Source organism: Actinoallomurus soli (genome assembly GCF_024055715.1).
Classification (GTDB): domain Bacteria; phylum Actinomycetota; class Actinomycetes; order Streptosporangiales; family Streptosporangiaceae; genus Actinoallomurus; species Actinoallomurus soli.
On the sequence record NZ_JAMXMV010000004.1, the window covers coordinates 457705 to 510208 of the forward strand.

Sequence of the window (52504 nt, forward strand, 5' to 3'; positions counted from 1 at the left end):
GCGACCGTGGTGCGCTCGGCGGCGTCCTCGTCCGCGGCCGACGAAGCGGACGCCGCGCTCCCCTGCTCGGGCGCGGACGGGTCGGAGCCCGCACTCCCGCCCTGCTCCCCGAAGGAGGCAGAGCCCGCGGGAGAGCCGAAGGGCTGACCATAGGGCTGGGAGTACCCGGACTCCCCGAACGGCCCCTGCTCGCCCTGAGACGGCTGCTGCCGGTCCGCCTGCTCGCCGGCCTGGTCGTAGGAGGGTGACCCCCCGGGCTGCCCGTAGGACGCCGCAGACGGCTGCCCCGGCTGCGCGTACGAGGAGCCGCCGGACTGTTCTTCCGACCGGCCGTACGGCGAACCCGCCTGCTCGGGCTGCCGGCCGTACGGCGAAGCCGCCTGCTCGGGCTGCCGGCCGTACGGGGAACCCGGCTGAGCGTACGGCGAACCGGGCTGCGCCCCCGGCTGACCGTACGGCGACCCCGGCTGGTCGGCCGGCTGGCCGTACGGAGAGCCCTGCTGCCCGCCCGGCTGTGCGTACGGCGACGCGGGCTGGCCGGGCTGGCCGTAGGGCGACGGCGGCTGCTCTCCGGGCTGGCCGTACGGCGACGGAGCTCCCGGCTGGCCGTACGGAGCCTGGCCGTAGGGCTGCTGCTGACCGTAGGGCGGCGGCGTGCCGTACTGGCCTTGGCCGTACGACGGCTGCTCGTCCGGCTGCCCGCCGTACGGCGGCTGACCGGTGGGAGGCTGCTGCCCGTAGGGAGGCTGGCCGTACGGCGCGGGCTGCTCGCCCGGCGTGCCGTACGGGGACGGAGCCCCCGGCTGGCCGTACGGAGCCTGGCCGTAGGGCTGCTGCTGACCGTAGGGCGGCGTGCCCGGTTGCCCGTACCCCTGCTGGCCGTAGGGCTGCTGGCCGTACGGCGGCGGAGGCGGCGTTCCCGGAGTGCCGTACGTGGAGGGCGCGCCGGGCGTTCCCGGCTGCGCGGGGGCGCCGTACGGCGACGGCGGCTGCTCGTCGGGGGCGGAACCCGGCCCCGCCTCACCGGAGGCGGGCGCGTCGGGCCTCTCCTCGGACGCGGGCGGAGTCACGGGGCGGCGCGGAGCGCCGAACATGACGGTGCGACCCGACTCGAGGACGTCATCCGACACGCCCTGGGGGGCCGGGGGGTCCTGGGGCTGCTCCTGCCCGCCCGTGGCGGCGCCCTGGTCGGCGCCGGGCGGCTCGGACGATCCTTGCTGCTCAGGCGGGGGCCAGTGGGATCCCTGGCCGCCGTTCTGCTCGGTCATCGTCGGACTCCTTCAGCGCCGTCTCCGCGGGCGACTCGCCTCCGGGGGACCGGCCTTGTGACAGCGCTCGGGATCGGGTGTCGCATCACGCCCTCCCGGCCTGTCCGGCGGCCACCACCTGGGGCGTCCTCCGCTGGTTCACCGCACCAGAGTGCCTGGTCACGGGCATGACCGCAAATCACCACCGTCCCACATGATCGTGACGAAACGGCGAAGGGCCGCCTCTGGAAGATCCAGAGACGGCCCCTGCCTGGTGGTGGACCACCCGGTGTGACTACCGGTTGTACTGACCGAAGTCGTACTCCTCCAGCGGCACGGCCTCGCCGGAACCCTGGCCGAAGGCGTACTCGGCGCCCTCGTCGTAGGAACCGACGGAGTACACCGCGGCCTTGGCCTCCTCGGTCGGCTCGACCCGGATGTTGCGGTACTGCGGCATGCCGGTACCGGCCGGGATGAGCTTGCCGATGATGACGTTCTCCTTCAGGCCGACCAGCGGGTCGGACTTGGCGTGGATCGCCGCGTCCGTGAGGACCCGCGTCGTCTCCTGGAAGGAGGCCGCCGACAGCCAGGACTCGGTGGCCAGCGACGCCTTCGTGATGCCCATGAGCTGCGGCCGGCCGACCGCGGGCTGACCGCCCTCGGCCACGACGGCGCGGTTGAGCTCCTCGAACCGCGGCCGCTCGACCAGCTCGACGCCCGGCAGCATGTCGGTGTCGCCGGACTCCAGCACCTGGACCCGCTTCAGCATCTGCCGAACGATGATCTCGATGTGCTTGTCGTGGATCGACACACCCTGCGACCGGTAGACCTCCTGCACCTGGTCGACCAGGTGCAGCTGGACCGCGCGCGGGCCGAGGATGCGCAGCACCTCGTGCGGGTTGATGGCACCCGCGATGAGCTGCTCACCGACCTCGACGTGGTCGCCGTCCTTGACGCGCAGCCGCGACCGCATCGGCACTGGGTAGGCGATCTCCTCGGCGCCGTCGTCCGGGATGATCACGATCTTGCGGGTCTTCTCGGTCTCGTCGACGCGGACCCGGCCGGCGACCTCGCTGATCGGGGCGACGCCCTTGGGAACGCGCGCCTCGAACAGCTCCTGCACACGCGGCAGACCGTGCGTGATGTCCTGACCGGCCACACCACCGGTGTGGAAGGTCCGCATGGTCAGCTGGGTGCCGGGCTCGCCGATCGACTGGGCGGCGATGATGCCGACCGCCTCGCCGACGTCCACGAGCTTGCCGGTGGCCAGCGAGCGGCCGTAGCACATCGCGCAGACACCGATCTTGGACTCGCAGACCAGCGCGCAGCGGACGCGCACCTCGTCGACGCCCGCCTCGATGAGGCGGTTGAGCACCGTGTCGTTGATGTCCGTGCCCGCCGGGTACAGGACGGTGCCGTCCACCTCGATGTCGTGCGCGAGGTTGCGCCCGACGAGGCTGTTCTCGGAGTTCGCGACCTTGGTGAGGCTGCCGTCGGCGTTCCGCGTCGCGATCGCGAACTTGATCGTACGGTCGGTGCCGCAGTCGTCCTCGCGCACGATCACGTCCTGCGCGACGTCCACCAGACGACGGGTCAGGTAACCCGAGTCGGCGGTACGCAGGGCGGTGTCGGCCAGACCCTTACGGGCGCCGTGCGTGGCGATGAAGTACTCGACCACGGACAGGCCCTCGCGGAAGGACGACTTGATCGGACGCGGGATGGTCTCACCCTTCGGGTTGGAGACCAGACCACGCATACCGGCGATCTGCCGGAGCTGCAGCGGGTTACCGCGCGCACCGGAGTTGATCATCATCCAGATCGGGTTGGTGGCGGGGAAGGCCGCCTCCATGTCCTTGGCGACGTCGGCCGTGGCGTGGGTCCAGATCTCGATGAGCTCCTGACGGCGCTCGTCGTCGGTGATCAGACCGCGGTCGTACTCGCGCTGGACCTTGTCGGCCCGGCGCTCGTAGTTCGCCATGATGTCCGCCTTGTTCGGCGGGGCGATGACGTCGTCGATCGCGATGGTCACGCCGGAGCGGGTCGCCCACCGGAAGCCGGTGTCCTTCAGCGCGTCCAGCGCGTTCGCGACATCGACCTTCGGGTAGGTCTCGGCCAGCTCGTTGACGATCGCCGACAGCTGCTTCTTGCCGACCTCGTAGTTGACGAACGGGAAGTCCGCCGGGAGCGCCTCGTTGAACAGCATCCGGCCGAGCGTCGTCTCGAGGCGGTACGGCTGACCGGCCTCCCAGCCCTCCGGGGCCGTCCAGCCGCGCGGCGGCGGGACGTCCTTGAGCCGGACGTTGATCTTGGCCTGGATGTGCAGGTCGCCCCGGTCGTAGGCCATGATCGCCTCGGACATGCCGGCGAACGAGCGGCCCTCGCCGTCGGCGCCCTCCTTGTCCGTCGTCAGCCAGAACAGACCGATGACCATGTCCTGGGTCGGCATGGTGACCGGCTTGCCGTCGGACGGCTTGAGGATGTTGTTGGTCGAGAGCATCAGGATGCGCGCCTCGGCCTGGGCCTCGGCCGACAGCGGCAGGTGCACGGCCATCTGGTCACCGTCGAAGTCCGCGTTGAACGCGGTGCAGACGAGCGGGTGGATCTGGATGGCCTTGCCCTCGACCAGCTGCGGCTCGAAGGCCTGGATGCCCAGGCGGTGCAGGGTCGGCGCGCGGTTCAGCAGCACCGGGTGCTCGGTGATGACCTCTTCGAGCACGTCCCACACGGCCGGGCGGGCCCGCTCGACCATGCGCTTGGCGCTCTTGATGTTCTGGGCGTGGTTGAGGTCGACCAGCCGCTTCATGACGAACGGCTTGAACAGCTCCAGCGCCATCTGCTTGGGCAGACCGCACTGGTGCAGCCGCAGCTGCGGGCCGACGACGATGACCGAACGGCCGGAGTAGTCGACGCGCTTGCCCAGGAGGTTCTGCCGGAAGCGGCCCTGCTTGCCCTTGAGCATGTCGGACAGCGACTTGAGCGGACGGTTGCCCGGCCCGGTGACGGGCCGGCCGCGGCGGCCGTTGTCGAACAGCGCGTCGACGGCCTCCTGCAGCATCCGCTTCTCGTTGTTGACGATGATCTCGGGCGCGCCGAGGTCGAGCAGCCTCTTCAGCCGGTTGTTCCGGTTGATGACCCGGCGGTACAGGTCGTTGAGGTCGCTCGTGGCGAACCGGCCACCGTCGAGCTGCACCATCGGGCGCAGGTCCGGCGGGATCACCGGGATGCAGTCGAGCACCATGCCCCGCGGGCTGTTGCGGGTGTTGAGGAACGCGGAGACGACCTTGAGGCGCTTGAGGGCGCGGGCCTTCTTCTGGCCCTTGCCGCTGCGGATGGTCTCCCGCAGCCGCTCGGCCTCGGCGTCGAGGTCGAAGTTCTCCAGGCGCTTCTGGATGGCCGCGGCGCCCATGCCGCCCTCGAAGTAGCGGCCGAAGCGGTCCCGCATCTCGCGGTAGAGCAGCTCGTCGCCCTCGAGGTCCTGGACCTTGAGGTTGCGGAAGCGGTTCCAGACCTCGTCGAGCCGGTCGAGCTCGCGCTGCGCCCGGTCGCGGATCTGCTTCATCTCCCGCTCGGCGCCCTCACGGACCTTGCGGCGCTGGTCGCCCTTCGCCCCGGCGGCCTCGAGCTCGGCCAGGTCGGTCTCGAGCTTCTTCTGCCGGGACTCGATGTCGGCGTCGCGGCGCTGCTCGAGCTGCTGCCGCTCGACGGAGACCTTCGCCTCCAGCGACGGCAGGTCGCGCTCGCGCATCTCGGCGTCGACATGTGTGATCATGTACGCCGCGAAGTAGATGATTTTCTCGAGGTCCTTCGGCGCCAGGTCGAGCAGGTAGCCGAGCCGGCTCGGGACGCCCTTGAAGTACCAGATGTGCGTGACGGGCGCGGCCAGCTCGATGTGGCCCATCCGCTCACGCCGCACCTTGGCGCGAGTGACCTCGACACCGCAGCGCTCACAGATGATGCCCTTGAACCGGACGCGCTTGTACTTGCCGCAGTAGCACTCCCAGTCCCGGGTCGGACCGAAGATCTTCTCGCAGAAGAGCCCGTCCTTCTCCGGCTTGAGAGTCCGGTAGTTGATCGTCTCCGGCTTCTTGACCTCGCCGTGCGACCACTGCCGGATGTCGTCAGCCGTCGCCAGGCCGATCCGCAGCTCGTCGAAGAAGTTGACGTCGAGCACTTTGTTAACCAGTCCCCTGTTGTCGTATGCCGATTCCGAGGTCCGAAACGCCTTCTCGCTCACTCCGCGGGCCGGCGGACGGGCGCTGCCTCGCGCCCGTGCCGCCGCCTGCGTCGTTCACTCGTCGGCTCCCCGTTCCTCAGACCTCTTCGACACTGCTCGGCTCACGCCGGGACAGGTCGATGCCGAGCTCTTCCGCAGCGCGGAAGACGTCCTCGTCGGTGTCACGCATCTCAATGGACATGCCGTCGCTGGAGAGCACCTCGACGTTCAGGCACAGCGACTGCATCTCCTTGATCAGCACCTTGAAGGACTCAGGGATGCCCGGCTCAGGGATGTTCTCGCCCTTGACGATGGCCTCGTACACCTTCACGCGGCCGAGGACGTCGTCGGACTTGATGGTGAGCAGCTCCTGGAGGGCGTAGGCGGCGCCGTACGCCTCCAGCGCCCAGACCTCCATCTCACCGAAGCGCTGGCCACCGAACTGGGCCTTACCGCCGAGCGGCTGCTGGGTGATCATGGAGTACGGGCCGGTCGAACGCGCGTGGATCTTGTCGTCGACCAGGTGGAGCAGCTTCAGGATGTAGATGTAACCGACCGCGATCGGGTCCTTGAAGGGCTCACCGGTCCGCCCGTCGAACATCCGCGCCTTACCCGTCTTCTGGACCATGCGCTGGCCGTCGCGGTTCGGCAGGGTGCTGTCGAGCAGCTCGGTGATCTCCTCCTCGCGGGCGCCGTCGAAGACCGGGGTGGCGACGTTGGTGCCCGCCGGAGCGGAGTCGGCCCCGATGGCCTTCAGCTGGCGCTTCCACTCGGCGTCGTCCCCGTCGACCTTCCAGCCCCGGCTGGCGACCCACCCGAGGTGGGTCTCCAGGACCTGGCCGACGTTCATCCGGCCCGGCACGCCGAGCGGGTTGAGGACGATGTCGACCGGGGTGCCGTCCTCGAGGAACGGCATGTCCTCGACCGGCAGCACCTTGGAGATGACGCCCTTGTTGCCGTGACGACCCGCGAGCTTGTCACCGTCGGTGATCTTGCGCTTCTGGGCGACGTACACCCGGACCAGCTCGTTCACGCCCGGCGGGAGCTCGTCGCCCTCTTCCCGGCTGAACACGCGGACCCCGATGACCTTGCCCTCTTCGCCGTGCGGCACCTTCAGGGAGGTGTCGCGGACCTCGCGGGCCTTCTCGCCGAAGATCGCGCGCAGCAGGCGCTCCTCCGGGGTCAGCTCGGTCTCGCCCTTGGGCGTGACCTTGCCGACCAGGATGTCGCCCGTGGTGACCTCGGCGCCGATGCGGATGATGCCGCGCTCGTCCAGGTCGGACAGGACCTCTTCGGAGACGTTCGGGATGTCCCGGGTGATCTCCTCCGGGCCCAGCTTGGTGTCGCGGGCGTCGACCTCGTGCTCCTCGATGTGGATCGAGGACAGGACGTCGTCCTGCACCAGACGCTGGGAGAGGATGATCGCGTCTTCGTAGTTGTGGCCCTCCCACGGCATGAACGCCACGAGGAGGTTCTTGCCGAGCGCCATCTCGCCGTTGTCCGTGCACGGACCGTCGGCGACGACGGTGCCGACCTCGACCCGCTGGCCCTCGTCGACGATGGGCTTCTGGTTGAAGCAGGTGCCCTGGTTGGACCGCTTGAACTTGGCGACACGGTAGGTGGTGCGCGTGCCGTCGTCGTTCATCACGGTGATGTAGTCGGCGGAGACCTCCTCGACGACGCCGGCCTTCTCGGCCGTGATGACGTCACCGGCGTCGGTCGCCGCGCGGTACTCCATGCCGGTGCCGACCAGCGGCGCCTCGCTGCGCAGCAGCGGGACGGACTGGCGCTGCATGTTGGAGCCCATGAGCGCGCGGTTCGCGTCGTCGTGCTCGAGGAAGGGGATCATGGCCGTCGCGACCGACACCATCTGGCGCGGCGAGACGTCCATGTAGTCGACCTCGGACGGCGGGATGAACTCGACCTCGCCGCCCTTCCGGCGGACGAGGACGCGGTTCTCCACGAAGGTGCCGTCGTCCTGGAGCGGCGTGTTCGCCTGGGCGACGACGTGCCGGTCCTCCTCGTCCGCGGTCAGGTAGTCGATCTGCTCGGTGACCCGGCCGTCGACGACCTTGCGGTACGGCGTCTCGATGAAGCCGAACGGGTTGAGCCGCCCGTAGGAGCTCAGCGAACCGATCAGGCCGATGTTCGGGCCTTCCGGCGTCTCGATCGGGCACATGCGGCCGTAGTGCGACGGGTGGACGTCACGGACCTCCATGCCGGCGCGCTCACGGGACAGACCACCGGGGCCGAGCGCGTTCAGACGCCGCTTGTGCGTCAGACCCGCCAGCGGGTTGGTCTGGTCCATGAACTGCGACAGCTGCGAGGTGCCGAAGAACTCCTTGATCGACGCCACGACCGGACGGATGTTGATCAGCGTCTGCGGCGTGATCGCCTCGACGTCCTGCGTGGTCATCCGCTCGCGGACGACGCGCTCCATGCGGGCCAGGCCCAGGCGGACCTGGTTCTGGATCAGCTCGCCGACCGAGCGGATACGACGGTTGCCGAAGTGGTCGATGTCGTCGGTCTCGACGGGCACGTCACGGCCGGCCGGGGCCGTCATCTCCTCCTCGCCGGCGTGCAGCCGCACGAGGTAGTCGATGGTCGTGACGATGTCGTCCTCGGTCAGCGTGCCCTGCGTCAGCTCGATGTCGAGGCCGAGCTTCTTGTTGACCTTGTAGCGGCCGACCTTCGCCAGGTCGTAGCGCTTCGGGTTGAAATAGAGGTTCTCGAGCAGCGTCTGCGCGGACTCCTTCGTCGGAGGCTCGCCCGGACGCAGCTTGCGGTAGATGTCGAGCAGGGCGTCGTCCTGCCCGGTGGTGTGGTCCTTCTCGAGCGTGACGCGCATGGACTCGTAGTCGCCCCAGCGCTCCAGGATGCGGGCGTCGTCCCAGCCCAGCGCCTTGAGCAGGACGGTGACGCTCTGCTTGCGCTTACGGTCGATGCGCACGCCGACGTTGTCGCGCTTGTCGACCTCGAACTCCAGCCACGCGCCGCGCGACGGAATGACCTTGCAGCCGAAGATGTCCTTGTCGGACGTCTTGTCCAGGGCCCGGTCGAAGTAGACGCCCGGCGAGCGGACCAGCTGTGAGACGACGACACGCTCGGTGCCGTTGATGATGAAAGTGCCCTTCGGCGTCATGAGCGGGAAGTCACCCATGAACACCGTCTGGCTTTTGATCTCCCCCGTGGAGTTGTTGATGAACTCCGCCGTCACGAACATCGGGGCGGAGAAGGTCATGTCCTTGTCCTTGCACTCCTCGACGGAGTACTTCGGCGGCTCGAACCGATGATCACGGAACGAGAGGGACATGGTGCCGGAGAAGTCTTCGATCGGACTGATCTCTTCGAAGATCTCCTCAAGTCCCGACTGGGTCGGGACGTCCTTACGACCGGCCTGCTGGGCCGCAGTGACCCGGGCCTTCCACCTCTCGTTACCGAGCAACCAGTCAAAGGACTCGGTCTGCAGCGCGAGGAGGTCCGGAACTTCCAGAGGCTCCTTGATACGCGCGAAGGAAACGCGGTTCGGACCGGTTGCGGTAGTCGAGGCGTTGCGCGAGGCTGCCAAGAGTGGTCCTTCCGAGGGCTCGCGGCGGACTGACGACGCGCACGCCAGACGATCCACGCCGTTAGACCCCGCCGAAACGGGGGTGTCGATGTGTGGATAGTCAGAGGGCAGCGCAAAGGGGCAGTGTAGCCGAACGCCACACCGCTGTCGAGCGCAGAGCCACGGTATGCATCACAGTTGCTCCGCAGCATCGCTCGTCAGCGGCCCCACGTCAAGACTAGACATGGACATTCCGCCCGATCGGCCAGCGTGAGGAAGCCCATAGTTTACGGGGAAGCGGGCGCCCGGCCGTCCTTGCGCAGGCCCGCGCGCCGCCCCGGCACGGGACGGCGCGCGGATCTTCGAAAATCAGGTATCGCAGCTCGCGGAACGATCAGCGTTTCTTCGACGCGGAGGGGGCCGGCGTCGGCATCGCGGTCGGGACGGAGGCCGCCGGCGGCGGGGTGGTCATCCGCGGACCGTCGATGAGCCACTTCTTGCCGCTCTTCTTCATCTGCAGCCGCGGCCACGACGTGTCGACCTGGGGCTCCTTGTGCGCGGCGTTGACCGAGATCATCTTCACGAAGAGGAGCACGTCGACCCGGTCGGCGGTCGCCTCCGTGACCGACGCCACCTGGACCTGCGTCAGCGCCTGGGTCTGGCTCTTCTCCACGGACGGCCGGAAGATCTTCCAGTACTCGGCGTAGGACTTCGCCATCGCCGGCGTCATCTCGGACTCGGCCTTCTTCAGGTCGTAGTCCAGGGTCCGGTAGTTGTACGACAGCAGGTCCTTGGCGTCCGACTGCGCGGCGGCGAGGCCGTCCTCGCGGGCGTGCTGCACCGCGATGTCGACGTTGTGGCGGTGCCACAGGTCGAGGCAGCCGATCGCAACGACGAGCACGGCGCACGCGAGGATGACCAGCGGGGCCGTGGCGGGCGAGCGCCGCGCGGGAATCTCCGCCGCCGTCTCCTCGGCGGAGTCCTCGGCCGGCGCGCCCTTGCGCCTGGTGAGGGCGGTCACTGCAGTCCTCCCATCCCGGAGACCTTCCAGTGACCGCCGGTCTTGGTCAGCTGCACCTGGGCGCTCTGCCACGACGAGGCCGGCGTCTTGACCTGCGCGGACTGCGCGGTCCTGCGCACGGTCACCATGACCTCGGCCGACTTCGACTGGATGTCGATCACGCCCAGGGCGGCCACCGCGGCGTTGGAGACCAGCTTGTTGTTCACGACGGTCTGCTTCCAGGTCGTACCGAGCTGCTGGACGGCCTGCGCCTTGAACTTGTCCGACATGTCGGCGTAGACCCGCTGGGCGTCCTCGTCGAAGCTCTGGTAGCTGATCGAGTAGAAGTTGGTGACGACCCGGCGGGCGACGGTCTGCACGGCCTCGATGTCGGCTCTGCGGGTGTCCGCGGCGTACGTCTTGTCCGCGAGGTAGCCCACCGGCACCAGGAGGGCGAGGAGGACGACCCCGAGCAGCGCCAGCGTCACCCCCAGGCGGCGGCCGCTCAGCCGACGATCGGGCTCAGCAGAAGCGTCTGCCATGAAGCGTCTCCCGTCAGTTGACTGACCTTGCCCAGGCGGTACTGCTTACCGTCGGGCCCCACGTAAACGCGGGTCCGGGGATCGTAACCGCTGACGAACAGCGTCTGCAGCCCGGAGGAGGCCGTCTGTCCGGAGCCGGAGTCCCCCGTCGACGAGCCGCCGCTCGCCGGCGACCGCCCGCTCACCGACGCCTGCTTCGCGGCGTCGCCGCCGTCGCCGGAGCCGCTGCCGGCCGAGGTCTCATACGGGAACCCGGCGCCCGAGGTCGCGCCGGCGGGCAGCTTCGGGTACGGCCCGGGCGGCGGCGCGTTGCGCGACCCGCGTACGGCGGTGCCGGCGTTCTTGGGGGCCTTGCAGGAGGCCTTGGCGTTGATCGTCGCCGGACGGGTGTCCTGCGGATAGCGGATCTTCGTGCCCTCGTAGCCCTTGGTGCAGACGGGCGGTTGGTTGAAGTTGAGCTCCAGGCCGAAGTGCACCGTGCCGTCGCCGGGGGCGACGCTGAACGCGCCGCCGACGATGAGCGGGTAGGTGATCAGCATGGTCCGCAGCTGGTCGGTGCGCGAGGTCAGCACCGACCCGATGACCGAGCCGTTGGCCAGCAGCGTCGGCAGGGTCGGCTCGAGGCGGTTCAGCAGGTCCTGGCCCTGGTCGAGCGCGCCCGGCGTGACGTTGAGGAACGTGCGCACGTCGGGGTCGTCGCGCTTGAGCTCGGCGGTCAGCGACGCGAGGTTGTGAGAGAACTCACGGAAGACCGACCCCTCGTCGACCTGCGTGTCGAGCACCGTGCGCCCGTTGTTGAGCAGCGCGATCGTCTCGGGGTAGGTGTCGTTCAGCGCGGCCAGGATCTTCTTGTTCGAGTCGAGCAGCGACTGCAGGTCCGCGCCCTCGCCCGACAGGCCCTTGTCGAGCTCGTTGATGACCGTGCCGAGGTCCTTGGGGTCCACGGTGCGCACGAGCGCGTCGATGTTGTGCAGCAGCTCGTACGTCTGCACCGGCAGGTGGGTGTGGTCGCGCGGGATGACGTCGCCGTTCTTCAGCGACGGGCCGTTCCCGGCCGGGCGCAGGTCGACGTACTGCTCGCCGACGCCGGAGCGGTTCAGCACGTAGGCCTGCACGCCGTTGGCGGGGACCTTACGGTCGTGGTTGATGCGCAGCTCGACGCGGACGCCGTCCTTGGTCAGGTGCAGCGGCCCGACGCGGCCGACCGTGACGCCCCGGTAGGTGACCTCGGCGTTCGTGAAGATGCCGCCGGAGTCGGCCATGTCGAGGTAGACGCGGTACCGCAGGTCGAGGACGGTCTGGCCGATCCCGATGATGTTGACCAGCGTGTAGGCCATGGTCAGGGCCGTGATGATCGCGAAAATCGTCAGCTGGATCTTGACGCCGCGCTTGATGATCATGCGGTGCCTCCGCTCAGCAGGGCGCCCAGGTCATCGCCGGGCGCGCCGCCCATCCCGAGGGGCGGCAGGATGCCGCCGCCGTCGCCCTGCTGTGAGCCGCCCTGGCTCGTGCCGGCCCCGGAGCCGCTCTCTGGGAGGACGCCGAGCGGATTGTCCGGAACGCTCGTGTGCGGGGCGGGCAGGGACGCCTGGAGCTTCTCAGCGGCCTTCCCGACCCCATCGAGGGCGGTTCCGGTCAGGAAGTTGTGCGCGATGTTCCCGACGTTGAGGTCCAGGGTCGCGAACAGGTTGCCGTAGTCGCCCTTGAGCGCCTGAGAGACGGTCTGCGGGAACGGGAACGTGAACAGGCCGCCCAGGATCTTCGGGATGACGTTGCTGGCCTTGTCGGTGTTCTGCAGCACCTGCTGCAGGTCCTTGAGGTTCGCGACCGTGTCGTCGTGCGACCGGTTGATCACCCGGGTCGCCACGGTGCCGAGCCGGTCCATGTTGACCAGGAGCTTGGTGAGGTCCTGCCGCTGCTCGGCGAGGATCTTCACCGCGGGGCCGGTGCTGTCGATCGTGTCGGCGATCGTCTGGTTGTGCCGGGCGAGCGTGGCGGCGAGCCGGTCGACCTTGTCGATGGTGGTGACGATCTGCGCCTTCTGCCGGTCCAGGGTGCCGACGAAGACGTTGACGCGGTCGAGGAGGTCGCGGATCTGCGTGGTGCGGCCCTGCATCGCGGCGTTCAGCTCGTGGTTGATCGTGGAGATCTGCTCGAGGCCGCCGCCGGTGACCAGCATGGACATCGCCGACAGCACCTCCTCGACCTCGGTGTCGCGGGTGGTGCGCTCCAGGGGGATCTCCGAGCCCTGCGTGAGCCTGCCCTGCGGCGTCTGGCCCTGCGGCGCGGACAACGCCACGAACTTCTCGCCGAGGAGGCTGGTCTGGGAGATCGTGGCGACCGCGTTGGCCGGCAGGTCGACCGAGCGCCGGAGCCGGCAGGTCACCTCGGCGTTCCAGTTCACCAGGCGGATCTTGGTGATCCGGCCGACGGGGACGTCGTTGACCCGGCACTGCGACTGCGGCACCAGGTCCAGGACGTTCGAAAAGACGATCTTCACGTCGTACGGGTCGGAGCCGGTGTCGATGCCGCCGGGCAGCGGCATGTTCGACACGCCCCGGAACGTACAGCCCGAGACGGCCGTGGTGAGCGTGAGCGCCGTCGCAACGATCCGCGCCGCTCGGCGGCGCGCCGGCCGCCCTGATCGAGACACCTCGTTCGTCCCTCTCATCTCACTTGCGACCCGTTCCGGAGGACGTGGGCGTACCACTGGGCGTGCGCGTGCCGGACGCCCGCGTACCGCTCGGCGTGCGCGTGCTGGACCCGCTCGTGGCGCCGGTGTCCGGCTGGGCCGGGCCGATCGCGACCGGGAGCGGGATGAGGTTCTGCAGGTAGCCGTCGAACCACCGGCCCTGGGCGGTCGCGTCGGCCGAGACGCTGACGAACGGGCCCAGGGTCTTGACCGCCTTGTCGAGGTTGGTCTGGTTGCGCAGCAGGATGTCCACGACGCTGTGCAGGTTGCGCATCGCGGGGTTCAGCGTGGCGCGGTTCTCCTCGATCGTCCCGGTGATCTGGTTCGAGAGGCTGACCGTGCCGGCCAGCAGCGAGGTGATCACCTGCCGCCGGTCGTTGAGCTCCTGCAGCAGCAGGCCGCCGTTCGAGACGAGCTGCGCGAGGTCGCCGCTACGGTCGGCCAGCAGGCCGGTGAGGCTGCGCGTGTGGCCCAGAAGGCCGGTCAGCTCATCGTCGCGGGAGGAGATCGCCTGGGAGATCTTCCGCAGCCCGCTCAGCGTCCGGCGTACGTTGTCCGGGGAGTACTTCAGGGTCTGGTTCAGGGTGTTCAGCGCCGTGGCCAGCTGCGGGACGTCGATCTTCTGCAGCTGTCCCGACAGATCCTGCAGGGCGGGCACGACCTCGTACGACGGCGCGGTGCGCGAGGCCGGGATCTCGGCGTGCGGCGACTGGCGGCGGTCGCCCTTCGGCTCGACCTCCAGGTAGTGCGCGCCCAGCAGCGTGGAGATCTTGATGCGGAGCTGTGACTGCGTACCGAAGCGGACGTGCGATCCGGCGGTGAAGGCGACGCGTACGTGGTCGTCCTCCAGCCTGACGCTCTTGACCTTGCCGACCTTGACGCCGGCGATCCGCACCTCTTCGTTCGGCTTGAGGCCGCTGGCCTCGGTGAACGCCGCGTGATACGTCGTTCCGCCCTCGAAGACCGTCAGGTTGAACGCCGCGACCACGAGGAGGGCCACCGACGACATGCCGATGATCCCCATCATCAGGGGGTCCCGGTCGCGGAAGGAGACTCTCACCGCTCCACCCCCCACGTCGCTGCCTCGTTCACCCTGATCACCCCTTGCACCGGGCGTTCTCGTTCAGGATCTGCGGAGTGTTGAAGGAGACCTGGCCGGGCAGTCCGATCCGCGCGTCCAGGCTGCACAGGTAGAAGTTGAACCAGGAGCCGTACGACGCCGCCCGGTCGAGCAGCATGAAGTTGGTCGGCATGGCGGCGAACGCCTTGTCCAGCTCGCCGCCGTTGGCCGCGAGCACCTTGGACAGGTGGCCGAGCGTGGCGATGTCCGTCTTGACCGACGGGCGCACGTCGGTGAGCAGGCCGTTGGTCGTGGAGATCAGCTGGTTGACGCTGACCAGCGACGCGCCGATCGCGTGGCGGTCGTCGGACAGCCCGGAGACCAGGCTCTTGAGGTTGGTGATGAGCCCGGAGACCTCCTCGTCGCGCGAGTCGATGGTGGCGATCACCTTGTCGAGGTTGTCGATCACCCGGCCGATGACCTCGTCGCGGTTGCCGAGGGTCTCGGTCAGAGAGGCGACGTGGGCGAGCAGCCCGTTGACCGTTCCGCCCTCGCCCTGCAGCACCTGAATGATCTGGTACGCGAGCTGGTTGACGTCCTGCGGCTTGATCGCCCGCAGCAGCGGCCGGAAGCCGTTGAACAGCGCGGTCAGGTCCAGCGCGGGCTGGGTCTGCTCCTTCGGGATCGTCCCGCCGGCCGGCAGCTCGCCGCCCTGCCCGGAGCCCTCGGTGAGGGAGATGTACCGCTGGCCCATCAGGTTGCGGTACCGCAGCTGGGCCTGGGTGCTGCGGGGCAGGGGCTGGTCCTTGACCACCGACACCGTGACCTTGGCCAGGTGCCCCTGGTAGAGCTTGATCCCCTTGACCTCGCCGACGCGCACGCCGGCGATCCGGACCTCGTCGCCGTCGTTGAGCCCGGCCGCGTCCGTGAAGATCAGGTTGTACTTCCGGCTCGGCACGAACTCGGTGTTGGAGATCGTGACGGCGAGCACCGCCGTGGCCAGCGTGGCGATGACCGCGAAGATGAGCAGCTTCACCGCCGCCGACGTGGTCTTCACCTGAATCTCCGGAGGATGCCCCGGCTTTCAGGCCGGGGAGGAATCCGGACTCCATCAGGAGCGGCCCGGCGGAGCCGGGACCGCCGGTGGACGGAGCCCATCGGCACCCAGCCAACAATCTCACACATGCGTGACTCCTGTGTAAGGCGCCTGGTCATGCGGACGGCGTACAGGTGCCGGGCCTACCCGGACTCCGAACAAGCGGTGGTGTTCAACCGCACGTTCGGCTGTGTGCGCCTCGTTTGGAACAAGACCCTCGCCGAACGCCACGCGGCCTACCACCAGCGAGGTGAAAAGACCTCCTACCGGCAGACCGACGCCGCGTTGACCGCGTGGAAGAAGACCGAGGACCTGGCGTTCCTGTCGGAAGTCTCCTCGGTTCCGTTGCAGCAGACGCTGCGCCATCAGCACGCGGCGTTCGCGAACTTCTTCGCCGGCCGCGCCGAATACCCGCGATTCAAGAACCGCAACTCCCGTCAGACCGCGCACTACACCCGCTCGGCGTTCCGCATGAAGAACAGCGAGCTGTACATGGCCAAGACCCGGACGCCGCTGCGGTTCGTGTGGTCCTTCGAAGGTGTGGACCTGGCCGCGCTGAACCCGACCATGGTCGTGATCTCCCGCGACCCGGACGGCCGCTGGTACGTCACGTTCGCCGTCGAGTCCGACACGCCCGAGCCTATGGACAGTGTCGAGCATGCCATCGGCGTCGATCTGGGAGTAAAGACCTTCGCGGTCACCTCCGACGGGGAACGCATCGCCAACCCCCGCCACCTGGAGCGCAAGGCCCGCAGCCTCGCCCGCTACCAGCGGCGCATGGCCCGCCGCCAGCCGGGCAGCATGAACCGCCGCAAGGCCAAGGCCAAGGTCGCCCGAGCCCACCGCAAGGTCCGCAACGCCCGCACTGACTTCCTGCACCGCACCAGCACCAACCTGATCCGCAGGGCCGACACCATCGTCATCGAAGACCTCGCCGTCACCAACATGGTCAAAAACCACGCGTTGGCACGGGCGATCAGCGATGCGGGGTGGGGTGAGTTCCGCCGGCAGCTGGAGTACAAGGCCGAACGCGCCGGACGCGCCCTCGTAGTCATCGACCGCTGGTACCCCTCCTCCAAGACCTGCTCGGTCTGCGGGCACCTGCTCGCCGAGTTGAGCCTTTCGACCCGGCACTGGACGTGTCCAGGCTGCCGCACCCGGCGCGACCGGGACATCAACGCGGCCAAGAACATCCTTGCGGCTGGTCAAGCCGTAACCAGGGAAGCCCCTGGTGATGCCTGTGGAGCTGGTGTCAGACGGCAAGGGTCCTCCCTTCCGCAGCCGGCACTGAAGCAGGAAACCCGCGCCGCGAGGCCCCCGGCCTAGGCCGGATCGGCCCCACAAGGCCGATGGGAATCTCCCTTCTCCAGGAGGGGGAGCAGTCAATTGACGGTCACCACCATTCCGTTGGCGGCGGGCTTGTACAGCAGCGTGGCGAGATCGGACACCTGGTCGGCGCGGGTCCCCATGGCCGGCCCCATCAGGCTCTTGAGCAGCGAGTCGTCGTCCGTCGAGCTGCCCGGCTTGACCAGGACGCTGGACAGGGACCGGCCCGCCCCGCCGGCCCACCACTGGTCGTCCTCGGTCCCGTCGAGCTCCTGGTACTGCGGGAACGGCACCTTGGGGTTCGGCAGGCCGTAGCAGCGGGGGTTGCGGTAGTCCTTGAACTCCGGGCGGTCCAGGCCCGGCTTGTACCCGGGACGCGGCTTCACCAGTTCCAGCGTGACGTGCACGCCCGGCTGGCGGCCGCCCATCGCGTCGATCAGGCGGGGCGTCAGCCTGGCCATGCCCTGGAACACGCACGGGACGCTCGGGGAGTACTTGGCCAGCAGCGCGAGCGCCTTGCGGTTGGCGATCATCGCGCCCTCCAGGCGCGGCTCGTTGGCGGCGGTGAAGTCCGTGGCGTCGCCGGTCAGGCCGATGCCCTTGTCGAGGGCCTCGACGAGCTGGGGCTCCTTGTCGACGATCGTGCGGTTCGTCGTCTGGAGGTTCTGCATGATCGAGATCAGGTCGGGCGCGGCGCCGTTGAGGTTGTCGCTGACGATGGCGAGCTGCCGCAGGTCGTGGATGACGGTGGGCAGGTGCGGGTTGAGGCGCTTGAGGTAGTCGTCGGCGTCGACGAGCATCTGCCCGATCTGGTCTCCGCGGCCCTGCAGCGCGGTGGCCAGGGCGTTCAGGGTGGCATTGAGCTTCGCCGGCTCGACCTCGTCGAGGATCGGCATCACGTCGTTGAGGACCTGGTTGACCTCCACGGCGGTCGTGGAGCGGTCCTGCGGGATGACGTCGCCGTTCTTCAGGTGACGGCCGCCGAGCTCGCCCGCCGGAGGCACGATGTCGACGAACTTCTCGCCGAACACCGTCTTGGGCAGCATCCGGGCCGAGGAGTTCGCCGGGATGAGCCGGGCCTTACCCGGGTCGATCGCCAGATCGATCGCCGCGCCGTTCGGCGTCTGGCGGATCTTCCTGACCTCGCCGACGATCAGGCCGCGGACCTTCACGTCGGAGTGCGGGACGAGCTGCAGCCCGGCCCGGTCGCTGTCGACGGTGACGTGGTAGACGGGCGTGAACGCCTTGTTGTACTGCATCACCATCAGGACGACGAGCAGGATGACCACCAGTACGAACGCCAGCCCGTACAGGCGGTAGCGCAGCCGCTCGGACCACGAGCCGAAGAACGGGGCGGAACTCATGAGTCCTCCCGCCGCTCAGCAGTCGACATCGCGCACTCACACCTCTCGTCTCAACCGGCGATCCGTACGCTGGTGGTCGCGCCCCAGATCGCCATCCCCATGAGCAGGTCCACGATGTTGACGACCACCAGGCTCGTACGGACGGCGCGGCCGACCGCCAGGCCCACGCCGGCCGGTCCGCCGCTGGCGTTGAAGCCGTAGTAGCAGTGGATCAGCATGACGAGGATCGCGAAGACCAGGACCTTCCCGAACGACCACAGGACGTCGTGGGGTGGGAGGAACAGGTAGAAGTAGTGGTCGTACGTGCCGCTGGACTGCCCGAACGACACGGTCACCATCAGCCGGGTGGCGACGAACGACGCCAGCAGGCCGATGACGTACAGCGGGATGACGGCGAGCATGCCGGCCACCAGGCGCGTCGTCACCAGGAACGGCAGCGACGGCACGCCCATGACCTCCAGCGCGTCGATCTCGTCGCTGATCCGCATGGCGCCGAGCTGGGCGGTGAAGCCGCAGCCGACCGTGGCCGACAGCGCCAGCGCCGACACGGTGGGCGCGAGCTCGCGCGTGTTGAAGTACGCGGAGACGAAGCCGCTGAAGGCGGCGCTGCCGATCTGGTTCAGGGCGTTGTAGCCCTGCAGGCCGACCTCGGTGCCGGTGAAGAAGGTCATGAAGCCGACGATCGCCACGCTGCCGCCCATGACGGCCAGGCCGCCGGTGCCGAGGCTGACCTCGGCGAGCAGCCGGACGACCTCCTTCTTATAGCGGAGGACGACCCGCCAGACCCACGCGAACGCCCGTACGTAGAACGCCATCTGGTGGCCGAAGCCCTCCAGGCGCTCCAGCGGAGCGTCGATGACGCGCTTGGCGGTACGGAACCCGCCCCAGGTGCCGGCCGCCATCACATGCCCTTCTGCGGGACGAGCTGGAAGTACAGCGCGCTGAGCACGAAGTTCTCCACGAACAGGGCCATCGCCGCGATGACCACGGTCTGGTTCACCGCGTCGCCGACGCCCTTGGGGCCGCCGGAGGCGGTCAGGCCCTTGTACGAGGCGACGAGCGCGGCCGTGATGCCGAACACCACCGCCTTCACCTCGGCCTGGTACAGGTCGGACAGCTGTGCCAGGCCGCTGAACGAGGCGATGTAGGCGCCGGGCGTGCCGCCCTGCAGCATGACGTTGAAGACGTAGCCGCCGGCGATGCCGACGACCGAGACGATGCCGTTGAGGAAGAGCCCGACGAACGCGCAGGCCAGCACCCGCGGCACCACGAGGCGGTGCAGCGGGTTGATGCCGAGCACCTCCATCGCGTCGATCTCCTCGCGGATCTTGCGGGCGCCCAGGTCGGCGCAGATCGCCGAACCGGCGGCCGCGGCGATCAGGAGGGCCGTCACGATCGGGCTGGCCTCCCGCACGATCGCCAGCACCGCCGTCGAGCCGGTCTGGGACTGCGCGCCGAGCTGCCGGATCAGGTTGCCGACCTGCAGCGACAGGATCGCGCCGAACGGGATGGCGACCATGATGGTGGGCGCGACCGTGACGGAGACGATGAACCACGCCTGCTGCAGGAACTCCCGCCACTGGAACGGCCACGTGAACAGCGCCCGGAAGGTGTCCAGGGACAGGGCGAAGAAGCGGCCCGGCTCGCGCAGCGTGACGTTGGCGACGCCGTCGGCCATCTTGCCGGCGCGCGCCATCAGTGGGCCCCTTCGGCGGGCCGCCCCGCGTCGGCCGACATCGCGCTGACGTACCGCGGCCACTCCTCCAGCCAGTCACGGCCCATCTCGTCGATGAACGAACCCTCCGGCGGAGTGACCCCGTGCGCGCGCAGCCATTCGCCGGGAGCGTGCTGGGTGCGGCGGATGCGCCCGTCGCTGGTCATCAGCTGCGGCGGGATGGGCGGCAGCGCTCCGGGGTCGCGGCCGAGGCGGGCCTCGGCCTCCAGCTCGGACAGGTCCTTCTCCTCGGACATGCCGATCGGGCCGACCTTGCGCGCGTTGAGGAACTGCCGGACCACCGGCTCCTCGCTCGACAGCAGCATCTCGCGCGGCCCGAACATCACCAGCTGGCGGAGGAACAGCATGCCGATGTTGTCCGGCACCGTGCGGGCGGTGTTGATGTCGTGGGTGACGATGAGGATCGTCGCCTCGATCTCGGCGTTGAGGTCGACGATCAGCTGGTTCAGCAGGACGGTGCGGACCGGGTCCAGGCCGGAGTCGGGCTCGTCGCAGAGAATGATCTGCGGATCGAGCACGAGCGCGCGGGCGAGCCCGGCCCTTTTCCGCATGCCGCCGGAGATCTCGCCGGGGAACTTGTTCTGGGCTCCCGCGAGGCCGACCATCTCCATCTTCTCCAGGACGATGCGCCGGACCTCGGACTCCGACTTGCGCGTGTGCTCGCGCAGCGGGAAGGCGATGTTGTCGAAGAGGTTCATCGACCCGAACAGCGCGCCGTCCTGGAACAGGACGCCGAAGAGCTTGCGCACCTCGTACATGTCGCGCTCGCGGAGGTTCGGCATGTCCCTGCCGTCGATCCAGCAGTGCCCGCGGTCCGGCTTGAGCAGGCCGACCATCGTCTTGAGGAAGACCGACTTGCCGGTGCCGGAGGGTCCGAGAAGGACGGAGATCTCACCGGCGGGCAGTGTCAGGGTGACGTCCTCCCAGATGACCTGACGCCCGAAGGACTTGGTCAGCCCTTCGACTCTGATTTCGACGCCCACTCGTCACCTTTCGTCAAGCCAGCCCAAGGTGTCCGGTACAACGAGCGAGTTACCGATGGGTTACGTTGCCGGATCACACAGAGCCACTGATCAGTGGCCGGGGGCCATCGTGCGTGCCGCGTCCACCTACCGTAGTCATCCCTCGCTCGAATGGAAGAGGTAAAACCATCGTCACCGGGGCGGAGGCTGCCTCGTAAGCAGATCGTTACTCAAGTCGGACTTATGAGACTAGCGGTCCAACAGTTCACTTGGGAAGAGGGCTCCCGACAGGTCAGGGCCGGCGAATGTCCACAGAGGGTGGGTAAATGATCACGCCGCATGAGCCGGAATCCTATCAACCAAGCGCTTGATAGGTAAGGCTCTGGATTGTTGTGGGACGCGCGGCACGGCCGGGACAATCCTCGGCCGTGAACGGAATCCCCCTGATCGACGAGGACCAGGACGACGAGATCTGCTCGTACCTCGCCACCTGCCCCGTCACGTCCGACCTCGCGCGGCGGATCGCCGGCCTGCTGAATCTCCCCTGGGAGGACCCCGAGGTCATCGAACGCGCCATGTGCGGCCTCGGCTGGGACGACGACGCCGACGTCCCAGTGGACGAGGTCCGCCTCGTGACCGACCTCGGCCACCTGGTCCACGGCGACTTCTGCCTCTACATGCCGTTCGCCCACCTCTACACCGTGGGCGGCGACCTCTGGCCGGAGGACGGGTGGGGGACGCGGTCGTCTTCATCCGCCCCCTGCCCGAGGAGACGCCGCTCCCCGACGGCGCCGCGCTGTCCGGCTTCCTCACCTGGTAGGCCGGACGACAACGGCGAAGGGCGGCCACCCGGAAGGGTGACCGCCCTCGAAGAGCGCTGAGAAAGCGCCGTAAAGAGAACCGGGTAAGGCAGTGCCTTACTTGACGGTGACCGTCGCGCCGGCCTTCTCCAGGGCCTCCTTGGCCTTGTCGGCCGTCTCCTTGTTGACCTTCTCCAGCAGCGGCTTCGGCGCGCCGTCGACCAGGTCCTTGGCCTCCTTGAGGCCCAGGCTCGTGAGGCCACGGACCTCCTTGATGACCTGGATCTTCTTGTCGCCGGCGGCCTCGAGGATGACGTCGAACTCGTCCTTCTCCTCGGCGGCCTCGGCCGGAGCGCCCGGGGCGCCCGGAGCGGCGGCGACCGCGACGGGGGCGGCGGCCTTGACGTCGAAGGTGTCCTCGAACTGCTTCACGAACTCGGAGAGCTCGAGAAGGGTCATCTCCTTGAAAGCGTCGAGCAGCTCGTCGGTGCTGAGCTTCGCCATGGTGTTGCTTCCTCCTGTTGAAAACCCGCGTCGCTCGTGCGGGTGGGGTAATTCAGGTCTGTTACGACCGCGGGATCAACCCTCGTCCGACGTCTCGGCCGGCGCCTCGGCGGCGGCCTCCGTGGCCCCGCCCTCCTCTTCACGCTTGACCCGCAGAGCCTCGGCCAGCTGGGCGGCCTTGGTCGGCAGGGCGTTGAAGAGAGCGGCGGCGTTGCCCATCGACGCCTTCATCGCACCCGCGAGCTTCGCGAGGAGGACCTCGCGGGACTCGAGGGAGGCGAGCGTGGTGATGTCCTCGGACGTCATCGGCTTGCCGTCGACGACGCCGCCCTTGATCACCAAGTTCGGGTTGGCCTTGGCGAAGTCACGCAGGCCCTTGGCGGCCTCGACCACATCGCCCTTGACGAACGCGATCGCCGACGGGCCCTGGAGCAGCTGCTCGAGCTCCTCGGTGACCCCGGCCTCGCGCGCGGCGATCTTGGTCAGCGTGTTCTTCACCACGGCGAAACGTGCATTCTCACCGAGCGATCGGCGCAGCTCGCTGAGCTGCGCCACGGTGAGCCCGCGGTACTCGGTCAGCACGGCACCGCTCGAGCTCTCGAACTCGCTCTTGAGCTCGGCGACCGCCGCCGCCTTGTCCGCCCTCGCCATGGGCCTCCTTCCAGATGTGCGCCGGTGGAGAAGGCCCAGAGACGACGAACGCCCCGGCGCAGGCGCACGGGGCGGACGACATGACCAGCACCAGGTCACGTCTCAGCTCTCGATGTCACCTACGCGGGCCGCCCGCTGTGCGGGACCTTCAGTCACCCTGTGGGTGACGACCGGCGGTCTTCGGCGTTGAACAGCGTACGCGATCCCGCCGAGACGACCAAATCGAGGCTTCGTCCGCGTCTCCGGCGGCCGCGATGAGGGCCCCGAACGCGTGTCCGCCGGGAGGACCGTCAACGGTCGTCCCGGCAGAGGCGGTGCCCGGAGGTGTCAGCCGGCGGAGGTCACCTGGCCGGCGGGCGGGGCGGAGATGGAGACCGGCTGGTTGAACCCGGTGTAGGTCGTCGTGATGGTCGACTGCACCTGGGAGCCCGCAGGGGTCCGGACCGTCATCTTGCGGGGAAGCTGCTGGTCGTCCAGCCACAGGTCGAAATTCATCTTGTCCAACCCGCTCTTGGCGACCATCTGCTGCATCGCCGCGCGCTGGTCGCCGCTGAGCTTGGCCAGAGCCGCCTGCACGGAGTAGGTGCCCTTGTAGTGCGTCGTCTGGGTGCCGCCGACGGTCTCGGTCCCGACCTTGGTGACGTCCTTGGAGGCGGTGAGCATCCGGGTATTGGCCGAGGGGTCGGCCTGCTTGGACTGGTTCATGAGCGACTTGATGTCGATGCCGCTCTTCGCGCCGATCTTGCTGAGCGACATCTTGATCCACGGCTTGCCGCCGGCCTGCTGCGAGAGCGCGGGCATCTTCATGTAGACGTAGTCGCCGAGGAGGATCTCCTCGAAGCCGCCGGTCTCCTTGCCGTTGACCGACATGCCGGGAACGGTCATCCTCATGGCCAGCTTCGGGCTGAGCCGGTAGGAGATCCGGCCGGTCATCTTCACGTTCTGCCCCGACGTGGTGGTGTCCGTGGAGACGGTGGCCTTGAACGACTTGATGGTGCCGGCCTTCTGCGAGGCCGTGCTGATCTGCTCTGCCGCGAGCTGCGTTCTGCCGGACGTGGACGAACCTCCCTGCGCCTTCTTCCCACCGTCTCCTCCGCCGCATGCGGCGAGGGAGAGGGCCAGAGCGGCCCCAGCGGTGATACAGACGGCGTTTCGGCGAATCATCAACGTCTCCTCTGGTAGCGATGCGCGCACGCCGATGACGGCCGCGCGCAGCGGACAGCAGTTGGACGTCGGCCCGGCCCGATCGGTTCAACTTCACCGACCGTCACGACAGAGAACAGCGCGCCTGCCGCCGAGGGCCGCCGGGCGCGCCGCCGTTTCCGGGCCTTCCGGCGCGGGGCCGGCCGGGAGGTGCCGGCCGGCCCCGTCAGCGCCGGTGGGGGTGGGGGTCAGTGGCCGGCGCCCAGTTTCGGCATGAGCTGGTTGCCGTCGGCGACCTGGCTCGCCGGGGGCGCGGACACACTGAAGGACTTGTTGTAGTCGCTGTAGACCATGGTGGCGGTGGCCGTGCCGTCCGACGCGGCGCCCTTGGCCGTCAGCTTGCGCGGCAGGTTGTCCGAGCCGACCCACAGGTCGAAGACGACATTCTTGGCGCCACTCTTCTGGTACAGATCCTGGAACGACTGCTTGGCCTTGCCGGTGAGTTGCGCGGCGGCGTCCTTCGCCGTGATCGTTCCGGTGTAGTGGGTGGTCTTCTCGCCGTCGATGGTCTGCGTGCCGGCCTTGCGCACGTCCTTCGAGCTGGTGAAGATCTTCGTCTGCTGCGCAGGGTCGGCCTGCTTGAGGATGTCGTTCAGGTTCACGCCGGCCTGCTGCGCGGCCTTGGAGACCGAGAACTTCACCCACGGCTTACCGCCGGTGAACTGCGAGAGCTGCGAGGGGACCTTCCCGTACAGCGTGTCGCCGAGAAGGATCGCCCGCAGACCCGAGTCCACGGAACGACCGTTGAACCCGGCCGAGTCGAGGGTGCCGACCGCGGCGAGCTCGGGGCTCAGCCGGACCTGCACGACCCCGTGCGCCTTGGAAGCGGCCTTTCCACTACCGCTCTCGGTGATGTCGACCTTGTACGACTTGACGGTGCTGGTCTTCTGCGCCGCCAGATTGATCGCCTGGGCGGCGGAGACGTTCACCGCGTCGGCGTTGTTCTTCGCGGCACCACCGCACCCGGCGAGGGAGACCATAAGGGCGGCACCCGCGGCCGTACCCACCGCATATCGACGAACCATTGAACCCTCCTGCGTATCGCGTACGGCCCTCGGCTCGTGGAGAGCACGAACGCCTGATTCCAGCACTATCGAGTCTTGCCTCCCTAGATCTTGTAAACATCCCCCATGGGGACCAGATCCCTTATCTCCGAGTGCGACGTGAGTCGTACGACAGGATGAGACAACGCGAAAGGGCGCCCCCGACCGGGGACGCCCTTCCGTGATCGCTGTCGCGTCAGCTCGTCGTCACGCCGTGGCGTCCTCGAGCTCCGCGGTGAGGTTGCGCGTGGCGTTCGGGTCGACCGGGATGCCCGGACCCATCGTCGTGCTCAGGGTCGCCTTCTTGATGTAGCGCCCCTTCGCCGCCGACGGCTTGAGCCGCATGATCTCCTCCAGCGCGGCGGCGTAGTTCTCCACGAGCTGCTTCTCGGTGAAGGACGTCTTGCCGGCGATGAAGTGCAGGTTCCCGTGGCGGTCCACGCGGAACTCGATCTTGCCGCCCTTGATGTCGGACACGGCCTTGGCCACGTCGGTGGTGACGGTGCCCGTCTTCGGGTTCGGCATGAGGCCACGGGGGCCGAGCACGCGGCCGAGCCGGCCGACCTTGCCCATCATGTCCGGGGTCGCCACGACGGCGTCGAAGTCGAGCCAGCCGCCCTGGATCCGCTCGATCATGTCGTCGGAGCCGACGTGGTCGGCGCCGGCCTCGCGGGCCTCGTCGGCCTTGGCGCCACCGGTGATGACCAGCACGCGGGCGGTCTTACCGGTGCCGTGAGGCAGGTTGACGGTGCCACGGACCATCTGGTCGGCCTTGCGCGGGTCCACCCCGAGCCGGAGCGCGACCTCGACGGTGGCGTCGAACTTGGTCGGCGAGGTGTCCTTGGCCAGCTTCACGGCCTCGGCCGGGCTGTAGAGCGCCGACTTGTCGATCTTGGTGTCGGCGTTGCGGTACGCCTTGCTGCGCTTCATCGTGTTCTCCTGATCTGGAGCTCGTGGTGCGGGCCTGCGCGCGGCCCTCCCACACTCGGTTCTCGGCCGACGCGGCGGTCGCCGCGCCGGCCTCGGTGTGTCGCCGCCGTGTTATCTGCCGCGGTGCTCACTACCGCGCTCGCCTCCTCACTCGCTTCGCGGCCGGCTCGTATCTCACCGGCCGCTCCGCTCGCTCGTCGGCTCGCCGCGGGGGCGTCAGTCGGTGACCGTGATGCCCATCGAACGGGCGGTGCCCGCGACGATCTTCTCGGCCTGCTCGGCCGAGTTGGCGTTGAGGTCCGGCATCTTGGTCGCGGCGATCTCCCGGAGCTGGTCGCGGGTGATCGTGCCGACCTTGGTCTTGTGCGGCTCGCTGCTGCCCTTGTCGATCCCGGCGGCCTTCTTGATCAGCTGCGCGGCCGGCGGGGTCTTGGTGACGAAGGTGAACGAGCGGTCCTCGTAGATGGTGATCTCTACGGGGATGACGTTGCCGCGCTGGGACTCGGTCGCAGCGTTGTACTGCTTGCAGAAGTCCATGATGTTCACGCCGTGCGGACCGAGAGCGGTACCGACGGGCGGCGCGGGCGTCGCCTGGCCGGCCTGCAGCTGGACCTTGACGATCGCGGCGACCTTCTTCTTGGGAGGCATGCCTCACCCTTTCGTTCCGATTGTTCGTCGGCCCCCACTCCCGTACACACGGGCGACGCGGCGGATGGAACGTCGACCGCCGCGTTGGGACCGTCTCCCCCGCAGGCGCGCGGGGACGCGTTATGGAGGCCATCGAGGCCATGCGCCGGAGCGTCGTGCTCCGGCGCCGAACCTCGAAGACCCGGTCTCCGACCTCGGAGACCTGCTTGTCAGATCTTGGAGACCTGGTTGAAGGACAGCTCGACCGGAGTCTCCCGACCGAAGATCGACACCAGCACCTTCAGCTTCTGCGCCTCGGCGTTGATCTCGTTGACGGTCGCGGGCAGCGTGGCGAACGGGCCGTCCATGACGGTGACCGACTCGCCGACCTCGAAGTCGACGGTGGCCGCGGCCTTCGCCGTCTCCTTGGTCTTGGCCTGCTCCTCGGGCTCCGGGGCGAGCAGCGTCGCCACCTCGCGAAGGTGCAGCGGCGACGGGGTGTTCGAGAGGCCGACGAAGCCCGTCACGCCCGGCGTGTTGCGGACCGCGGCCCAGGACTCGTCCGTGAGCTCCATGCGGACCAGGATGTAGCCCGGCAGGACCTTCTCGTTGACCTTCTGGCGCTTGCCGCCCTTGACCTCGGTGACCTCGTGCTGCGGCACCTCGACCTGGAAGATGAAGTCCTCCATGTTGAGCGACTGGGTGCGCTGCTCGATGTTGGTCTTCACGCGGTTCTCATAGCCGGCGTACGAGTGAACGACGTACCACTCGCCCGGAAGGAGCCGCAGCTGCGTGGTGAACTCTTCGACCGGGTCCGACGCCTCGTCGGACGCCTCTTCTGACGCTGGGGCGGACGTAGCGTCGGACTCCGTGGCGACTTCCTCAGCCTCGGCCGAAGCCGGCGCTTCCACCGACTCGGCCTCTTCGATGGCCTCGTCGTGAAGCTCTGGGGACTCGGACACGGTCACTCTTTCTCTCGTCTGTGGGTTGCTGATGGAATCCGGCACGCGATCAGCCGAAGAGCTTCAGCACAACCCAGGAGAAGGCGTTGTCGAGACCGAACACGATCGCCACGACGATGATCACGAAGACCAGCGACACGGTCGTGTAGGTGATGAGCTCATTGCGCGTCGGCCAGATGACCTTGCGAAGCTCGGCGACCACCTGGCGGTAGAAGAGGAGCGGGGAGGTCCGCTTCCTGGCGGACTTCTCCTTGTCCTGGGTCGCGGCCTCGCCGCGTGTCTCGGTCGCCATTGGTGTCGACGCATCCCCTCAGTCGGTTGTGTCGCGAACTTCCGGTGTGGGCGTGCGTTCAGTACGCCCGCGCACGTGTGCCGTGCACGAACCGTATTCCGCAGGGCAGGAGGGACTCGAACCCCCAACCACCGGTTTTGGAGACCGGGACTCTGGCCAATTGAGCTACTGCCCTTCGTCAGTGTCGCCATCATGGCACGCGAGAACCATGCAGGACGCCACTAGGTCACGCAGTCTACGTCCCAAACCGCCCCCGCGTCGAACCAAACGCCGATCAGACCCTCCGCGCCTCTCCGGAGCCCCTTCGCCGTAAGGGGATATCGGGCTGAGACCTGGCGCGCCGTCTGCGACGATAGGCGGTATGAGCTCTCGAATCTCCGCTCGGATCGCCGCGATCTCCGAGTCCGCGACCCTCGCCGTCGACGCCAAGGCCAAGGCGCTGAAGGCCGCGGGGCGTCCGGTGATCGGATTCGGCGCCGGCGAGCCCGACTTCCCGACTCCGGACTACATCGTCGAGGCCGCGGTCGAGGCGTGCCACAACCCCCGGTTCCACAAGTACACGCCGGCCGGGGGGCTGCCCGAGCTCAAGGCCGCCGTCGCGGAGAAGACCAGGCGCGACTCCGGCTACGAGGTCGAGGCGTCGCAGGTCCTCATCACCAACGGCGGCAAGCAGGCGGTGTACGAGGCGTTCGCCGCGCTGCTCGACCCGGGCGACGAGGTCCTGGTGCCGACGCCGTACTGGACCACCTACCCGGAGTCGATCAAGCTGGCGGGCGGCGTGCCGGTCGACGTGGTCGCCGACGAGACCACCGGCTACCTGGTGAGCGTCGACCAGCTGGAGCAGGCCCGCACCGACCGGACCAAGGTCCTGCTGTTCGTCTCCCCGTCCAACCCGACCGGCGCGGTCTACTCGCGTGAGCAGGTCGCCGAGATCGGCCGCTGGGCCGCCGAGCACGGCCTGTGGGTCGTCACCGACGAGATCTACGAGCACCTGGTCTACGGCGACGCGGAGTTCTCCTCGATGCCGGTGGTCGTGCCGGAGCTGGCCGACCGCACCCTCGTCCTCAACGGGGTGGCCAAGACGTACGCGATGACCGGCTGGCGCGTGGGCTGGCTGATCGGCCCGCAGGACGTCGTGAAGGCCGCGACCAACCTGCAGTCGCACGCGACCTCGAATGTGGCGAACGTCTCACAGGCCGCCGCGCTCGCCGCGGTGAGCGGCGACCTGTCCGCCGTCGCCGAGATGCGGACGGCGTTCGACCGGCGCCGCAAGACGATGGTGCGGATGCTGAACGACATCCCCGGCGTCGTGTGCCCCGAGCCGAAGGGCGCCTTCTACGCCTACCCGTCGGTCAAGGAGCTGCTGGGCAAGGAGCTTCGCGGCAGGCGCCCGCAGACCTCCGTGGAGCTGGCGGCCCTGATCCTCGAAGAGGCCGAGGTCGCCCTGGTCCCCGGCGAGGCGTTCGGCACGCCGGGCTACTTCCGCCTGTCCTACGCCCTGGGCGACGAGGACCTGGCCGAAGGCGTCGGCCGGGTGGCCAAGCTGCTGTCCGAGGCCCACTGAGTCCGGGCCCACTGAGTCCGGGCCCACGCCGGGTCCGGGCCCGCCGGCCGGAGCGGATGCCACGACGCCCCACGAGTGCCACGGTGCTCGTGGGGCGCCTCCGATATGGCTGTGAAACCGGTCGGCCGCCGTGCGCCCGCGCCGTACGGTCCCGCCGTACGTCCGCGCCGCGCCGTGCGCCCCGCCGACCGGGTGTCGACTCGGGGCGGGCCGAGTCGACACCCGACCGACTCGATCGACCCCGGATCGATCGACCCCCGCTTTCCTCCCCGCGACCCGCCGCCGGCGCGGCCGGTCCCCTCCGCGGGCGCGGGATCCGTGACGTTCAGTCGACCTGGACGCCCTCGGCGACCCGCATGAGCCGGGTGCCGAGCGTGGGGCTCACCCCGACCCAGACACCGAGCCCCGATCGCTCGATCCACATGACCTGGCCGAACGTCGCGCCCGCGGCGGCGCGCAGAGCGGCGTGGCCGTGCACCTCGGCGTGCTGCGCCGAGGCGGGCGTGAAGCCCATGTCGCCGGGCCCCTTGAGCGAGTCGTCGCGTACGAGCCGCACCTCGATCCAGCCGGCCGGGCCGGTCCAGCGGCAGGTCGTCGTCCGGCGGGCCCCGGTCTCGCCGGTGTGACAGGTGTCGTGCGGGTCGATGCCGTCCGGGAGGTAGGCCAGCAGCGCCTTGACGACGTCCGGCGCGGTCCCGCGCGGCGATCCGGTGCCGGGGTGCCGCGACGGCCGCGTCCCCGCGTGGGTCTTGGCCGACGGGCTCTCGGACGGCGCCGTGGATCCGTTGCTCCGGGCCGCGGACGGCGACGGCGCTGCGGATCCGGCCGTCGTGGTCCCGCCGATCCCCGGGTGCCGCCCCTCGGGCCCCGGAGCGCTGACCGGCTGCGGGCGGATCGCCTGATAGGTCGGGATGACCGCGATGGCGACCACGACCCCGGCGGCCGCGACCGCGATGGTCGCCCGCCGTCGTACCGTCCGCTGGTGGCGGCGCCGTGCCTCATGCGCCAGCGTGCCGGGCGCGGACACCCCCGTGACATGATCCGCCATGGCCTGCCGGAGTTCGTCCTCCAGATCCATGGTTCACCCCCTTGACGCCGCCGCCTGTGCGGACTTTCCCATTCGTTCGCGGAGGCGGGCGAGGCCTCGCGCGGCCTGACTCTTCACGGTGCCGACGGAGCAGCCGAGCATGGCGGCCGTCTCCGCCTCCGACATGTCCTCCCAGTACCGCAGGACCAGCACCGCCCGTTGGCGCGGGCCGAGCCGTTTCAGCTCCTCGATGAGGACGCCGCGCAGCTCGACGGTGCCCGCCTCGGACGCCGTCGGCGTCTCCGGCGGGGCGGCCATCTGGACCTCCCGCAGCACCCGCCATCGCCTGGCACGGCTGACGGACAGGTTGACCAGGATCTTCCGGACGTACGGCTCCGGATCGGCGTCGGGTCTCATCCTGCCCCAGTGCCGATATGCCTTTTCCAGGGCCGTCTGCAGCAGATCCTCCGCATCCGTCCGCGCCCCGCACAGCAGCTGGGCGGTCCGAAGCAGCGCTGTCCCACGCTGCGCCACGAACTCGACGAATGACTCGTCGTCCCGACGCGCCACGGCACTCCGTCCGTCGTAGGCCCTCTGTTCATGTCGATCGGTCGCGGGTGGCCCACCGCGCCGGGCCACCCGCGCCGAGCCTCAGTGCAGCTGCCGCAGCTGCGTGGCGATCGCCGGGAGCTGAGCCGCGTACGCGGGGCTGCCGGTCAGGTAGATCGCGTAGCCCTTGTCCGAGATCCACAGCATGCCGGTGCTCAGCGGGCTCTGCCACGTCTGGGTGCCCTCGGCCGAAACGAGGTTGCCCTCGGGCAGCTTCAGGTCCGCGGCCAGTTCCTTGACGGTGACCTGCGGCGGAACGTTCAGGCGCTCGACCGTCAGGTACTTGCCGCCGGCGGCCGCGAACTTCTGGACGACGGTGCAGATCTTGCCGCTCTGGATGGTGATCGAGTGGCTGTGGGAGGCGGCGAGGTGCAGGCCCGTGGGCAGCGTGACGTCCTTCGCCTTGGAGTGCTCGATCTTGACCACGGCCGGCACCGAGTCGCAGGACGGGAGCGTGGCCTCAGGCACCTTGACCTTCGGCAGCCCCGGCTTCGCGACGGGAACGGCGGACTTCGGCGTGCTCTGCGCGGACTCGACCTTGCCGGGCGCGCAGGTCGGCAGGGTGCTCGGGACCTTCCCGGCGGGGACCTTGGCCTCGCCGGCCGGGACCTTGGCCTTGTCCGCCGGGACCGGCAGGTTCGGCTTCTCGGCGGTCTTCGGCAGCTTGTCCGCGGGGAGCTTGACCGCGGGAAGCTTGCTCTTGGGCAGCTCGGCCTTGGGCACCTCGGCCTTCGGCAGCTCACCCTTCGGCAGTTCGGCCTTGGGCACCTCGGCCTTCGGCAGCTTGCCCTTCGGGAGCTTGGTCTGGGGCAGGGTCAGGCAGGTCGGCGCGGAGCCGGGGACCGCGGCCTCGGCCTGCTTGACGACGTTCTTCGCGCTGTCCGCGACCGGCTTGGCGGACGGTGCCGGCGAGCTGCTTCCGACGGCCGCGTAGGCGACGCCGCCGGCGACGATGGCGCCCGCGGCGCCGGTGGCCAGTGCTGCCAGCTTGAGGTTGACGATCACATCTATCCCTTTCAGCGCGGTTTGACTCTCGCGCCCTTCAACTACGCGTGGACCCCATGGGGGGTTGCACGGCTTCTCAAAGTTTTTTTCGGCGACCGGGGCACCGATGCCGTTCGGGGGAGGTCGTCGCAGGTCCGAGCAGCGCATACGGCAAGATCGGTGCATGGAGGCCCGTCCCGTCACCGCCCTGCCCAAGACTCATCTGCACGTCCACTTCACCGGCTCGATGCGGCACAGCACGCTCGTTCAGCTCGCCGACAAGCACCGTGTGCACCTGCCCGACGCCCTGGTCGAGGAGTGGCCTCCCCGGTTGCGCGCCACGGACGAACGCGGCTGGTTCCGGTTCCAGCGCCTCTACGACATCGCCCGTTCGGTATTGCGAGACGAGGACGACGTGCGGCGGCTGCTGCGCGAGGCCGCCGAGGACGAGGCCGCGGAGGGCTCCGGCTGGCTGGAGATCCAGGTCGACCCGAGCGGCTACGCCGGGCGGTTCGGCGGGGTGACGCCCTTCACGGACCTGGTGATGGACGCGGCGCGGGAGGCCGCGGAGATCACCGGGGTGGGCATCGGCGTGATCATCGCGGCCAACCGCACCCGGCATCCTCTCGACGCCCGGACGCTGGCGCGGCTCGCCGTCCAGTACGCCGGGCGCGGGGTCGTCGGCTTCGGGCTGTCCAACGACGAGCGGCGCGGCCGGGCATACGACTTCGACCGGGCGTTCGCGATCGCCAAGCGGGCGGGGCTGCTGTCGGTGCCGCACGGTGGCGAGCTCCTGGGCCCGGCGAGTGTACGGGCCTGCCTCGACGCGCTGGAGGCCGACCGGATCGGGCACGGGGTCCGCGTGGTCGAGGATCCGGCCCTGATGGACACCGTCGCGGCGCGCGGCGTCACCCTGGAGGTGTGCCCGGCCTCGAACGTCGGGCTCGGCGTCTACACCAGGGCCGGTGACGTGCCCCTACGGCGGCTCTTCGAGGCCGGGGTGTCGATCGCGCTGGGCGCCGACGACCCGCTGCTGTTCGGGTCGCGGCTGGCCCATCAGTACGAGCTGGCCCGCCGGGAGCACGGGTTCACCGATGAGGAGCTGGCCGAGCTGGCGCGCTCCTCGATCCGGGGCTCGGCCGCCCCCGCCGAGACGCAGAAACGCCTTCTCGAAGGCGTGGACGCCTGGCTCGGGACACCGCGCGGAACGGCCCGCACGGCGGCGGACGAAATGGAATGATCGGACACCGTGATCCTCCGTACCGCGACTGCCGAAGAAGCCGCACGGCTGGCCCCGTACCTCCCCGTCACGCACGCCGTCCTCGACGGTGACCGGCTGGCCGGCGGACTGAGCCTGATCGAGGCCCGGCCCGGCGTCCGTGAGGTGAGCGTCTGGGTGATCCCCGAGGAGCGCCGCCGCGGCGTGGCGAGCAAGGCCCTGCGGACGCTGACCGAGCAGGCCGACGGACGGCTGGAGATGATCACCGACGTCGTCGACACGGTCTCCCAGCGCGTCGCGCTGAACGCCGGGTTCACGCGCGAGTCCGTGCGCCGGGGCAGCGGCCCGGACGGCGGCGGCCGGCCGGACGAGGTGGTCTGGGCCTGGCTGCCGGGTGATCCGTCCGGACCGGCCCCGCGACCGCTGCCGGACCTGCGGGACGGCGAGTTGCGCGACGGCGAGGTGAGCCTGCGCCCGCTCGGCCCCGCCGACGCGGACGACCTGTGGGCCCTGATGAACCTGCCCGACGTCCGCCACCGGTCCGTCTACACCCAGGAGCGGCCGCGCGCCGAAGTCGTACGGCGCTGCGAGCGCGCGGCGAGCGAGTGGCTGGCGGGCCACCGCGCGGACTTCGTGATCCGGGTCGGCGGCGCGTTCGCCGGGGACATCGGCCTCTACAACGAGGCGTGGAGCCGGCAGGCGATGGTCGGCTACAGCATGCTGCCGGAGTTCCGCGGCAAGGGCGTCGCGACCCGCGCCGTACGGCTGGTCAGCGCCTGGGCGTTCGAGATCGGCGTGCAGCGGCTCGTGGCCGGGACCATGGTTGACAACGTGGCGTCGCAGCGGGTGCTGGAGAAGGCCGGGTTCGTCCGCGAGAGCATTCAGCGGTCCCGCTTCGACCGCCCCGACGGCACACGCGCCGACGACGTCCTCCACGTCCTGCTCCCCTGACCGGGCGTGCCTACGTCTCGCTCGCCTGACCGGGCGAGCGTGTCCTGCTCCCCTGACCGGACGGGCGCGTCCGCGCCCTGCTCCCACGACCGGACGGGCGCGTCCGCGTCCCGCTCCCACGACCGGACGGGCGTGCCTACGTCCCGCTCCTCCGACCGGGCGGGGTGAGGGCGTTCGCCGACGAGTCCGGCGCGCCGCCCGCCGGGTGCTCCGCGGCCGAGGAGCCGGCCGTGTGTCTCGGCTACGGTTGCGCCGTGAAGGTCGTGGTGGGCGAGGATCTCACGCTGTTGCGGGACGGTCTCATCCGCATGCTGCAGGCGTACGGCTTCGAGGTGGTCGCCGCGGTCGACAACGGGCCGGGCCTCCTCCGTGAGCTGGTCGAACGGCGGCCGGACGTGGCCGTCGTCGACATCCGGCTGCCACCGACCCACACCGACGAAGGGCTGCGTGCCGCGCTGGCGGCGCGGGCCGAGGTGCCGGGGCTTCCGATCCTGGTGCTGTCGCAGTACGTCGAACGGCTCTACGCGCGGGAACTGCTCGCCGACGGCCGTGGTGGCATCGGCTACCTGCTCAAGGACCGGGTCTCCGACATCGGCGAGTTCGTCGACGCGGTGCGCCGGGTCGCCGCCGGTGGCACCGCGCTGGATCCCAAGGTCGTGGCGAAACTGCTGGACAACCGCGAGCGGGTGCTGCCGCTGGAGCGGCTCACCCCGCGCGAACGCGAGGTGCTCGCCCACATGGCCGAGGGCCGGTCCAACGCCGCGATCGGCGCCGCCCTGTTCATCACGGAGAAGGCGGTCGCCAAGCACACGAACAACATCTTCGCCAAGCTCGGCCTGCAGTCGTCCGACGACCACAACCGGCGGGTGCTCGCCGTCCTGGCGTACCTCGACGGATAGAGGTACCAGTACCCCCATCAAGGGGGATCCAGCCTCCTCGTGGCCGGGCCGGCGCTCGGCGAGGCTGGCCCCATGACGACCACACCCTCCCTCACAGCACCGGCCGCGCCCCCGGCGGGGCCCGTGCGACGCGCCGAGCGCGCGCCGGCGCCCGACCTGGCCCGTGGCGTGATGCTGCTGTTCATCGCGCTGGCCAACGCGGGCAACTTCGCCTTCGCCGGCCAGCCCGGCCTCGACGGCACGCCGCACGGCGCGCAGCGCGTCGTGAACTTCCTGATGTCGATGTTCGTCGAGAGCCGCGCGTACCCGGTCTTCGCCGTCATGTTCGGTTACAGCCTCGTCCAGCTGGCCTCCCGGCAGCGCGCCGCGGGCGCCGACGAGCGGCGCGTCCTGCTGCGCCGCAACACCGCGCTCGTCGGCTTCGGGCTCGTCCACGGGATCCTCCTGTACTGGGGGGACTTCCTCGGCGCCTACGGGATCGTGGGCATCCTCGCCACCCTCCTCCTGTTGCGCCGCGGCGACCGGTTCCACCGGATCGTCCTGTGGCTGTGGGGCATCCAGACGGTCAGCGCCGTCGCCTTGACCTGGCGGGCCTTCGCCGGCGCCCGAGGCGGGCACGCCGTCCTCACCAACACCCCCAACCCCTCGCTGGCCGCCTCCTCGTACGGGCGTGCGCTGCTCGACCGGCTCACCGAATGGCCGGTGCACACCGCGACCGTCATCCCGTTCATCGTCATCGTGTGGCTGGGCATCTGGGCCGCGCGCCGCCGCGTGCTCGAAGAGCCGGCCGCGCACCGGAGGCTCCTGCGCCGCACCGCCGTCGTCTGTCTCGGCGTCGCCTTCGCCGGCGCTCTGCCCTACGCGCTCGTGACCGCAGGCGTCCTCCACCTCGACACGGGTACCGTCGGGGCCATGGCGCGCGTCCACGCGATCACCGGCGAGTACGGCGGACCCGGCTACGTCGCCCTGTTCGGCCTGCTGGCGCTGAGGCTGAGCGGCGCGCCCCGTGGCCGGGCGCTGCTCGGCCCGGTGAGCGCCCTCGGCCAGCGTTCGCTGAGCGGCTACCTGTTCCAGTCGGTGGCCTGGCTGGCGCTGTTCTCGCCGTGGGCGCTGCACCTCGGCGGCACCTACGCCGCTCTGCTCGCCGCGGTGGCCGTCTGGGCGGTGTCGCTGGCGGCCGCGCAGGCGATGAGCGCGGCGGCGTACCGGGGACCGGCCGAGGCGCTGCTGCGCCGGATCACCTACCGCCCGGCCCGGCGGACCTCCGCATGACGACCGGTCGGCGGCGGGTCCTCGCCCGCGTCGGAGTGGCCGCGGTGCCCTGTGCCGCGGCCACTTCGGCCTGGGCGGTCACCGGCGTCGACGAGTTCTGGCCCCGCTGGGTGTACTTCGGGGTCGGCACCGTGCTGGCCGCGGAGTTGCTGTTGCGCCGGGCGCTGCGCGTCCGTCCCCGCCGGCGCCGGTGGCTCGCCGTCGACGGCGCGCTGTGCGGCCTGCTCGTGCTCGTCGACGTCACCGTCTGGGTGCTGAGCGGCGGCGGATACTTCTGGCCGATCTGGCAGGCCCTCGCGCTGTCCGCCGTGTTCTCGCTCCACGCATGGGTCGTCAGCCGCCCCCTCGGGGCGCGGGAGCGCGAACTCGCCGCCCGGGTCACCCGCCTCACCCGTTCCCGTCGCGGGGCGGTCGACCGTCAGGCCGCCGACCTCAAGCGCGTCGAACGTGACCTGCACGACGGCGCGCAGGCCCGGATGGTCTCCCTCGCGCTCACGCTCGGCCTGTCCGGCGAGCTGCTCCGCCGCGACCCCGACGCCGCGGCGCGGCTGCTCGACGAGGCCCGGGCGACCGCCGTCGCCGCGCTCGACGATCTCCGCGCCGTCATGCACGGCATCCATCCGGCGGTCCTGGCCGACCGCGGTCTCGGCGACGCCGTCCGCGCGCTCGTGCTCGACCTCGCCGTACCGGTGACCGTGACCGGCGACCCGCCGCGGGCCCTGCCCGCCGCCCTCGAGACGGCCGTGTACTTCGCGGTCGCCGAGTGCCTGAGCAACGTCGTCAAGCACAGTGAGGCCACCGCCGCGGAGGTCGTCTTCACCGGCGACCCGGACGTCCTGCGGGTCACCGTCACGGACGACGGCGTCGGCGGCGCGAGCCCGGCCGGCGGCACCGGCCTGCGCGGCATCATCGACCGCCTCGACGCCGTCGACGCCGACCTGCACGTCTCCAGCCCGTCCGGCGGTCCCACCGTCGTCACGATCACCGTTCCGCTCACCGAGGACCCGCGGTAGGTGTCCGCGGGGAGTGAGCGCGGGCGGGGACGACGAGGCGCGCGGTGGACGTACGGGGGCGCGTCAGAGGCCGACGCCGACGAAGACGGGTTCGTTGACGAGCGTGACGCCGAAGGCGGCGTGGACGCCGTCGCGTACCTCGCGGGCCAGGGCGAGGAGATCCTCGGTGCGTCCGCCGTCGGCGTTGGTCAGCGCCAGGGTGTGCTTGGTCGAGATCCGGACCGGGCCCCGGCCGTACCCCTTCGTGAAGCCGGCCTTGTCGATCAGCCAGGCGGCCGAGGTCTTCGTACGCCCGTCGGGCTCCGGATAGCGCGGGAACGCCGCGTCCGGGCCGAGCCGGTCGGCGACGCGCTTCTCCAGGTCGGCGACCTGATCGGGGTCCAGGATCGGGTTGGTGAAGAACGACCCGGCGCTCCGCGTGTCGGGGTCGGCCGGGTCGAGGACCATGCCCTTGCCCCGGCGCAGGCCGAGGACCGCCTCGCGGGCGTCGCGGAGCGGCACCCGGGCTCCGGGGTCGACCCCGAGCGTCCGGGCGAGTTCGGCGTACCGGATCGGAGCGGACAGGTCGTCGTTCTCGAGCGCGAACGTCACCTCGAGCACGACGTGCCGGTCGGCGCCCTTGAACGCGCTGCCGCGGTAGCCGAACCGGCAGGCGGCGCGGTCGAGGACGACGACCTCGCCGCGTTCGCGGTCGTACGCGCGGACCTCGACGATCGTCTCGCTGACGTCCTGACCGTACGCGCCGACGTTCTGGATCGGGGTGGCGCCGAGCAGGCCGGGAACGCCGGACAGGCACTCGACCCCGGACAGCCCCTCCTCGACGCACCGGGCGACGAACGGGTCCCATTCCTCGCCCGCGCGGGCGCGTACGAGCACGCGGCCGTCGCCGGAGCCGGTCGACCCCGTGGTCACGCCGCGCGTGGCGACGTGCACGACGGTGCCGGGGAAGCCCTCGTCGGCGACGACGAGGTTGCTGCCGCCGCCTAGGACGAGCACGGGCTCGCCGTCCCGGTCGGCGCGGCGGACGGCGTCGATCAGCTCATCGTCGGTCGTGGCCTCGACGAAGCACCGTGCCGGGCCGCCGAGCCGCAGGGTCGTGTAGCCCGCGAGGCGGACCTGTTCGCAACGGACCGCCATCAGGCGAGGCGGACCGTGGCCTTGGCGCGGGTGAGGACCTTCTGCCCGTCCGACCGGGCGGTCAGCGCGACCACGACCGTGTTGTCGTCGCGCTTGTCCTCGATCACACCGGTGATCTCGATCTCGGTGCCGCCGTCGTTGGGCACGACGACCATCGAGGAGAACCGCACGCCGTACTCCACGACCGCGCCCGGGTCGCCGGCCCAGTCGGTGACGTACCGGCCGCCCTGCGCCATCGTGAACATGCCGTGCGCGATCACGTCGGGCAGGCCGACGGACTTGGCGAACTGCTCGTTCCAGTGGATCGGGTTGAAGTCACCGGACGCGCCGGCGTACTTCACCAGGTCGAGGCGATGGACCGGGTACGTCTTGGCGGGGAGCTCCTGGCCGACCTCGACCTCGTCGTACTTCACCGTCGCGGTCATGGTCAGGCACCTCGCTCGATGATGACGTTGTGGGCCGTGCACACGTGCTCGCCATCGACCGTCGTGATGACGGTCTGGATGTCGAGGCGCTCGTTGCGCCCGATCGAACGGATCCCGGCGATCGTCGACTCGGCCGTGACGACGTCGCCCGCGTGCAGGGGCCGGTTGTACTCGAACCGCTGCTCGCCGTGGACGACCATCGCGTAGTTCAGGCCGAGCTCGGGATCGGTCAGGGACGCCCCGCCGATCGAGATGACGATGGGGAAGGTCGGCGGCGCGATCACGTCGGGATGCCCGGCGGCCTTGGCCGCCTCAGGGTCACGGTAGACCGGGTTCAGGTCGCCGATGGCGTCCGCGAACTCCCGGATCTTCAGCCGGGTGACCTCGTACGGCTCCGAGGGCGGGAAGGCCCGCCCGATGAACTCGCGGTTGAGCGCCATTCAATCCGTCCCTTCCCGGGGATGCCCGCGTCCGCCAGGTGATCGATGCAGCGACGTTAACAGACGTGCTTCAGCCCGCCCCGGCGACTGGGCCGGGACGGGCTGTGTACGTCAGGGAACGCCGGCCGGCGAGCCCGCACCCGCCTCAGCGGGTCTCGCGGTGCGCCTGGTGCTTACGGCAGTTCGGGCAGTACTTCTTCAGCTCCAGGCGATCCGGGTCGTTACGCCGGTTCTTCCGGGTGATGTAGTTGCGGTGCTTGCACTCCTGGCAGGCCAGCGTGATCTTTGGCCGTACGTCGGTGGCAGCCACGAGGGAGTGCCTTTCTGGTGAGGGACACTGGACAGCGACCTACCGCCTCCCTGCGAGAGGGAAGGCGGTGAGGTGGTAGCGGAGGCCGGACTTGAACCGGCGACACAGCGATTATGAGCCGCTTGCTCTGCCTGACTGAGCTACTCCGCCGCGAGGTCGGGACGACCGGAGAAAAGGATACCGGACTCTCCGGGCCCGCCCGAACAGACGAAACCCCGGCCCACTGCGGCGGACCGGGATATCGGCTGCTAGAGCCCCCTTACGGAATCGAACCGTAGACCTTCTCCTTACCATGGAGACGCTCTGCCGACTGAGCTAAGGGGGCGTGCGCCCTTCCGCGCTCCGTAACCATACACGCTGCGCGGCCCGGACACGAAATCGATTCATCGTCCCAGCTCAGCGGGGTCAGCGGAGGAGCCGGCGGGCGATGACGACCTGCTGGATCTGGCTGGTGCCCTCGTAGATCCGGAACAGGCGTACGTCCCGGTACAGCCGCTCGACGACGACACCGCGCATGTAGCCCATGCCGCCGAAGACCTGGACGGCGCGGTCGGCGACGCGACCGGCCATCTCCGAGCAGAAGTACTTCGCGCAGGAGGGGCCGAGCTTGCGGTCCTCCCCCGTGTCGTACGCCTCGGCCGCCTGCAGCACCATCGCGCGGCCCGCGTACAACTCGGTCTGCGAGTCGGCGATCAGCCCCTGGATCAGCTGGTACTCCCCGATCGCCCTGGCGCCGCTCCCTGGCGTACGCGACGGTCTCGTCGAGGAGACGCTGCGCCACGCCGACGCACACGGCCGCGATGTGCAGCCGGCCGTGCGCGAGCGAGGCCATCGCCGTACGGAATCCGGTGCCCTCCTCGCCGACCATCGCCGTCGCCGGGACCCGTACGCCGTCGAAGTACACCTCGGCGGTGTGCGCGCCGCGCTGGCCCATCTTCTCGTCGGACGGCCCGACCGTGAGGCCGGGCGTGCCCGCCTCCACGATGAACGTCGAGATCCCTCGCGCCCCCTCCTCGCCGGTCCGGGCGAAGACCATGAAGACGTCGGCCTCGGGCGCGTTCGTGATGAAGCGCTTGGCGCCGTCGATCCGGTAGTGGTCGCCGTCGCGTACGGCCTTGGTCGTCAGGGCGCCGGGGTCGGAGCCCGCCTCCGCCTCGGTCAGCGCGAACGCCGCGATGGCCTCGCCGGCGGCCAGCCTTGGCAGCCAGCGGTCCCGCTGCTCGTCGGTGCCGGCCCTGACGAGGACCTGGCCCGCGATGCCGTTGCTGGTGCCGAACATCGACCGGAACGCCGGGCTCGCGTACCCGAGTTCGAACGCGAGGCGCACCTCCTCGCGCATCGACAGGCCGAGCCCGCCGTACGCCTCCGGCAGCGCGTAGCCGAACAGGCCCATGTCGCCCGCGGACCGCCGGAGATCGTCCGGGATGCCGTCCGTGGTCTCGATCTCGTCCTCGCGCGGGATCACCCGCTCGCGGACGAAGGTCCGTACGGCGTCGAGCACGTCTGCGAAGTCCTGGGCGTCCACGCGTCCTCCGATAACCGAATCGGATTCTTGTCTGGAAACACTCTATTCGGACAGTCCAGACTGATCGCCGTTGACTCTGACACTGTGTGAGCGCCTACACCGGGACGTGTCATGTTCACCATCGGAGACTTCGCCCGGCTCGGCCGCGTGTCCGTGCGCATGCTGCGGCACTACGACGCGCTCGGCCTCCTCCGGCCCGCCCGGGTCGACCGGGCCACCGGCTACCGCTACTACGACGCGGGACAGCTGTCCCGGCTCAACCGCCTGATCGCGCTCAAGGACCTCGGCCTCAGCCTGGAGCAGGTCGGCCTGATCCTCGGCGACCAGGTCGGCCCGGCGGAGCTGAGCGGCATGCTGCGGCTGCGCCGCGCGGAGCTGGCGGCCCACGTCGCCGAGGAGACGGCGCGCCTGGCCAGGGTCGAGGCGAGGCTCCGAATGATCGAAACGGAGGGCTCCATGCCCGCTGACGTCGTCATCAAGAACCTGCCCCCGGTCCGCCTCGCCGAGCTCACCGCCACCGTGGAGGGCTACGAGTCGGAGAAGATCACCCCGGTGATCCAGCCGCTCTACCGGGACCTGTTCGAGCGCCTGCAGGCGGCGGGCCTGGCCGTCACCGGCCCGGCCGTCGCCTACTACGAGCAGGTGCCCGAGGGCGTGCGCATCCACGCGGGCGCACCGGTGAACGCCGGCGAGGGCGAACGGTACGACTTCGCCATCGTCGACCTGCCGGCGATCGAGCAGGCGGCCACCGTCATCCACCACGGGCCGATGGACCAGGTCGACGTGGTGTTCCAGCGGCTCGCCCGGTGGATCGAGGAGAACGGCTACCGGAGCACCGGCCTGACGCGCGAGGTCTACCTCCGGTACGGCGCGGGCGACCCCGCGTCCTGGGTGACCGAACTGCAGGAGACCGTGACGCGCTGACCGCCGGCCGGGGGCCGCCGGCGGAGGCCGTCGGTGGAAAGCGGAGGTCGTCGGCGGGACGCGGGGGCCGCCGAATCGCGCGTCCTGGGATGATGCGGACCATGCCCTCCCCCAGCGATCAACGCACCGTGCGGCTCCCGGACGACGACGCGGAGATCCCGGCGTTCTGGCGGTCCCTCGGCCTGCCCGGCCTCATCGACGTGCACACCCACTTCATGCCGGACAACGTGCTGACCAAGGTCTGGGCGTACTTCGACCGGTTCGCCGAGACGGACGGCCGTCCGCGCTGGGAGATCCGGTACCGCCACGAGGAGGAGCGGCGGCTGCGCCTGCTGCGGGAGTTCGGGGTGCGGTGGTTCACCGCGATGCTGTACCCGCACCGTCCCGGGATGGCCGAGTGGCTGAACGGCTGGGCGGCCGGCTTCGCGGCCCGTACGCCCGACTGCCTGCACACGGCCACCTTCTTCCCCGAGCCGGAGGCGGGCGCGTACGTCGCGGCGGCGATCGGGGACGGGGCCAGGGTGTTCAAAGCCCACGTCCAGGTCGGGGCGTACGACCCCCGCGATCCGCTCCTGGACCCGGTGTGGGGGCTGCTGGCGGAGTCGCGCACCCCGGTCGCCGTCCACTGCGGCTCCGGGCCCGAGCCGGGACCGCACACGGGCCCGGCCGCCTTCGCGGAGGTCCTGGCCCGCCATCCCCGGCTGATCGCGATCGTGGCGCACATGGGCATGCCGGAGTACGCCGAGTTCCTCGGCCTCGCCGACCGCCATCCGGGGCTCCACCTCGACACGACGATGGTGTTCACCGACTTCACCGAGGGTCTGCACCCCTGGCCCGCCGGACTGACGCCCCGCCTGGCCGACCTGGGGGATCGTGTCCTGCTGGGGACCGACTTCCCGAACATCCCGCACTCGTACGCCCACCAGCTCACGGCGCTGACGCGGCTCGGCCTCGGCGACGACTGGCTGCGTGCCGTCTGCCACGACAACGCCGCCCGGCTGTTCGCGCTCTGAGCCGGTCTCAGCGCGTCCAGCCGGACGAGCGGGTGACCGGGCGCTCCTCGTCCGCCGGGGCCTCTACGGGACGCCCCTCGTACTGGGTGGACAGGACGACGTGGGTGTTCATCTCGCCGTGCTCGCCGAGGCGTTCCAGGAGACCCTCCAGGTGCCGCATCGACGCGACGCGGACCCGCAGCATCGTGCACCAGCCGCCGCTGAGCTTGTGCACCTCGGTGACCTCGGGGAAGTCCTCGGCCGTCGTCGTCTTCATCAGGCACCTGCCGAGCGCGCACCGCATCTGCACGAACGTCGTCAGCGGCAGACCGGCCCGCGCCGCGTCGATCCGCGCCGAGTACCCGGTGATCACTCCCGTCTCCTCGAGGCGGCGGACGCGCTCGGCGACGGCCGGCGGCGACAGGTGCACGTTCCGCGCGAGCCGGTTGTACGAGAGGCGTCCGTCGCGCTGCAGTTCGGCGAGGATGCGCCAGTCCGTCTGATCCAGCGGTCGGTCCATTCGGAAACCCTGCACTGGGAATCTCCTTACGAACAAGTGGCGGATCCGAGGAATGTCCGCTGATCGTCCGTTCTGTCGCGGCGGCCGACTTTCTAGCGTCTTACGCATGCGAACACCCCCTGTCGTGAACTCCCCGGACACCGCGGCCGCGCCTCGCGGACGCTCGATGGCGGCGCTGTTCTGCGGCGCGGCCCTGATGAACGCGGCGATGGCCATGACGAGCGCGGTCGCCACGATCGTCGCCGGAGACACGCTCGGCGCGGCCTGGGGCGCGGTGCCGAACAGCGCCGGCGTCGTCGGCACGGGTGTCGGCGCGCTCGTCCTGACCTGGCTCGCGGGGCGGCGGGGACGGCGCGCCGGGCTGGTCCTCGGGTACGCGGCGGCCGCACTCGGCGCCGGGCTCGCGGTCGTCGCCGTGGCCGTCGGGGACGTCGCGGCCCTGATCGCCGGCATGCTGCTGCTCGGCCTCGGCAACGCCGGAGCGCAACTGTCCCGCTACGCGGCCGCCGACCTGTACCCCGCGCACCGGCGCGGGTTCGCCCTCGGCCTGCTGGTGTGGGCCGGCACGGTCGGCGCGGTCGGCGGCCCGCTGCTGCTCGACCCGGCCGGCGCCGCCGCCCACCGCCTCGGCGCGGCCGCGATGACCGGACCGTTCCTCGCCGCGGCCGTGGCCGGTACGGTCGCGGCGGTCGCGGCCCTGGGAGCCCCCGCGGGCCGGGTACGGGTCGCCGCCTCTCCCCTGCCGCTGCGCGACCTGGTGCGCGCGCCCGCCGCCCGGTCCGCGCTGTCGGTCATGGTCACGGCGCAGGTCGTCATGGTCGCCGTCATGACCGCCGCTCCGGTGGACATGCACATGCACGGCCACGGGCTCGGCGCGGTCGGGGTGATCCTGTCGACGCACACGCTCGGCATGTTCGCGGTGTCGCCGCTCACCGGGCGGCTGGTCGATCGCGTCGGCGCCCGCCCGGTCATGCTCGCCGGGCTGCTGTCCCTGGCCGTCGCCGCGCTGCTCGCCGCGGTCGCCCCGGAGGGTGAGATGGCGCTGCGGGCCGGCGCGCTGTTCCTGCTCGGCTACGGGTGGAACCTGTGCTTCGTCGGCGGCAGCGGCCTGCTCGCCCGCGACCTGCCCGCGGCCCAGCGGGCCCGGGTCGAGGGCGCGGTCGACGCGGCGGTGTGGGGCATCGCGGCCGCCGCCAGCCTGGCCTCCACCCTTCTCCTGTCCGCCGGCGGGTATCCGGCCCTGGCGGCCCTGTCGTGCGTTCTGCTGGCGGTGCCGCTCGTCCTGGTCCTGTTCGGCGGTGACGTCGCCGCGCGGTCGTCATCCTGAGATGGCCCGGCGTGCAGAGCCACGCGGCGGCCGAAGAACAAGACTGTTGTTCGGCGCGCCGGCGGGGCAGTGTGGTCACCGAGCCGAGGATTCTCCCCGTACGGCCGATGGCCATTCCACGGAGACGAAAAAAGAACTACCCTATTGCCTAATTGTCTTCATATCCCCGGCAATAACGATAGTTCTCAACACAATTATAACAGCAGCGAGGCGAAATTGTCCAACAGTGAGCTGGAGCGCGAGCAGGAATACGTCGCGATGCTCTACCGGCGGGTCGACGAGCTGCGCGAACACGCGTCGAAGCGGCTGGCCGGAGTGCTGCGGGAGGACGGCGGAACCCGGCAGGCGCGCGTCGAGCGGGAGTCCGCGTTCGCCCGGTACACCGAGCGGGTGGCGAGGCTGGACGCGGCCGAGAACGGCCTGTGCTTCGGCCGGCTCGACCTGCGCACCGGCGAACGCCGCTACATCGGCCGGATCGGCATCCTGGACGACTCCGACGAGGGCGACCCGCTGCTGGTCGACTGGCGCGCGCCGGCCGCGCGCCCGTTCTACGTGGCCACCGCCGCCGCGCCGGAGGGCGTACGCCGCCGTCGCCACATCGCCACGCGCCGGCGCCGGGTGGTGGACCTGGACGACGAGGTCCTGGACGGCGAGGCGCTCGATGCCGCCGGCGAGGAGGGGCTGATCGGGGAGGCCGCGCTGCTGGCGGCGGTCAACGCCGGACGCACCGGCCGGATGCGGGACATCGTCGAGACCCTGCAGGCGGAGCAGGACGAGATCATCCGCTCCGACCACCGGGGCGTCCTGGTCGTGCAGGGCGGGCCGGGCACGGGCAAGACCGCCGTCGCGCTGCACCGCGCCGCGTACCTTCTCTACACCCACCGGAACCTGGCCGAGCGCGGCGTCCTCGTCGTGGGCCCGAACGCGACCTTCCTGCGCTACATCGGCCAGGTGCTGCCCGGCCTCGGCGAGACGAACGTGCTGCTGTCGACGGTCGGCGGCCTGTTCCCCGGCGTCGAGGCACGGCGCGCCGAGCCGCCCGCGGCCGCCGAGGTCAAGGGCCGGGCGCTGATGGCCGGCGTGGTGGCCGCCGCCGTACGGGACCGGCAGGCCCCGCCCCGAGGCCCCGTGGAGATCCCGTACGGCGACGGGACGCTGCGGCTGGAGGAGGAGGACTACCGGCGTGCCGCGGTGTCGGCCCTCAGCGGCCGGGTGCTCCACAACGAGGCACGACGGATCTTCGTGCGCGAGATCCTCGACGTGCTCACCCGGCAGGCCGCCGAACGAATCGAGGCGGTCGTGCTCGACGACGGCGGGCGGCCCCTCGACGGCGGCGACGGGCGGGGCGTCCTCGGCGACGCGGACGTACGGGCCCTGCTCGCGGCCGGGTACCCACGGGACCTGCTGGACGCCGACCACCTCCTCGACGCCGGCGAGGACGCACGGCCGCTCCTCGACGAGTCCGACCTGGCCGAGCTGCGTACGGAACTCGCCACCGGCACCGGCGTACGGGCCGCGCTCGACAAGATGTGGCCGAGCCTGACTCCGCAGCGCTTGCTGGAGGACCTGTTCGCCGACCCTCTCCGGCTCGCCTCGGCCGCGCCCGGCCTGACCGACGCGGAGCGCGAGTCGCTGCTGCGGGCGCCCGGTGGGGGCTGGACGCCCGCGGACGTCCCCCTGCTGGACGAGGCCGCCGAACTGCTGGGGGCGGACGACCGGGCGGTCGGCGCACAGGCGACGGCCAGGGCGCGGGCGGCGGCCGAGCGCCGCGAGCAGATCGCCTACGCGCGGGGCGTGCTCGACATCGCGTTCGGTTCACGGTCCAGCGACCTGGAGGAGGGCGAGGAGGCCGAGATCCTCACCGCCGCCGACCTCCTCGGCGAGGAGGAGCTGGCCGAACGGCAGGAGATCGCGACCCACCGTACGGTGGCCGAGCGGGCCGCCGCCGACCGGACCTGGACGTTCGGGCACGTGATCGTGGACGAGGCGCAGGAGGTCTCGGCGATGGCCTGGAGGCTGCTCATGCGGCGCTGCCCGAGCCGCTCCATGACGATCGTCGGCGACGTGGCCCAGACCGGTGACGCGGCCGGCGCGTCCTCGTGGGAGAGCGCGCTGCGGCCGCACGTCGGTGACCGGTGGCGCCTCGCGCAGCTGACCGTGAACTACCGCACCCCGGCCGAGATCATGGCCGTCGCCGCCGACCTGCTCGCCGCGCTCGACCCGGGCCTGCGGCCGCCCCGCTCGGTACGGGAGACGGGTGTACCGCCGTGGCGCCTGTCCACCACGCCGGCCGACCTGCCGAGGATCCTGGCCGAGTGCGCCGCGCGGGAGGCGGCGGCGCTGGAGGACGGCCGCCTCGCCATCATCGTCCCGGAGACCCGCCTCACGGAGCTGGCCGCCGCCGTCCCCGAGGCGGCCCACGGCTCCGACCCCGACCTCGAGCGCCCGGTCGTGATGCTCACGGTGCGCCAGGCCAAGGGCCTGGAGTTCGACTCGGTCCTGATCGCCGACCCCGCGGCGATCCTGGCCGACTCCCCACGGGGCCGGAACGACCTGTACGTCGCACTGACCCGCGCCACGCAACGGCTCGGCATCCTCCACCCGGGCCCGCCCCCGGCCGAGCTGTCCCGGCCGTCGGTGCCGGAGGCCGGCACCGAGCGGGCCTGACGGACCTCAGGCCGCCTGCGAGGTGCGGGGCAGGCGGGCGGTGTGGACGAAGAAGCCCTTGATGCGCTGAATGGCGGTGGTGAACGCGTCGAGGTCGACGGGTTTGGTCACGTAGGCGTTGGCGCGCAGCAGGTAGATGGCGCTGATGTCGTCGAGGTTGGCGGACGTGGTGAAGATGACGATCGGGATCGACCGCAGCTCGGCGTCGGACTTGACCTGTTCGAGCACCGCCCGCCCGCTGTACTTCGGCAGGTTCAGGTCCAGGAGCACGAGGTCGGGGCGGGGCGCGTCGGCGTACGCGCCCCGGCGGTAGAGGAAGTCGAGGGCCTGCTGCCCGTCCTCCAGCACGATGAGCCGCGGCGGGTCGCCGTCATGATCGGCGAACGCCTCCTGGATGAGGATCTGATCGCCCGGGTCGTCCTCGACGATGAGGATGGTGACCCGCTGCTCCGCGGCGCTCATTCGGACACCGCCTGCTCGCCGACGGGCGCTTCGGAGGAATCCTTGTCATCGTGGTCGGTGAACAACGTGAGGAGCCCTTCGACGCGGTGGTCGGCGTCCGCCGGGTGCCGAAACGGGCGGGTGGGGTCGACGCTGTAGTGGTTCCGCCGCCCGACCTTGGTCCGATCGATGTAGCCGGCCTCTTCCAGGTCGTTCACGATCGTCTGCGCGGCGCGTTCGGTGATGCCGATCGTGTCGGCGATGTCACGGAGCCGCGTGTGCGGATTGCGGGCGATGACGATCAGCACCCGGGCGTGGTTGGTCAAGAAGGTCCAGGGCTTGTCATCGGCTGTTCCGCCGTCCCGCCTCACGTGATCTCCCTCTCCGGCCCCGGCACCACCGGCAACCGATCCTCGTCTCATGAGACTTGTTTACAGAATATTATTTCATGAAGACTTGACCGTGACTACCGGGAGGGAGAGGCTCAAGAGGTGCTGACACACCCCGCTCCCCGGCCGACCTCGGCCGGGCACCCGCTCGGCACCGCCGCCATGATCACCATCAGCGCCGCCGGTGATCAGGTGTGTGTCGCCCTGGCCGGTGAGGTCGACGCGACCAACGCCGACCGGCTGCGGACGACACTGTTCACCCACATCGGCGAGGGCCGTACCCGGGTGGTCCTCGACATCGGCGCCCTGACCTTCATCGACTGCGCCGGCTTGACCGCCATCCGGAAGGCCGCCGCCTGCGCCGAGTCCCTCGGAGGATCGCTCCGGCTGTACGGCGAACCACGTCCCGCCGTCCGCCGGATGCTGCAGCTGACCAGGATGGCCGCGTCGTTCAGCGGCCGGTGAGCGGTCGAACGACGACGCGTCACCGGCGTCCGCCGAACTCCCACGCGTGAACCTCGGTCTCGGCGTACCGGACCGGGGTCAGTACGGCGCGCGCCGCGTCCGGATCCGGTGCCCTGACCAGCACGGCGGTCCCCAGCCACGTGGTTCCGTCGTCGGACAGCAGCGGCCCGTACGCGATCAACTCGCTCCGCTCGGACGGAACGGCGAGGTCGGCGCCCTTCTCCGGGCCGAGACCGAGCACCAGGAACCGGCTCCCGCCGCTCCGGCCGCCGGGGAAGTCCCACATGGTGCGTCCCAGCAGGTTCCGCCACCGGCGCAGCAGCACGTCCCGGTACACGCCGGCCTGGTAGTTCGGCTCCTCGAACGCGAACGCGCGGGCGGCAGCGGGATCGGGCAGGTCGACGATGTGCACGCTGCCGGTCGGCGTCTCCCCATCGCCGGCGAAGGTCGGGCCGCGGGCGATGAGCTCCCTCTCGTACCGGTCCATGTACGACCAGTGCGCCTCCCCCAGTTCCGCGCGCAACGCCGGGGAGCCGGACCGGTCGCGGTGATAACAGAAGAACTCCATGCCCCGACAGTCTTCACCACGCGCAGCGGCTAGCTGACCAAGTCGTTCGGCATGCTCGCGCTCCCCTTCCTGGTCCCTCTGTACTTCACCGTCACCGACAGGCGAGTGATCGTTCACAGGCTGTCCGCATATGACAATCACGTGATCTCACTCGTCTCCCACGACCCGTGCGCGGCGGTGGAGATCACAGCCGTCAGACGCAGGCCTCTCTGGAGCTCGTTCCGGTACCGAAGCCCCGGCGTTCCCCAGCCGATCCGTGTCAACGTCCATCGGCGCAGACGCAAGGAGATGGACGCGCTCGTCGCGCACCTTTCGGCAGCATCCCCGTGGCACGGCACCGGCGAGACCGGCCGGCGTCCCACGGCGGGAGTTCACGGAGTGGACGAACCTCCTCATCCCAGGTAGCGCGGGGTGCTCGGCAAGAGCTCCCGAGCGACCTCGCCTCGGCGATGGGCCGATTGGTCCGGCACGATCGCTGAACCGCACTCCTCGCTGATCCGGCGCCATGCTCCACGCCGAGATCTCCGGTGGTCCTGACAGCCGAAAGTCTCGGCAACGACGGACGCCTTCACCCTCGGGCGTGGCCGGCGCTCGGTCTCCCGGCGGGATTTGCCGAACCGGCAACAGTGTTCACGACAGCCTCACGCTCCGCCGGAAGATCGGTGCCAGGGCCGTCGGTCGGTCTACCGCTTCACGCCGGCTGACGTGCGCAGATGAGGATCGCATTCTGGAGGAATGATGTCGCAGCCCACTTCGGCCGAGGAGATCACGCATCGTCTGGTCTCCTCTCCCGCCGGTCGCATCCACCTGGTGGAGCAGGGTTCGGGGCCGCTGGTGCTGTTGGTGCACGGGTTCCCCGAGTCCTGGTACTCCTGGCGCCACCAGCTGCCCGTACTGGCCGCGGCAGGCTACCGGGCCGTCGCCGTCGACGTCCGTGGCTACGGCCGCTCTTCCAAGCCCGGGGACGTGGCCGCGTACCGGATGCTGGACCTGATCGAGGACAACGTCGCCGTCGTGCAGGCGCTGGGCGAGCAGACGGCAGTGATCGTCGGCCACGACTGGGGCGCGACCATCGCCGCGAACTCCGCCCTCGTACGGCCCGACGTCTTCCGCGCGGTCGGACTGCTGAGTGTGCCCTACGCCCCACGCGGCGGACCGCGGCCGAGCGAGATCTTCGCGCAGATGGGCGGGGACCAGGAGTTCTACGTCCGCTACTTCCAGGAACCCGGCCGGGCCGAGGCCGAGATCGAACCGGACGTCCGTGGCTGGCTCGCCGGCTTCTACGCCGCCCTGTCCGCGGACACCATGCCGCCCGCCGACGCCCCCGACCCGCATTTCGTTTCCCCGGGCGGGACGCTGCGCGACCGTTTCCCCGCCGACCGGCTGCCTGCCTGGCTCAGTGAAGAAGACCTGGACGTCTACGCCGCGGAGTTCGAGCGGACCGGCCTGAGCGGAGCTCTCAACCGCTACCGGAACATGGACCGGGACTGGGAGGACCTCGCCGACTTCGACGGCTCCCCCATCACCCAGCCGTCCCTGTTCATCGGCGGCTCGCTGGACGCCTCCACCACCTGGATGGCCGACGCCATCGAGGCCTACCCCGCCACCTTGCCGGGCCTGGTCTCCTCGCACATCCTCGACGGCTGCGGACACTGGATCCAGCAGGAACGCCGAGCGGAGGTCAACGAGATCCTGACCCGCTGGCTCACCTCTCTGCCCGTCTGACGGTGTCCGCCGAACCGCCCTCTTGAACTTCGATCTCGACGCTCCGGACCGGGGTCGGCACGGCGCACGCCGTACGCGGCTCCGGTGCCGGGGGCAGCGGTGCGGGCCGGACCGGCCATACGTGCCCGGTCGATCGCAGCCGCTGCACGAACACGGAGATCCTCTGGGCTCATCCGATTGCCCGAACAGCGGTATTCCTGCCCCCCCCTTTTCACTTCACCGTCACCGACAGACGAGTGATCGACGAGCGCAAGGTGGTGGACGCGCTCGGCAGAGAGCGGTGCCATCGCTCTGCGCCGAGACTTTCGGTGGTCCTGACAGCCGAAACCCTCGGCAACGATGGACGCCTGTGCCCTGAACGCGTTGCCCTCGACCTCGGCAGGCCACCCGGATTCGCGATATGCAGCGGCGACCGCTTCCAGGACCGCCGCCTCGGCTCTTCGCCGAGGCGGCGGACACTGTGGTGCGGTAAATCCCGTTTCGCTAGCAGTAACAGGCCGTTCGTAGGTCACTCTCGACATCACCGGAGAAGAGTGACGCAGGCTCGCCGCTCAATCCTCGCCTTCTCACGGCGCGACCAAGGCCGTTCGCGACGAAACACCGGCGTTAACGGTAAGTGGTTATTCGAATGCACAGAGTGATATCCATGGGGAGTCAGACACTTCGATACACCCGGAAGGGAGTCTCCGTGACCAAGCATGTTGCATTGGCCGGCCTGACCCTGGCCGTCACCGCGGTGGCCGCTGGCCCGGCCGTCTCAGCCACGATCTCCACCCCCCAGCGCGTGGCGCGAATTGCCGTGTGTCTCGATGCCACCAACAGCCGCGCCAACGACACCAACGTCCGGCTCTGGCACTGCCTGAACCACCCCAACCAGAAATGGGTGATCCGCGACGGACAGATCATCGTCGCCGACACCCTCAACTCCGGCCGCCCGGTGTGCCTGGACGCCACCAACAACCGCGCCAACGACACCAACGTCCGGCTCTGGCACTGCCTGAACCACCCCAACCAGAAATGGGTGATCCGCGACGGACAGATCATCGTCGCCGACACCCTCAACTCCGGCCGCCCGGTGTGCCTGGACGCCACCAACAACCGCGCCGACAACACCAACGTCCGGCTCTGGCACTGCCTGAACCACCCCAACCAGAAATGGGTGATCGACGGCGGCGAGATCCAGGTCGCCTAGGGCCTGTCCGGTGGATCATGTGGTGATCCACAACAATGCGGAGACCAGGGTGATCGCTGCCCGGTAGTGGCGGGTGAGTTTGTCATACCGGGTGGCGATGCCGCGCCATTGCTTGAGGCGGTT

47 protein-coding genes, 3 tRNA genes and 1 pseudogene (1 of these 51 cut by a window edge) are annotated in these 52504 nt (G+C 70.0%); 15 read left to right on the forward strand and 36 right to left on the reverse strand.

Going from position 1 to position 52504, the window contains the following annotated elements; genetic code table 11:
• The 9 genes from NDW01_RS14065 to NDW01_RS14105 all read right to left on the reverse strand — a co-directional run.
• Positions 1-1268: the beginning of a hypothetical protein gene (locus NDW01_RS14065; protein ID WP_252820557.1), read on the reverse strand. The gene continues 1324 nt to the left of window position 1, outside the view; only the first 1268 of its 2592 coding nucleotides appear in the window; the start codon lies at positions 1266-1268; its stop codon lies beyond the left edge, outside the window.
• Positions 1269-1542: 274 nt separating this feature from the next.
• Positions 1543-5418, reverse strand: a complete 3876-nt coding sequence (locus NDW01_RS14070) for a DNA-directed RNA polymerase subunit beta' (RefSeq protein ID WP_252820559.1) — start codon at positions 5416-5418, stop codon at positions 1543-1545.
• A gap of 139 nt (positions 5419-5557) precedes the next feature.
• Positions 5558-9028, reverse strand: a complete 3471-nt coding sequence (gene rpoB / locus NDW01_RS14075) for a DNA-directed RNA polymerase subunit beta (RefSeq protein ID WP_252820561.1) — start codon at positions 9026-9028, stop codon at positions 5558-5560.
• Positions 9029-9401: 373 nt separating this feature from the next.
• Positions 9402-10028 (reverse strand): hypothetical protein, encoded by a 627-nt coding sequence (locus NDW01_RS14080; protein WP_252820565.1) that lies wholly within the window; start codon positions 10026-10028, stop codon positions 9402-9404.
• The gene (locus tag NDW01_RS14085) at positions 10025-10549 is read right to left on the reverse strand and encodes a hypothetical protein (RefSeq protein WP_252820567.1); all 525 of its coding nucleotides are present in this window, start codon (positions 10547-10549) and stop codon (positions 10025-10027) included. Before NDW01_RS14085 ends, NDW01_RS14080 begins: the two co-directional genes overlap by 4 nt.
• A complete protein-coding gene (locus tag NDW01_RS14090) occupies positions 10513-11949 on the reverse strand; it encodes an MCE family protein (RefSeq protein WP_252820569.1) in 1437 nt (478 codons plus the stop codon). Before NDW01_RS14090 ends, NDW01_RS14085 begins: the two co-directional genes overlap by 37 nt.
• A complete protein-coding gene (locus NDW01_RS14095; protein WP_256511678.1) occupies positions 11946-13220 on the reverse strand; it encodes an MCE family protein in 1275 nt (424 codons plus the stop codon). Before NDW01_RS14095 ends, NDW01_RS14090 begins: the two co-directional genes overlap by 4 nt.
• Position 13221: 1 nt before the next feature.
• The gene (locus NDW01_RS14100) at positions 13222-14301 is read right to left on the reverse strand and encodes an MCE family protein (protein WP_252820571.1); all 1080 of its coding nucleotides are present in this window, start codon (positions 14299-14301) and stop codon (positions 13222-13224) included.
• A 37-nt stretch (positions 14302-14338) separates the two neighbouring features.
• Positions 14339-15358 carry an MCE family protein gene (locus NDW01_RS14105; protein ID WP_252820573.1) on the reverse strand — a complete coding sequence of 340 codons (1020 nt, stop codon included), beginning with the start codon at positions 15356-15358 and terminating at the stop codon, positions 14339-14341.
• Between the two features lie 156 nt (positions 15359-15514).
• Here NDW01_RS14105 and NDW01_RS14110 point away from each other — a divergent pair, with 156 nt between their 5' ends.
• A complete protein-coding gene (locus NDW01_RS14110; protein ID WP_252820575.1) occupies positions 15515-16723 on the forward strand; it encodes an RNA-guided endonuclease InsQ/TnpB family protein in 1209 nt (402 codons plus the stop codon).
• Positions 16724-16779: 56 nt separating this feature from the next.
• On the opposite strand, the gene NDW01_RS14115 is transcribed toward NDW01_RS14110, so the two are convergent.
• From NDW01_RS14115 to NDW01_RS14130, 4 genes are read right to left on the reverse strand one after another with little or no spacing between them, the layout of a single operon-like run.
• A complete protein-coding gene (locus tag NDW01_RS14115; RefSeq protein WP_252820577.1) occupies positions 16780-18087 on the reverse strand; it encodes an MCE family protein in 1308 nt (435 codons plus the stop codon).
• A 50-nt stretch (positions 18088-18137) separates the two neighbouring features.
• A complete protein-coding gene (locus NDW01_RS14120; protein ID WP_252780356.1) occupies positions 18138-18989 on the reverse strand; it encodes an MlaE family ABC transporter permease in 852 nt (283 codons plus the stop codon).
• A complete protein-coding gene (locus tag NDW01_RS14125; RefSeq protein ID WP_252820579.1) occupies positions 18989-19783 on the reverse strand; it encodes an MlaE family ABC transporter permease in 795 nt (264 codons plus the stop codon). The genes NDW01_RS14120 and NDW01_RS14125 overlap by 1 nt, the downstream gene beginning before the upstream one ends.
• Complete coding sequence (locus NDW01_RS14130) at positions 19783-20805, reverse strand: ABC transporter ATP-binding protein (RefSeq protein WP_252820581.1); 1023 nt, start codon at positions 20803-20805, stop codon at positions 19783-19785. Before NDW01_RS14130 ends, NDW01_RS14125 begins: the two co-directional genes overlap by 1 nt.
• A 407-nt stretch (positions 20806-21212) precedes the next feature.
• Between NDW01_RS14130 and NDW01_RS14135 the strand changes: the two genes are divergently transcribed.
• Positions 21213-21665 (forward strand): hypothetical protein, encoded by a 453-nt coding sequence (locus tag NDW01_RS14135; RefSeq protein WP_252820583.1) that lies wholly within the window; start codon positions 21213-21215, stop codon positions 21663-21665.
• A gap of 36 nt (positions 21666-21701) precedes the next feature.
• Here NDW01_RS14135 and rplL read toward each other — a convergent pair whose 3' ends face one another.
• The 9 genes from rplL to NDW01_RS14180 all read right to left on the reverse strand — a co-directional run bounded on the left by rplL (position 21702) and on the right by NDW01_RS14180 (position 27971).
• Complete coding sequence (gene rplL / locus NDW01_RS14140; RefSeq protein WP_252820586.1) at positions 21702-22088, reverse strand: 50S ribosomal protein L7/L12; 387 nt, start codon at positions 22086-22088, stop codon at positions 21702-21704.
• 75 nt (positions 22089-22163) lie between these two features.
• Positions 22164-22739 carry a 50S ribosomal protein L10 gene (gene rplJ / locus NDW01_RS14145; RefSeq protein WP_252780334.1) on the reverse strand — a complete coding sequence of 192 codons (576 nt, stop codon included), beginning with the start codon at positions 22737-22739 and terminating at the stop codon, positions 22164-22166.
• Between the two features lie 327 nt (positions 22740-23066).
• The gene (locus NDW01_RS14150; protein ID WP_252820588.1) at positions 23067-23903 is read right to left on the reverse strand and encodes a LolA-like protein; all 837 of its coding nucleotides are present in this window, start codon (positions 23901-23903) and stop codon (positions 23067-23069) included.
• A 227-nt stretch (positions 23904-24130) separates the two neighbouring features.
• Entirely contained in the window at positions 24131-24967 is an 837-nt protein-coding gene (locus NDW01_RS14155; RefSeq protein ID WP_252820590.1) for an LppX_LprAFG lipoprotein, read from the reverse strand.
• 225 nt (positions 24968-25192) lie between these two features.
• Entirely contained in the window at positions 25193-25915 is a 723-nt protein-coding gene (gene rplA / locus NDW01_RS14160) for a 50S ribosomal protein L1 (RefSeq protein ID WP_252780323.1), read from the reverse strand.
• A gap of 216 nt (positions 25916-26131) precedes the next feature.
• Positions 26132-26563, reverse strand: coding sequence for a 50S ribosomal protein L11 (gene rplK, locus NDW01_RS14165; protein ID WP_252820592.1), 432 nt, complete (start codon positions 26561-26563; stop codon positions 26132-26134).
• 209 nt (positions 26564-26772) lie between these two features.
• Positions 26773-27504: a transcription termination/antitermination protein NusG gene (nusG, locus tag NDW01_RS14170; protein WP_252780308.1), complete on the reverse strand. Its 732-nt coding sequence runs from the start codon at positions 27502-27504 to the stop codon at positions 26773-26775.
• A 49-nt stretch (positions 27505-27553) separates the two neighbouring features.
• Entirely contained in the window at positions 27554-27796 is a 243-nt protein-coding gene (gene secE, locus NDW01_RS14175) for a preprotein translocase subunit SecE (protein WP_252780304.1), read from the reverse strand.
• Between the two features lie 101 nt (positions 27797-27897).
• A tRNA-Trp gene (locus NDW01_RS14180) sits at positions 27898-27971 on the reverse strand.
• Between the two features lie 186 nt (positions 27972-28157).
• On the opposite strand from NDW01_RS14180, the gene NDW01_RS14185 reads away from it, so the two are divergent.
• Complete coding sequence (locus tag NDW01_RS14185) at positions 28158-29360, forward strand: pyridoxal phosphate-dependent aminotransferase (protein ID WP_252820594.1); 1203 nt, start codon at positions 28158-28160, stop codon at positions 29358-29360.
• Between the two features lie 325 nt (positions 29361-29685).
• Here NDW01_RS14185 and NDW01_RS14190 read toward each other — a convergent pair whose 3' ends face one another.
• The 3 genes from NDW01_RS14190 to NDW01_RS14200 form a co-directional block, all read right to left on the reverse strand.
• Positions 29686-30438 (reverse strand): hypothetical protein, encoded by a 753-nt coding sequence (locus tag NDW01_RS14190; RefSeq protein ID WP_252820595.1) that lies wholly within the window; start codon positions 30436-30438, stop codon positions 29686-29688.
• Between the two features lie 3 nt (positions 30439-30441).
• Entirely contained in the window at positions 30442-30957 is a 516-nt protein-coding gene (locus NDW01_RS14195; protein WP_252780298.1) for a SigE family RNA polymerase sigma factor, read from the reverse strand.
• Positions 30958-31038: 81 nt separating this feature from the next.
• On the reverse strand, positions 31039-32001 hold the full coding sequence (locus tag NDW01_RS14200; protein WP_252820596.1) for a hypothetical protein: 963 nt from the start codon (positions 31999-32001) through the stop codon (positions 31039-31041).
• 163 nt (positions 32002-32164) lie between these two features.
• On the opposite strand from NDW01_RS14200, the gene NDW01_RS14205 reads away from it, so the two are divergent.
• The 5 genes from NDW01_RS14205 to NDW01_RS14225 all read left to right on the forward strand — a co-directional run bounded on the left by NDW01_RS14205 (position 32165) and on the right by NDW01_RS14225 (position 37334).
• A complete protein-coding gene (locus NDW01_RS14205) occupies positions 32165-33220 on the forward strand; it encodes an adenosine deaminase (RefSeq protein WP_252820598.1) in 1056 nt (351 codons plus the stop codon).
• A 9-nt stretch (positions 33221-33229) separates the two neighbouring features.
• Positions 33230-34150, forward strand: a complete 921-nt coding sequence (locus NDW01_RS14210) for a GNAT family N-acetyltransferase (protein WP_252820600.1) — start codon at positions 33230-33232, stop codon at positions 34148-34150.
• A gap of 254 nt (positions 34151-34404) precedes the next feature.
• Positions 34405-35049, forward strand: a complete 645-nt coding sequence (locus NDW01_RS14215; protein ID WP_252820603.1) for a LuxR C-terminal-related transcriptional regulator — start codon at positions 34405-34407, stop codon at positions 35047-35049.
• Between the two features lie 72 nt (positions 35050-35121).
• Entirely contained in the window at positions 35122-36321 is a 1200-nt protein-coding gene (locus tag NDW01_RS14220) for a DUF418 domain-containing protein (RefSeq protein WP_252820605.1), read from the forward strand.
• Positions 36318-37334: a sensor histidine kinase gene (locus NDW01_RS14225; protein WP_252820607.1), complete on the forward strand. Its 1017-nt coding sequence runs from the start codon at positions 36318-36320 to the stop codon at positions 37332-37334. Before NDW01_RS14220 ends, NDW01_RS14225 begins: the two co-directional genes overlap by 4 nt.
• 63 nt (positions 37335-37397) lie before the next feature.
• Here NDW01_RS14225 and NDW01_RS14230 read toward each other — a convergent pair whose 3' ends face one another.
• The 7 genes and pseudogenes from NDW01_RS14230 to NDW01_RS14265 all read right to left on the reverse strand — a co-directional run bounded on the left by NDW01_RS14230 (position 37398) and on the right by NDW01_RS14265 (position 41171).
• Positions 37398-38471, reverse strand: coding sequence for a UDP-N-acetylmuramate dehydrogenase (locus NDW01_RS14230; protein ID WP_252820609.1), 1074 nt, complete (start codon positions 38469-38471; stop codon positions 37398-37400).
• The gene (locus NDW01_RS14235) at positions 38471-38896 is read right to left on the reverse strand and encodes a MaoC family dehydratase (protein WP_252820611.1); all 426 of its coding nucleotides are present in this window, start codon (positions 38894-38896) and stop codon (positions 38471-38473) included. The genes NDW01_RS14230 and NDW01_RS14235 overlap by 1 nt, the downstream gene beginning before the upstream one ends.
• A 2-nt stretch (positions 38897-38898) precedes the next feature.
• Positions 38899-39336 (reverse strand): MaoC family dehydratase N-terminal domain-containing protein, encoded by a 438-nt coding sequence (locus NDW01_RS14240; protein ID WP_252820613.1) that lies wholly within the window; start codon positions 39334-39336, stop codon positions 38899-38901.
• A 145-nt stretch (positions 39337-39481) separates the two neighbouring features.
• Positions 39482-39646: a 50S ribosomal protein L33 gene (rpmG, locus tag NDW01_RS14245; protein ID WP_252780260.1), complete on the reverse strand. Its 165-nt coding sequence runs from the start codon at positions 39644-39646 to the stop codon at positions 39482-39484.
• Between the two features lie 73 nt (positions 39647-39719).
• A tRNA-Met gene (locus NDW01_RS14250) sits at positions 39720-39796 on the reverse strand.
• A 102-nt stretch (positions 39797-39898) separates the two neighbouring features.
• Positions 39899-39971 (reverse strand) — tRNA-Thr (locus tag NDW01_RS14255).
• Positions 39972-40051: 80 nt separating this feature from the next.
• A pseudogene (locus NDW01_RS14265) lies at positions 40052-41171 on the reverse strand (acyl-CoA dehydrogenase family protein).
• A 111-nt stretch (positions 41172-41282) separates the two neighbouring features.
• Here NDW01_RS14265 and NDW01_RS14270 point away from each other — a divergent pair.
• Both NDW01_RS14270 and NDW01_RS14275 read left to right on the forward strand, forming a co-directional pair.
• Positions 41283-42095, forward strand: a complete 813-nt coding sequence (locus NDW01_RS14270; protein ID WP_252820620.1) for a MerR family transcriptional regulator — start codon at positions 41283-41285, stop codon at positions 42093-42095.
• Positions 42096-42196: 101 nt separating this feature from the next.
• Positions 42197-43108, forward strand: coding sequence for an amidohydrolase family protein (locus NDW01_RS14275; protein ID WP_252820622.1), 912 nt, complete (start codon positions 42197-42199; stop codon positions 43106-43108).
• Between the two features lie 7 nt (positions 43109-43115).
• Here the strand turns inward: NDW01_RS14275 and NDW01_RS14280 are convergent, their stop codons facing one another.
• Positions 43116-43607, reverse strand: coding sequence for an Lrp/AsnC family transcriptional regulator (locus NDW01_RS14280; RefSeq protein WP_252820624.1), 492 nt, complete (start codon positions 43605-43607; stop codon positions 43116-43118).
• A 106-nt stretch (positions 43608-43713) separates the two neighbouring features.
• On the opposite strand from NDW01_RS14280, the gene NDW01_RS14285 reads away from it, so the two are divergent.
• Positions 43714-44934, forward strand: a complete 1221-nt coding sequence (locus NDW01_RS14285) for an MFS transporter (RefSeq protein ID WP_252820626.1) — start codon at positions 43714-43716, stop codon at positions 44932-44934.
• 216 nt (positions 44935-45150) lie between these two features.
• Complete coding sequence (locus NDW01_RS14290; protein WP_252820628.1) at positions 45151-47601, forward strand: HelD family protein; 2451 nt, start codon at positions 45151-45153, stop codon at positions 47599-47601.
• A gap of 6 nt (positions 47602-47607) precedes the next feature.
• Here NDW01_RS14290 and NDW01_RS14295 read toward each other — a convergent pair whose 3' ends face one another.
• Together NDW01_RS14295 and NDW01_RS14300 are read right to left on the reverse strand one after the other, a co-directional pair.
• Positions 47608-48063 (reverse strand): response regulator, encoded by a 456-nt coding sequence (locus tag NDW01_RS14295; RefSeq protein ID WP_252820629.1) that lies wholly within the window; start codon positions 48061-48063, stop codon positions 47608-47610.
• Positions 48060-48413, reverse strand: coding sequence for a helix-turn-helix transcriptional regulator (locus NDW01_RS14300; RefSeq protein ID WP_252820631.1), 354 nt, complete (start codon positions 48411-48413; stop codon positions 48060-48062). Before NDW01_RS14300 ends, NDW01_RS14295 begins: the two co-directional genes overlap by 4 nt.
• 120 nt (positions 48414-48533) lie before the next feature.
• Here NDW01_RS14300 and NDW01_RS14305 point away from each other — a divergent pair, with 120 nt between their 5' ends.
• On the forward strand, positions 48534-48896 hold the full coding sequence (locus NDW01_RS14305) for an STAS domain-containing protein (protein ID WP_252820633.1): 363 nt from the start codon (positions 48534-48536) through the stop codon (positions 48894-48896).
• A gap of 19 nt (positions 48897-48915) precedes the next feature.
• On the opposite strand, the gene NDW01_RS14310 is transcribed toward NDW01_RS14305, so the two are convergent.
• Entirely contained in the window at positions 48916-49464 is a 549-nt protein-coding gene (locus tag NDW01_RS14310) for a YciI family protein (RefSeq protein ID WP_252820635.1), read from the reverse strand.
• Positions 49465-50202: 738 nt separating this feature from the next.
• Between NDW01_RS14310 and NDW01_RS14315 the strand changes: the two genes are divergently transcribed.
• Positions 50203-51189: an alpha/beta fold hydrolase gene (locus NDW01_RS14315; RefSeq protein WP_252820637.1), complete on the forward strand. Its 987-nt coding sequence runs from the start codon at positions 50203-50205 to the stop codon at positions 51187-51189.
• Positions 51190-51877: 688 nt separating this feature from the next.
• Positions 51878-52381, forward strand: coding sequence for an RICIN domain-containing protein (locus NDW01_RS14320; protein WP_252820639.1), 504 nt, complete (start codon positions 51878-51880; stop codon positions 52379-52381).
• Positions 52382-52504 lie beyond the last annotated feature (123 nt).

Bases quoted from the DNA above. Each gene is read 5' to 3' on its own strand.
- rplK (WP_252820592.1), bottom strand. From the start codon at position 26,563: ATGCCTCCCAAGAAGAAGGTCGCCGCGATCGTCAAGGTCCAGCTGCAG.
- rplL (WP_252820586.1), bottom strand. From the start codon at position 22,088: ATGGCGAAGCTCAGCACCGACGAGCTGCTCGACGCTTTCAAGGAGATG.
- NDW01_RS14110 (WP_252820575.1), top strand. From the start codon at position 15,515: ATGCGGACGGCGTACAGGTGCCGGGCCTACCCGGACTCCGAACAAGCG.
- NDW01_RS14315 (WP_252820637.1), top strand. From the start codon at position 50,203: ATGTCGCAGCCCACTTCGGCCGAGGAGATCACGCATCGTCTGGTCTCC.
- NDW01_RS14220 (WP_252820605.1), top strand. From the start codon at position 35,122: ATGACGACCACACCCTCCCTCACAGCACCGGCCGCGCCCCCGGCGGGG.
- NDW01_RS14275 (WP_252820622.1), top strand. From the start codon at position 42,197: ATGCCCTCCCCCAGCGATCAACGCACCGTGCGGCTCCCGGACGACGAC.
- NDW01_RS14155 (WP_252820590.1), bottom strand. From the start codon at position 24,967: ATGGTTCGTCGATATGCGGTGGGTACGGCCGCGGGTGCCGCCCTTATG.
- NDW01_RS14125 (WP_252820579.1), bottom strand. From the start codon at position 19,783: ATGGCGCGCGCCGGCAAGATGGCCGACGGCGTCGCCAACGTCACGCTG.
- NDW01_RS14225 (WP_252820607.1), top strand. From the start codon at position 36,318: ATGACGACCGGTCGGCGGCGGGTCCTCGCCCGCGTCGGAGTGGCCGCG.
- NDW01_RS14090 (WP_252820569.1), bottom strand. From the start codon at position 11,949: ATGATCATCAAGCGCGGCGTCAAGATCCAGCTGACGATTTTCGCGATC.
- NDW01_RS14285 (WP_252820626.1), top strand. From the start codon at position 43,714: ATGCGAACACCCCCTGTCGTGAACTCCCCGGACACCGCGGCCGCGCCT.
- NDW01_RS14085 (WP_252820567.1), bottom strand. From the start codon at position 10,549: ATGGCAGACGCTTCTGCTGAGCCCGATCGTCGGCTGAGCGGCCGCCGC.
- rplJ (WP_252780334.1), bottom strand. From the start codon at position 22,739: ATGGCGAGGGCGGACAAGGCGGCGGCGGTCGCCGAGCTCAAGAGCGAG.
- NDW01_RS14205 (WP_252820598.1), top strand. From the start codon at position 32,165: ATGGAGGCCCGTCCCGTCACCGCCCTGCCCAAGACTCATCTGCACGTC.
- NDW01_RS14115 (WP_252820577.1), bottom strand. From the start codon at position 18,087: ATGAGTTCCGCCCCGTTCTTCGGCTCGTGGTCCGAGCGGCTGCGCTAC.
- NDW01_RS14120 (WP_252780356.1), bottom strand. From the start codon at position 18,989: ATGGCGGCCGGCACCTGGGGCGGGTTCCGTACCGCCAAGCGCGTCATC.
- NDW01_RS14095 (WP_256511678.1), bottom strand. From the start codon at position 13,220: ATGAGAGGGACGAACGAGGTGTCTCGATCAGGGCGGCCGGCGCGCCGC.
- NDW01_RS14295 (WP_252820629.1), bottom strand. From the start codon at position 48,063: ATGAGCGCCGCGGAGCAGCGGGTCACCATCCTCATCGTCGAGGACGAC.
- NDW01_RS14185 (WP_252820594.1), top strand. From the start codon at position 28,158: ATGAGCTCTCGAATCTCCGCTCGGATCGCCGCGATCTCCGAGTCCGCG.
- NDW01_RS14150 (WP_252820588.1), bottom strand. From the start codon at position 23,903: ATGATTCGCCGAAACGCCGTCTGTATCACCGCTGGGGCCGCTCTGGCC.
- NDW01_RS14190 (WP_252820595.1), bottom strand. From the start codon at position 30,438: ATGGATCTGGAGGACGAACTCCGGCAGGCCATGGCGGATCATGTCACG.
- NDW01_RS14240 (WP_252820613.1), bottom strand. From the start codon at position 39,336: ATGGCGCTCAACCGCGAGTTCATCGGGCGGGCCTTCCCGCCCTCGGAG.
- secE (WP_252780304.1), bottom strand. From the start codon at position 27,796: ATGGCGACCGAGACACGCGGCGAGGCCGCGACCCAGGACAAGGAGAAG.
- NDW01_RS14230 (WP_252820609.1), bottom strand. From the start codon at position 38,471: ATGGCGGTCCGTTGCGAACAGGTCCGCCTCGCGGGCTACACGACCCTG.
- rplA (WP_252780323.1), bottom strand. From the start codon at position 25,915: ATGAAGCGCAGCAAGGCGTACCGCAACGCCGACACCAAGATCGACAAG.
- NDW01_RS14280 (WP_252820624.1), bottom strand. From the start codon at position 43,607: ATGGACCGACCGCTGGATCAGACGGACTGGCGCATCCTCGCCGAACTG.
- NDW01_RS14235 (WP_252820611.1), bottom strand. From the start codon at position 38,896: ATGACCGCGACGGTGAAGTACGACGAGGTCGAGGTCGGCCAGGAGCTC.
- NDW01_RS14270 (WP_252820620.1), top strand. From the start codon at position 41,283: ATGTTCACCATCGGAGACTTCGCCCGGCTCGGCCGCGTGTCCGTGCGC.
- NDW01_RS14310 (WP_252820635.1), bottom strand. From the start codon at position 49,464: ATGGAGTTCTTCTGTTATCACCGCGACCGGTCCGGCTCCCCGGCGTTG.